48 protein-coding genes and 1 pseudogene (1 of these 49 running past the window's edge) are annotated in these 57,259 nt (G+C 69.9%); 26 read left to right on the top strand and 23 right to left on the bottom strand.

Features of this window, described 5'->3' with window-relative positions; translation table 11 throughout:
• The 3 genes in view from ACTH43_RS06990 to ACTH43_RS06980 are tightly spaced (at most 7 nt apart) and all read right to left on the bottom strand, a layout consistent with a single transcriptional unit that may run on beyond the window.
• A protein-coding gene (locus ACTH43_RS06990; protein ID WP_441444202.1) for a carbohydrate ABC transporter permease crosses the window boundary here: on the bottom strand, positions 1–546 show its 5' portion. Its footprint begins 318 nt before the window's first position; 546 of the gene's 864 nt are visible here — the first part of the coding sequence; the start codon lies at positions 544–546; the stop codon falls past the left edge of the window.
• A gap of 7 nt (positions 547–553) precedes the next feature.
• The gene (locus ACTH43_RS06985) at positions 554–1,474 is read right to left on the bottom strand and encodes a carbohydrate ABC transporter permease (protein WP_441444201.1); all 921 of its coding nucleotides are present in this window, start codon (positions 1,472–1,474) and stop codon (positions 554–556) included.
• Positions 1,474–2,814, bottom strand: a complete 1,341-nt coding sequence (locus ACTH43_RS06980) for an ABC transporter substrate-binding protein (RefSeq protein ID WP_441444200.1) — start codon at positions 2,812–2,814, stop codon at positions 1,474–1,476. The genes ACTH43_RS06985 and ACTH43_RS06980 overlap by 1 nt, the downstream gene beginning before the upstream one ends.
• A 317-nt stretch (positions 2,815–3,131) precedes the next feature.
• Here ACTH43_RS06980 and ACTH43_RS06975 point away from each other — a divergent pair, with 317 nt between their 5' ends.
• Positions 3,132–4,550, top strand: a complete 1,419-nt coding sequence (locus ACTH43_RS06975) for an MFS transporter (RefSeq protein ID WP_441444199.1) — start codon at positions 3,132–3,134, stop codon at positions 4,548–4,550.
• On the opposite strand, the gene ACTH43_RS06970 is transcribed toward ACTH43_RS06975, so the two are convergent.
• Positions 4,538–5,338, bottom strand: coding sequence for a GH25 family lysozyme (locus ACTH43_RS06970; protein WP_441444198.1), 801 nt, complete (start codon positions 5,336–5,338; stop codon positions 4,538–4,540). The two genes, ACTH43_RS06975 and ACTH43_RS06970, sit on opposite strands and share 13 nt — an antisense overlap.
• A gap of 10 nt (positions 5,339–5,348) precedes the next feature.
• Positions 5,349–7,046, bottom strand: coding sequence for a glucose-6-phosphate isomerase (gene pgi / locus ACTH43_RS06965; protein WP_441444197.1), 1,698 nt, complete (start codon positions 7,044–7,046; stop codon positions 5,349–5,351).
• Between the two features lie 167 nt (positions 7,047–7,213).
• Between pgi and ACTH43_RS06960 the strand changes: the two genes are divergently transcribed.
• From ACTH43_RS06960 to ACTH43_RS06935, 6 genes and pseudogenes are all read left to right on the top strand, one after another.
• Positions 7,214–8,185: an ABC transporter permease subunit gene (locus tag ACTH43_RS06960; protein ID WP_441444196.1), complete on the top strand. Its 972-nt coding sequence runs from the start codon at positions 7,214–7,216 to the stop codon at positions 8,183–8,185.
• A pseudogene (locus ACTH43_RS06955) lies at positions 8,182–10,030 on the top strand (dipeptide ABC transporter ATP-binding protein). The gene ACTH43_RS06960 and the pseudogene ACTH43_RS06955 overlap by 4 nt, the downstream one beginning before the upstream one ends.
• The gene (locus ACTH43_RS06950; RefSeq protein WP_441444195.1) at positions 10,027–10,998 is read left to right on the top strand and encodes a hypothetical protein; all 972 of its coding nucleotides are present in this window, start codon (positions 10,027–10,029) and stop codon (positions 10,996–10,998) included. Before ACTH43_RS06955 ends, ACTH43_RS06950 begins: the two are co-directional and overlap by 4 nt.
• A gap of 93 nt (positions 10,999–11,091) precedes the next feature.
• Complete coding sequence (typA, locus tag ACTH43_RS06945) at positions 11,092–13,014, top strand: translational GTPase TypA (protein ID WP_441444194.1); 1,923 nt, start codon at positions 11,092–11,094, stop codon at positions 13,012–13,014.
• Positions 13,015–13,018: 4 nt separating this feature from the next.
• Entirely contained in the window at positions 13,019–13,459 is a 441-nt protein-coding gene (locus ACTH43_RS06940; RefSeq protein ID WP_441444193.1) for a hypothetical protein, read from the top strand.
• Positions 13,460–13,463: 4 nt separating this feature from the next.
• On the top strand, positions 13,464–14,051 hold the full coding sequence (locus tag ACTH43_RS06935) for a CDP-alcohol phosphatidyltransferase family protein (protein ID WP_441444192.1): 588 nt from the start codon (positions 13,464–13,466) through the stop codon (positions 14,049–14,051).
• Here the strand turns inward: ACTH43_RS06935 and ACTH43_RS06930 are convergent.
• The gene (locus tag ACTH43_RS06930; RefSeq protein WP_441444191.1) at positions 13,990–14,262 is read right to left on the bottom strand and encodes a putative acetyltransferase; all 273 of its coding nucleotides are present in this window, start codon (positions 14,260–14,262) and stop codon (positions 13,990–13,992) included. The two genes, ACTH43_RS06935 and ACTH43_RS06930, sit on opposite strands and share 62 nt — an antisense overlap.
• Positions 14,263–14,423: 161 nt before the next feature.
• Between ACTH43_RS06930 and fdxA the strand changes: the two genes are divergently transcribed.
• The 6 genes from fdxA (at position 14,424) to pflA (ending at position 20,874) form a co-directional block, all read left to right on the top strand.
• Positions 14,424–14,753 carry a ferredoxin gene (gene fdxA, locus ACTH43_RS06925; RefSeq protein WP_441444190.1) on the top strand — a complete coding sequence of 110 codons (330 nt, stop codon included), beginning with the start codon at positions 14,424–14,426 and terminating at the stop codon, positions 14,751–14,753.
• 3 nt (positions 14,754–14,756) lie between these two features.
• Positions 14,757–15,956: a succinyldiaminopimelate transaminase gene (gene dapC, locus ACTH43_RS06920; RefSeq protein WP_441444189.1), complete on the top strand. Its 1,200-nt coding sequence runs from the start codon at positions 14,757–14,759 to the stop codon at positions 15,954–15,956.
• A gap of 55 nt (positions 15,957–16,011) precedes the next feature.
• On the top strand, positions 16,012–17,364 hold the full coding sequence (locus ACTH43_RS06915) for a citrate synthase (RefSeq protein ID WP_441444188.1): 1,353 nt from the start codon (positions 16,012–16,014) through the stop codon (positions 17,362–17,364).
• A gap of 207 nt (positions 17,365–17,571) precedes the next feature.
• Positions 17,572–19,698 carry a pyruvate formate lyase family protein gene (locus tag ACTH43_RS06910; RefSeq protein ID WP_441444187.1) on the top strand — a complete coding sequence of 709 codons (2,127 nt, stop codon included), beginning with the start codon at positions 17,572–17,574 and terminating at the stop codon, positions 19,696–19,698.
• 59 nt (positions 19,699–19,757) lie between these two features.
• A complete protein-coding gene (gene grcA2 / locus ACTH43_RS06905) occupies positions 19,758–20,018 on the top strand; it encodes an autonomous glycyl radical cofactor GrcA2 (protein ID WP_441444186.1) in 261 nt (86 codons plus the stop codon).
• A gap of 4 nt (positions 20,019–20,022) precedes the next feature.
• Positions 20,023–20,874: a pyruvate formate-lyase-activating protein gene (gene pflA, locus ACTH43_RS06900; RefSeq protein WP_441444185.1), complete on the top strand. Its 852-nt coding sequence runs from the start codon at positions 20,023–20,025 to the stop codon at positions 20,872–20,874.
• A 66-nt stretch (positions 20,875–20,940) separates the two neighbouring features.
• Here the strand turns inward: pflA and ACTH43_RS06895 are convergent, their stop codons facing one another.
• From ACTH43_RS06895 to ACTH43_RS06885, 3 genes are all read right to left on the bottom strand, one after another.
• Positions 20,941–21,891, bottom strand: a complete 951-nt coding sequence (locus ACTH43_RS06895; protein ID WP_441444184.1) for a hypothetical protein — start codon at positions 21,889–21,891, stop codon at positions 20,941–20,943.
• Between the two features lie 22 nt (positions 21,892–21,913).
• A complete protein-coding gene (gene dapD / locus ACTH43_RS06890; RefSeq protein WP_441444205.1) occupies positions 21,914–22,897 on the bottom strand; it encodes a 2,3,4,5-tetrahydropyridine-2,6-dicarboxylate N-succinyltransferase in 984 nt (327 codons plus the stop codon).
• Positions 22,898–22,985: 88 nt separating this feature from the next.
• Entirely contained in the window at positions 22,986–23,672 is a 687-nt protein-coding gene (locus ACTH43_RS06885) for an ArsR/SmtB family transcription factor (RefSeq protein WP_441444183.1), read from the bottom strand.
• Positions 23,673–23,790: 118 nt separating this feature from the next.
• Between ACTH43_RS06885 and ACTH43_RS06880 the strand changes: the two genes are divergently transcribed.
• Complete coding sequence (locus ACTH43_RS06880) at positions 23,791–25,071, top strand: MFS transporter (protein WP_441444182.1); 1,281 nt, start codon at positions 23,791–23,793, stop codon at positions 25,069–25,071.
• Between the two features lie 21 nt (positions 25,072–25,092).
• Here ACTH43_RS06880 and ACTH43_RS06875 read toward each other — a convergent pair whose 3' ends face one another.
• Positions 25,093–25,989 (bottom strand): hypothetical protein, encoded by an 897-nt coding sequence (locus ACTH43_RS06875; RefSeq protein ID WP_441444181.1) that lies wholly within the window; start codon positions 25,987–25,989, stop codon positions 25,093–25,095.
• A 90-nt stretch (positions 25,990–26,079) separates the two neighbouring features.
• Between ACTH43_RS06875 and ACTH43_RS06870 the strand changes: the two genes are divergently transcribed.
• Positions 26,080–27,840, top strand: coding sequence for an FAD/NAD(P)-binding protein (locus ACTH43_RS06870; protein WP_441444180.1), 1,761 nt, complete (start codon positions 26,080–26,082; stop codon positions 27,838–27,840).
• 12 nt (positions 27,841–27,852) lie between these two features.
• On the opposite strand, the gene ACTH43_RS06865 is transcribed toward ACTH43_RS06870, so the two are convergent.
• Complete coding sequence (locus tag ACTH43_RS06865; RefSeq protein ID WP_441444179.1) at positions 27,853–28,749, bottom strand: hypothetical protein; 897 nt, start codon at positions 28,747–28,749, stop codon at positions 27,853–27,855.
• Between the two features lie 69 nt (positions 28,750–28,818).
• On the opposite strand from ACTH43_RS06865, the gene dapE reads away from it, so the two are divergent.
• The 3 genes from dapE (at position 28,819) to ACTH43_RS06850 (ending at position 31,276) form a co-directional block, all read left to right on the top strand.
• On the top strand, positions 28,819–29,922 hold the full coding sequence (gene dapE, locus ACTH43_RS06860; RefSeq protein ID WP_441444178.1) for a succinyl-diaminopimelate desuccinylase: 1,104 nt from the start codon (positions 28,819–28,821) through the stop codon (positions 29,920–29,922).
• 16 nt (positions 29,923–29,938) lie between these two features.
• Positions 29,939–30,766, top strand: a complete 828-nt coding sequence (locus ACTH43_RS06855) for a TIGR00730 family Rossman fold protein (protein ID WP_441444177.1) — start codon at positions 29,939–29,941, stop codon at positions 30,764–30,766.
• Between the two features lie 342 nt (positions 30,767–31,108).
• Positions 31,109–31,276: a DUF3117 domain-containing protein gene (locus tag ACTH43_RS06850; RefSeq protein ID WP_010551467.1), complete on the top strand. Its 168-nt coding sequence runs from the start codon at positions 31,109–31,111 to the stop codon at positions 31,274–31,276.
• A gap of 150 nt (positions 31,277–31,426) precedes the next feature.
• Here ACTH43_RS06850 and ACTH43_RS06845 read toward each other — a convergent pair whose 3' ends face one another.
• The gene (locus ACTH43_RS06845; RefSeq protein WP_441444176.1) at positions 31,427–32,080 is read right to left on the bottom strand and encodes an O-methyltransferase; all 654 of its coding nucleotides are present in this window, start codon (positions 32,078–32,080) and stop codon (positions 31,427–31,429) included.
• 129 nt (positions 32,081–32,209) lie between these two features.
• On the opposite strand from ACTH43_RS06845, the gene ACTH43_RS06840 reads away from it, so the two are divergent.
• A complete protein-coding gene (locus ACTH43_RS06840; RefSeq protein WP_441444175.1) occupies positions 32,210–32,623 on the top strand; it encodes a twin-arginine translocase TatA/TatE family subunit in 414 nt (137 codons plus the stop codon).
• Positions 32,624–32,807: 184 nt separating this feature from the next.
• Here the strand turns inward: ACTH43_RS06840 and ACTH43_RS06835 are convergent, their stop codons facing one another.
• From ACTH43_RS06835 to ACTH43_RS06820, 4 genes are read right to left on the bottom strand one after another with little or no spacing between them, the layout of a single operon-like run.
• A complete protein-coding gene (locus ACTH43_RS06835) occupies positions 32,808–34,049 on the bottom strand; it encodes an Mrp/NBP35 family ATP-binding protein (protein WP_441444174.1) in 1,242 nt (413 codons plus the stop codon).
• A 14-nt stretch (positions 34,050–34,063) separates the two neighbouring features.
• Entirely contained in the window at positions 34,064–34,666 is a 603-nt protein-coding gene (locus ACTH43_RS06830; RefSeq protein WP_441444173.1) for a DUF1003 domain-containing protein, read from the bottom strand.
• A gap of 2 nt (positions 34,667–34,668) precedes the next feature.
• A complete protein-coding gene (locus ACTH43_RS06825) occupies positions 34,669–36,018 on the bottom strand; it encodes a magnesium transporter MgtE N-terminal domain-containing protein (protein ID WP_441444172.1) in 1,350 nt (449 codons plus the stop codon).
• Positions 36,015–37,505 carry an aminopeptidase P family protein gene (locus tag ACTH43_RS06820; RefSeq protein WP_441444204.1) on the bottom strand — a complete coding sequence of 497 codons (1,491 nt, stop codon included), beginning with the start codon at positions 37,503–37,505 and terminating at the stop codon, positions 36,015–36,017. Before ACTH43_RS06820 ends, ACTH43_RS06825 begins: the two co-directional genes overlap by 4 nt.
• A 97-nt stretch (positions 37,506–37,602) precedes the next feature.
• Here ACTH43_RS06820 and ACTH43_RS06815 point away from each other — a divergent pair, with 97 nt between their 5' ends.
• A complete protein-coding gene (locus tag ACTH43_RS06815; RefSeq protein ID WP_441444171.1) occupies positions 37,603–38,487 on the top strand; it encodes a PHP domain-containing protein in 885 nt (294 codons plus the stop codon).
• Between the two features lie 131 nt (positions 38,488–38,618).
• Here the strand turns inward: ACTH43_RS06815 and ACTH43_RS06810 are convergent, their stop codons facing one another.
• The 4 genes from ACTH43_RS06810 to ACTH43_RS06795 all read right to left on the bottom strand — a co-directional run bounded on the left by ACTH43_RS06810 (position 38,619) and on the right by ACTH43_RS06795 (position 43,371).
• Positions 38,619–40,583, bottom strand: a complete 1,965-nt coding sequence (locus ACTH43_RS06810; protein WP_441444170.1) for a DEAD/DEAH box helicase — start codon at positions 40,581–40,583, stop codon at positions 38,619–38,621.
• A 103-nt stretch (positions 40,584–40,686) separates the two neighbouring features.
• A complete protein-coding gene (locus ACTH43_RS06805) occupies positions 40,687–42,405 on the bottom strand; it encodes a metallophosphoesterase family protein (RefSeq protein ID WP_441444169.1) in 1,719 nt (572 codons plus the stop codon).
• 23 nt (positions 42,406–42,428) lie between these two features.
• Positions 42,429–42,650, bottom strand: coding sequence for a DUF3107 domain-containing protein (locus tag ACTH43_RS06800; RefSeq protein ID WP_441444168.1), 222 nt, complete (start codon positions 42,648–42,650; stop codon positions 42,429–42,431).
• Positions 42,651–42,708: 58 nt separating this feature from the next.
• Complete coding sequence (locus ACTH43_RS06795) at positions 42,709–43,371, bottom strand: TetR/AcrR family transcriptional regulator (RefSeq protein WP_441444167.1); 663 nt, start codon at positions 43,369–43,371, stop codon at positions 42,709–42,711.
• 154 nt (positions 43,372–43,525) lie between these two features.
• Here ACTH43_RS06795 and ACTH43_RS06790 point away from each other — a divergent pair, with 154 nt between their 5' ends.
• Positions 43,526–46,693, top strand: coding sequence for a PD-(D/E)XK nuclease family protein (locus ACTH43_RS06790; protein ID WP_441444166.1), 3,168 nt, complete (start codon positions 43,526–43,528; stop codon positions 46,691–46,693).
• Positions 46,690–50,034 carry an ATP-dependent helicase gene (locus tag ACTH43_RS06785; RefSeq protein ID WP_441444165.1) on the top strand — a complete coding sequence of 1,115 codons (3,345 nt, stop codon included), beginning with the start codon at positions 46,690–46,692 and terminating at the stop codon, positions 50,032–50,034. The genes ACTH43_RS06790 and ACTH43_RS06785 overlap by 4 nt, the downstream gene beginning before the upstream one ends.
• 59 nt (positions 50,035–50,093) lie before the next feature.
• On the opposite strand, the gene ACTH43_RS06780 is transcribed toward ACTH43_RS06785, so the two are convergent.
• Positions 50,094–51,059 carry a phosphotransferase gene (locus ACTH43_RS06780; protein ID WP_441444164.1) on the bottom strand — a complete coding sequence of 322 codons (966 nt, stop codon included), beginning with the start codon at positions 51,057–51,059 and terminating at the stop codon, positions 50,094–50,096.
• A gap of 48 nt (positions 51,060–51,107) precedes the next feature.
• On the opposite strand from ACTH43_RS06780, the gene nudC reads away from it, so the two are divergent.
• The 3 genes from nudC to ACTH43_RS06765 all read left to right on the top strand — a co-directional run bounded on the left by nudC (position 51,108) and on the right by ACTH43_RS06765 (position 54,842).
• Positions 51,108–52,025, top strand: a complete 918-nt coding sequence (nudC, locus tag ACTH43_RS06775; RefSeq protein ID WP_441444163.1) for an NAD(+) diphosphatase — start codon at positions 51,108–51,110, stop codon at positions 52,023–52,025.
• Positions 52,026–52,104: 79 nt separating this feature from the next.
• Positions 52,105–54,228, top strand: a complete 2,124-nt coding sequence (locus tag ACTH43_RS06770; RefSeq protein ID WP_441444162.1) for an ATP-dependent DNA helicase UvrD2 — start codon at positions 52,105–52,107, stop codon at positions 54,226–54,228.
• A 320-nt stretch (positions 54,229–54,548) separates the two neighbouring features.
• The gene (locus tag ACTH43_RS06765; protein ID WP_441444161.1) at positions 54,549–54,842 is read left to right on the top strand and encodes a WhiB family transcriptional regulator; all 294 of its coding nucleotides are present in this window, start codon (positions 54,549–54,551) and stop codon (positions 54,840–54,842) included.
• Positions 54,843–55,067: 225 nt separating this feature from the next.
• Here ACTH43_RS06765 and ACTH43_RS06760 read toward each other — a convergent pair whose 3' ends face one another.
• Positions 55,068–55,226 (bottom strand): DUF5679 domain-containing protein, encoded by a 159-nt coding sequence (locus ACTH43_RS06760; RefSeq protein ID WP_137771171.1) that lies wholly within the window; start codon positions 55,224–55,226, stop codon positions 55,068–55,070.
• Positions 55,227–55,765: 539 nt separating this feature from the next.
• Between ACTH43_RS06760 and ACTH43_RS06755 the strand changes: the two genes are divergently transcribed.
• Positions 55,766–56,506: a M48 metallopeptidase family protein gene (locus ACTH43_RS06755; RefSeq protein ID WP_441444160.1), complete on the top strand. Its 741-nt coding sequence runs from the start codon at positions 55,766–55,768 to the stop codon at positions 56,504–56,506.
• Here ACTH43_RS06755 and ACTH43_RS06750 read toward each other — a convergent pair.
• Complete coding sequence (locus tag ACTH43_RS06750) at positions 56,482–57,096, bottom strand: NUDIX hydrolase (RefSeq protein ID WP_441444159.1); 615 nt, start codon at positions 57,094–57,096, stop codon at positions 56,482–56,484. The two genes, ACTH43_RS06755 and ACTH43_RS06750, sit on opposite strands and share 25 nt — an antisense overlap.
• Between the last annotated feature and the right edge of the window lie 163 nt (positions 57,097–57,259).

Raw genomic sequence — 57,259 nt, 5'->3', positions numbered from 1 at the left:
GATCAGCTCGTCAGGGATCGTGAGCATGTACTGGCGCAGCAGGAACACCCCGGTGGGGGTGGCGATGGCCGGCAGGATCACGCCCCACAGCGAGTTCGTCAGCCCCAGCGACGCGGTCACCTGGTAGACGGGGATGAGGATGACCTGGAGCGGCACCATGATCGTCGCGAGCGTCACCAGGAACAGCAGGTCCCGGCCTCGGAAGTTGTAGCGCGAGAGGGCATAGGCGGCCATCGAGTTCACTGCGAGCGTCAGGACCGTCGCGACCACCACCACGATCACGCTGTTGGTGAGGTAGCGCAGCATGTCGAACCCGGTGAGCGCCTCGACGTAGTTCTCCGGGTGCCACTGCTGGGGCAGCATGGTGGGCGGGCGCTGGGCCAGCTCGGAGGGGCTCTTGAAGGAGCCGAGCACGGTCCACAGCAGCGGGATCAGCACCAGCAGCGCGAGCGCGGTGAGGTTGACGGTGCGCACCACGTCCCGGGGCCGCACGCGGGTGCGGGAGGTCGAGGTCCAGGTGGTGGGCTTGGCAGAGGTTGTCGTCATGATCGGATCACACCGCTTCCGCGCGTCGGCCCAGCAACCAGTTGAGCACCGTGAAGCCCATGACCACCACGAACAGCACCACGGAGCCGGCTGCCGCCATCCCGTACTGCATCTGGGGGCCGAAGGCGTTGTCGTAGACGTACTGCACCAGGAGGGTGGTGGCTCCCACGGGCCCGCCGCCGGTGAGGTTGTAGATGACGTCGAAGGCCTGGAAGCCGTGGATCGTGGACAGGATCAGCACCACCATCGTGGTCGGGGCCAGCATCGGCCAGGTGATGTGCTGGAACTGGCGCATCGGATTCGCCCCGTCCAGGCTCGCTGCCTCGTAGAGGTTGGGATCGATCGACTGCAGCCCCGCCAGCAGGATCATCGTGTAGAAGCCGACGTTCACCCACAGGCTCACGGCCACCACGCTCAGCATCGCGAGGTTCGTGTCCACCAGCCACGGGACCTGCCCGATGCCGACGGCCTCGAGCGCGGCGTTGACCAGGCCCCCGTTCCGCTCCAGCAGCCACCGCCAGACGATGCCCACCACCACCGGGCTCAGCAGCACAGGCAGGAAGAAGACCGAACGGAAGAAGGACTTGCCGATGTTCTGCGCGTTCAGCTGCACCGAGAGCAGCACGGAGATGATCACCGAGAGCCCCACGAAGGCGATCACGAAGATGATCGTGTTGAACATCGCCTGGAAGAAGTCGTCGTCCGCGAAGATCCGCTCGTAGTTGCCCAGGCCCGCCCACTCGAAGGTGCGGCCGTTGCGGGAGCTGTACAGCGAGATGTTCAGTCCGCTGAAGGCGGGGTAGATCGTGAACAGGCCGAAGATGACCATGTTCGGCAGCAGGAACAGATAGGGAGCCGCCCGCAGCGACCACGGCACCCGCCGGCGCCGTGGGCTCCGGACGGGGACGGGTGCCGTGGTCGCGGACATCAGTCCTGCTCCACGATCGCGTCGATCGAGGTGCGCAGATCCTCCATCGCGGTCGCGAGGTCCTTGTTCCCGGCGACGACCTCGGCGAACTCCGAGATGAACTCCTGCGCCGCGGCATCGAAGTTCGGGTCGTAGCAGGCGGCGTAGGCCTCGGCCGGGGTCTCGCCCAGGTCGGTGACGAACACGCCCATCTCCTCGTTGCGCACCGGGTACTCGACGCCGGACTCGGTGAGGTCGGCGCGGGTGGGCATGAACGCTGACGCGGTGATGAACGCTTCCTGGGACTCGGTGGAGTTCATGAACTGCAGGAACGTCGCAGCCAGCTGATTCTCCGGGCCGGCGGCGAAGCCGACCATGAACTTCCCGCCGGGGAAGCCGCCACCGGCGACCTGGGTGGGGTTGGGCATGGTCGCCCAGCCGAACTCCGCATTGGCGTCGAACTGGGCGACCTGCCAGTTGCCCGAGAGGTAGACGGGGGTCTGCTGGGCCAGGAACACCTCGTTGGCGCCCTGGTACTTGGTCCCGGAGTCGAGCCAGAAGTCGCTGGGGGAGGTGCCGGCCTCGATCATGTCCACCAGCGGCTGCAGTGCGGTCGCGGCGGCGGCGGGGTCCAGCGAGCTGGTGCCGTCCTGGACCAGATAGGTGCCGCCCTGGGACAGGATCGTGGAGAGGCGATGGCCGGACTTGTCCATGGCGAAGGCGAACTCGGTGCCGGTGGCCTCCTGCACCTGGGTGGCGAGGTCGACCATCTCCTGCCAGGTCCAGGCCTCCGGCAGTGCGACCCCGGCCTGCTCGAACAGGTCCGTGTTCACGAAGGGACCGTTCTGGGTGAGGTCGGAGGCGATCGCCTGGATCTTGCCGTCGGCGTCGGTCATCCCCACCTGGACGCCCTCGGTGAACTCCGAGAGATAGTCGGCGCCCAGGTAGTCGTCCAGCAGCAGCAGATCGCCGGCGAAGGGTGCGGTCGCCGCGACCCGGGCGACATCCGGTGCCTGGTCGCCCGAGAGACGAGCCTGCAAGGTGGTGGTGATGTCCGAGAAGGGCACGATCTCGAGCTCGACGGTGACGTCGTATTCCTTCTCGAACTGTGCGATCAGGTCCCGGGTGGCCTGTTCGTCGGGCCCGTCTGTGAAGTAGAGGTAGCTGAGGGTCTTGCCGGCGAACTCGGCAGTGTCCTGCTCGGCGACCGGGGCGGGGTCCTCGCCTCCGCCGCCACCGCCATCTGAGCCGCCTGGGTTGCAGGCGGCCAGGGCGGTCGCCGCGAGCGCGGCGGTGCCGCCGAGCGTGACGGCCCGACGGGTCGGGGTGACGCTCGAACGGGAGACAGAGTGGCGTGACATGCGCGGTCCTCCTTGACAGCGACGACATTCCCTCCCACATCGGAGGGGCGGCCGCAGCAGCAGCCGACGCCCACATGGTCGATGTGTTTCCGGAGGATGTACGAAGGTTGCCGTCGGTTGCCGGGTGCGTTGCCGGACCGTGATGAGACCGCGTTCAGGAAAGCGCTGCACGTCGTTCCGGGATGACCTCCTGGTGGCCGGTCGGTGAATTCCGGACCTCGCACGGTTCACCACGCGCCGCGCCCCGCGCCATCGTCCGTCTCAAAGTGTGGCAACAAGGTCCGAATAGCGGAATGCGAGGTCTAGGGTCGCTCGTCGTGAATACTGCTCTGCCCTCGTCTCCCCCCGCTGCTCCGGCACCCGGCTCGGCACCGGCCGGCGCCCCGGCGAACACCCGCGGGCGCGTCATCACCGCCTCCATGGTCGGCACGACGATCGAGTTCTTCGACTTCTACGCCTACGCGACCGCGGCCTCCCTGGTGTTCCCGGCCCTGTTCTTCCCCACGCAGAGCCCCGCGAACCAGCTGCTGAGCTCCTTCGCCGTCTTCGGCGTCGCCTTCGTGGCCCGTCCGCTCGGCTCCCTGATCTTCGGGCACTTCGGAGACCGGGTCGGCCGGAAGACCACCCTCGTGGCCAGCCTTCTCGTGATGGGGATCGCGACTTTCCTCATCGGAGTCCTGCCCACCGCCTCGACCCCGGGCTTCACCGTGCTCGCCCCGGCGCTCCTGGTGCTGCTGCGCTTCTGCCAGGGCATCGGCCTGGGCGGGGAGTGGTCCGGCGCGGCGCTGCTCGCGACCGAGAACGCCCCGCCCGGCAAGCGCGCCCTCTACGGCACCTTCCCGCAGCTCGGTGCCCCCATCGGATTCATCCTCTCGAACCTGCTGTTCGTGGCCCTCAGCCTGCAGCTGACCGAGGCGCAGTTCATGAGTTGGGGATGGCGGCTGCCGTTCCTGCTCTCCGCAGCCCTCGTCATCGTGGGCCTCTGGGTGCGGCTGAAGCTCATGGAGAGCCCCGCCTTCCAGAAGGTCATCGACGAGCAGCGGGTCGCCGCCGTGCCGATCGCCCGCGTGTTCCGCACCGCCTGGAAGCCGCTCGTCCTCGCCACCATCGCCATGGTCGCCACCTATGTGCTCTTCTACCTGATGACCGCGTTCCTCATGGTCGTCGGCACCACGGCGGCCGATGAGGAGACCGCTCGCGCCGCTGCGGAGGTCGCCGGCAAGCCCTTCGACGCGGCGAGCTTCGCGCCCGGTCTCGGCTATGACCGCCCGGAGTTCCTCACCATGCTGATCATCGGGGTCGTGTTCTTCGGCATCTTCACCCTGGTCTCCGGCCCGCTCGCGGACCGCCTCGGACGCCGGAAGCTGCTGCTGGCGGTCACCGCCGGGATCGGCATCTTCGGATTCCTCATCGAGCCGATGGTGCAGGCCGGGACGGTGGGCGTGATGGCCACCCTGATCCTCGGCTTCACCCTGATGGGCCTGACCTTCGGCCCGATGGCGGCGTTCCTGCCGGAGATGTTCGCGGCGGACGTCCGCTACACCGGCAGCGCCGTCAGCTACAACATGGCGTCGGTGATCGGAGCTGCGCCCGCGCCCTACGCGATGATCGCGCTGTGGCAGCTGCTGGACGGGCCGCTGTGGCTGGTGGGCGGCTACCTGACCCTCGCTGCGATCATCACGGCCGTCGCGCTGCTGATCGGCAAGGAGACCCGCGAGGTCGACTACCTGGCCTGAGTCTGATCCGTCGGCTCCACCGAGGCGAGTGCGGCGAGCTCGGCACGAGAGCCGGTGAAGACATTCATGTCGACGTAGCGCTCCTCGCCGTCGTAGCCATCACGATGGTCCCGGTGGGAGTACTGCCAGAAGGTCCAGCCGCGGCCGTCGTTCAGATCGGGCGGCAGCACCACGGAGCGGATCCAGATCGGGGAGTCCGGGTAGGCGCCTGCGATGTAGAGGTCGTAGGCGTCGGCCGTGGTGTAGATGACCGGCGGGACGCCGTAGTGCTCGGTGAGCTCCTCGAGCAGCGGAGCAAGAATGGTGTCCACCGCCTCCCGTGAGGGCGGATCCTCGAAATAGTCACCATAGAACTCGATGTCCACCGCGATCGGCAGAGCGCCGTCGCCGCCCACGGTGTCGATCACGTGCTGGGCCTGCGAGCGCCCGGAGCTCTCGAAGCTCACGAAGTGGTAGGCGCCCACGAAGAGGCCGGTATCGCGGGCGTGCTCCCAGTTCTGTGTGAACTGCTCGTCCACGTACGAGGAGCCCTCCGTCGCCTTGATGTAGGCGAAGTCCAGGTCGTCGCCCGCGAAGGTCGGCCAGTCGATCTCCCCCTGGTAGGAGGAGACATCGGCGCCCCGGACCTCATAGCCGTGCGCGAAGATCCGGCCCGGCCAGACCACGCCGGTCGCCACCAGCACCGCGAGCGCCGACGCCACGGCGGCAAGAGGGAGGAGGACGCTGCGCAGCAGCGCGGAGCGGGAGAGGCGTCGTGCTCTCCCGCTCCGCGCAGATCCGGTCGTCATGTGTCCTCGATCAGCCCTGCTGGCGCTGCTCGCGGTAGTAGCGGATCAGCCCGGCGGTCGAGGCGTCCTCCGCGGAGATCGCCTGCTCATCCCCGGCGACTGCCGGAGCGAGGCCCTTGGCGAGCTGCTTGCCCAGCTCCACGCCCCACTGGTCGAAGGAGTTGATGCCCCAGACCACGCCCTGCACGAAGGTGATGTGCTCATACAGCGCGATCAGCTGGCCCAGCGCGGACGGCGTCAGCTTCGGCGCCATGATCGAGGTGGTCGGGCGGTCGCCGGAGAACTCGCGGGCCGCGACCAGCGCGCCCTCGGTGCCCTCGGCGCGCACCTCCTCGGCGGTCTTGCCGAAGGCGAGCGCCTTGGTCTGGGCGAAGAAGTTCGCCAGGAACAGCTCATGGACGTCCTGGTCGCCGTCCTGGAGCGGATGGTTCGGGGTCGCGAAGGCGATGAAGTCCGCCGGGATCAGCCGCGTGCCCTGATGGATCAGCTGGTAGAAGGCGTGCTGGCCGTTGGTGCCGGGCTCGCCCCAGAAGACCTCACCGGTCTCGGTGGTGGCGAGGGAGCCGTCCCAGCGCACGGACTTGCCGTTGGACTCCATGGTCAGCTGCTGGAGGTAGGCGGGGAAGCGGTGCAGGTACTGGGAGTAGGGGAGCACCGCGTGGGTCTCCGCCTCCAGGAAGTTCACGTTCCACACGTTCACCAGGCCCATCAGCAGCGGCACGTTCTGCGCCGCCGGCGAGGTGCGGAAATGCTCGTCCATCGCGTGGAACCCGGCCAGCAGCTCCTCGAAGACATCCGGGCCCAGCACCGTCGCGAGCACGGTGCCGATCGCGGAGTCCACCGAGTAGCGCCCGCCCACCCAGTCCCAGAACCCGAAGGCATTCTCGGGATCGATGCCGAAGGCCTCGACCTTGTCCAGCGCAGTGGAGACCGCGACGAAGTGCTTGGCCACGGCCTCCTGCTCCTGCTCGGCGGTGAGCCCCGCGTTCTCCCGCAGGCCGCTGAGCAGCCACTGCCGCACCAGGCGCGCATTGGTGAGCGTCTCCTGAGTGGTGAAGGTCTTCGAGGCGACGATCACCAGGGTGGTCTCGGGGTCGAGATCCTGCGTGCTGGCGTAGGCGTCGGTGGGGTCGATGTTCGAGATGAACCGCGCCTCGAGCCCGTCCTGGGCGAGGGGCTTCAGCGCCTCGTAGACCATCACCGGGCCGAGGTCGCTGCCGCCGATCCCGATGTTGACGACGGTCTCGATGCGCTTGCCGGTCACGCCGGTCCATTCCCCGGAGCGGACCTTGTCCGCGAAGTCGTAGACCCGGTGGAGGGTGCCGCGCACGTCCTCGTCGATGTTCTGCCCGTCCACCTCGAGGGAGGGGGAGGAGCCGGCGGGGCGGCGCAGGGCGGCGTGCAGCACGGCGCGGTCCTCGGTGGTGTTGATGTGGGCGCCGGCGAACATCGCGTCGCGGTGCTCCTCGACGCCGACCTCGCGGGCCAGCTGCAGCAGCAGGTCCATGGTCGTGGAGGTGAGGAGGTTCTTGGAGAGGTCGACGTGGAGGTCGGCGGCGTCGTGGGTGAAGCGCTCGGCGCGCTGCGGATCGGTGTCGAACCATTCGCGCAGGGAACCCTCGAGCTCGAGGTTGTGCGCCTCGAGCTCGGCCCAGGCGTCGGTGGAGGTGGGGTCGATGGGGGCAGCGGGCGAGGTAGGAACAGTCATATGGCCATTGAACACTGCGGGGAGAGATCCTGCGGAGCCCCTGCCGGGTGTTCCCATGGGTGTTCCCTGAGGCTTGGACAGATGCGCAGCACAGTGCCGAGACCGAAGTGTTACCAGCACATGGAATGCAGTTGACATTTGCTGGTGCAGACTGGATAGGACCGCGCATGGATGTGCGGCCCACGCTCTCGAGCAATCACAGGAGTTTCCAGGGCCATCTCGCGCCGATCAATGATGATGGGCACCGCCGCCACCGGTGCCGCCGCCCTGACCCTCGCAGCCTGCGGAAGCGATGGCGGGGGACCGGCGGGGGCAGCGGAGGAAGCGACGGCGGTGCGGGCGGTGGGACCGGCGAGCCGATCTACGCCAACACCACCGAGCCCGAGAACCCGCTGATCCCGACCAACACCGGCGAGGTCGGCGGCGGGCGCATCATCGTGATGCTCTTCGCCGGGCTCGTCTACTACACGGCCGACGGCTCCGCCGAGAACGACCTCGCGGAGTCCATCGAGACCGAGGACAACCAGAACTGGACCATCAAGATCCGTGAGGGCCTGACGTACTCGGATGGCTCCACCCCGGTCACCGCGCAGGACTTCGTCAACGCCTGGAACTACGGCGCGAACGCCGCCAACGCGCAGCTCGGCCAGTATTTCTTCGAGCCGATCGAGGGCTACGCGATCGTGGTCGCGACCAGGCTGGGCGAGATGAACACATGGACGGTGATCGGCGTGCTGAGCGTCTTCGGCTGGACTAACGTCGCCCGCATCATGCGCGGCGCGGTGATCTCGACCAAGAGCCAGGACTACGTGACCTCCTCGGTGGCACTGGGAGCCTCGAGCTCGACGGTGCTGCTCAAGCACGTGATCCCCAATGCGATCGCCCCGGTGATCGTCACCGCGACCGTGAACCTCGGTGTCTTCATCGTGGCCGAGGCGACCCTGTCCTTCCTCGGCGTCGGGCTGCCCACGAGCTCCGTCTCCTGGGGCGGTGACATCTCCGCCGCGCGGGATGCGCTGCGGACCCAGCCGTCGATGCTGTTCTATCCCTCCCTCGCGCTCGCGATCACCGTGCTGAGCTTCATCATGCTCGGCGACGCCGTGCGCGACGCCCTGGACCCGAAAGCGAGGAAGCGATGACCACGACCTCCATGAACCCGACCCCGGCCGGAGCCCCCGCGAACCGCGACCAGCCGCTGCTGGAGATCCGTGATCCCGAGATCACCTTCACCACCTCCAGCGGTCCGGTTAAGGGAGTGCGCAGCGCGAGCCTCGAGGTGTACCCGGGAGAGACCGTCGCGATCGTCGGCGAGTCCGGATCGGGCAAGTCGACGACCGCCATGGCGATCGCCCACCTGTTGGCCGAGAACGGCTCGATCACCGGCGGGCAGATCCTCTTCGAGGGCCGCGACATCACCCATGTCTCCGAGAAGGAGATCCGGGTGCTGCGTGGGGACCAGGTGGGCCTGGTCCCGCAGGACCCGATGAGCAACCTCAACCCCATGTGGAAGGTGGGCTCCCAGATCCGAGAGACCCTCGTCGCCAACGGGATCGCGAAGGGGGCCGAGGCCAGGGCCCGCTCCGTGCAGCTGCTCGAGGAGGCGGGCCTCTCCGATGCCGCCAGCCGCGCCGGGCAGTACCCGCACGAGTTCTCCGGCGGCATGAAGCAGCGCGCCCTGATCGCGATGGGTCTCGCCGCACGGCCGAAGCTGCTGGTGGCCGATGAGCCCACCAGCGCCCTCGACGTCACGGTGCAGCAGCAGATCCTCGACCACCTCGACACCCTCACCGCGGAGCTCGGCACTGCGGTGCTGCTGATCACCCACGATCTGGGGCTGGCCGCTGAGCGAGCCCAGCACCTGGTGGTCATGTACAAGGGTCGCGTCGTCGAGTCCGGGCCTGCGCTCCAGCTGCTGCAGAATCCGCAGCATCCGTACACCCAGCGTCTGATCAGCGCTGCCCCCTCGCTCGCCTCCCGGCGCCTGGTCTCGGCGACCGAGCGGGTCGAGATCCGCGAACAGGCGCAGGAGCAGGCCGTCGCCCACTCCGGGGCCTCCGGGGGGCGCAGATGCGGTTCTCCAGGTCGAGGAGCTCACCAAGGAGTTCCCGATCCGTGGCAACCTGCCGTGGAAGTCCACGCCGTTCACCGCCGTGGACAAGGTCTCCTTCGAGATCGAGCGGGGGACCACCACCGCGATCGTGGGGGAGTCGGGCTCCGGCAAGTCCACCGTCGCCCAGATGGTCCTCAAGCTGCTCGAGCCCACGTCGGGCCGGGTGCTCTTCGAAGGGCAGGACGTACGGACGTACCGCGGTGCCGAGCTGAAGACCCTGCGCCGTAAGGTCCAGCCCATCTTCCAGAACCCCTACGGCACTCTCGACCCGATGTATTCGATCTTCCGCACCATCGAGGAGCCGCTGCGGCTGCACGGGATCGGGGATGCGAAGAGCCGTGAGGCGAAGGTGCGCGACCTGCTGGACAAGGTCGCGCTGCCGGCGGAGATGATGCGTCGTTACCCCAACGAGCTCTCGGGCGGCCAGCGCCAGCGCGTGGCGATCGCCCGCGCCCTCGCCCTGGATCCTGAGGTCGTGATCTGCGACGAGGCGGTCTCCGCGCTCGATGTGCTGGTCCAGGCCCAGGTGCTCGAGCTGCTCAACGACCTGAAGGCCGAGCTGGGCTTGACGTACCTCTTCATCACCCATGATCTGGCGGTGGTCCGCCAGATCGCGGACAACACCCTGGTCATGGACAAGGGGAAGGTCGTCGAGCAGGGCACCACCGATGAGGTCTTCCACTCCCCGCAGCAGGAGTACACCAAGCGACTGCTCGCGGCGATTCCCGGCGGCTCCATCCCGCTCGCGGGTTCGGAGACGATCGATGTGGAAGGCCCCCGAGGTCGACGCCGACGACGGGCAGGCCGACGGCCCGCAGATCGACGACGGCCCGATCGACCCCTTCGCGAGCGCCGGACACGTCTGAGAGCATGAGGTCGCTCAACTCTGACCGGTTGCCCGGCGAGCCCGACGACACCGATGACGCGATCGCCCGCGAGGCTGCGCGGGCGCGAGCCCGCCGGGCCGCTGGTGGCGGGCTGGGGGAGATGATCCCGCCGCTGACCCAGCAGGAGGAGCGTGACGCACGGATGCGGCGGCCCAGGCGTACAGCCTGGTCCCACACGCCCAGCCCCAGGACCTCCCACCACACGCCTGGCGGGTTCCTGGGCGGCCTCGTCCTCGAGCTTGTCATCACGCTCGGGATCCATCTGCTCTGGCCCGTGCTGGTGCGATGGATGAGCCTCCGGCGGGCGGCCGGGATCGTGGCCGGGACGGGGCTCGGGATGCTGTGTGGAGCTCTGGTGCTGCCCCGGCTCTCCTTCCCGGACAGCCGGGGGACGAGCGGTGACATGGTCGGCGTGCTCCTCAAGGGGGAGGTCGTCGCGATCACCCTGGCCGTCCTGGTGCTCGGGTTCGGTGGAATGTTCATCGCCCTGTTCGCCGGCCAGGCTCGTGCGGCACAGGTTCCGGAGGAGCGAGGGGCAGGGTTCGAGGCCGAGGCATCGCTGGACGCAGGTGCCTCCCATGGAGCGGTCCGCCCCAGAGAGGCCCGCCGTAGAGAGGCTCGCCCCAGAGAGGCCCGCCGCATAGAAGCCCGCCAGGGCCGGGCGCGGAGCCCCCAGCACCTGCTCGCGGGCGCCCTCCTGATCGCCGATCCTGTCGCCGTGGCGGTCACCTGGATCTTCCTCGCCACCCTGTTCACCGGCCAGTTCTTCTACGAGCCAGGGATCACGGTGAGGGCGTACGTGGCCGGGGAGACACCTCCGTCGTACTTCTCCCAGCCGATGATCGGTTCGCTGGTGTTCGGGGTGGTGCTGGCTGTGCCGCTGACCCTGGCAATCGGTGCGATGGCGTCGAACGTCTCATTCCCACCCCCTGGCGGGCGGGCCGCTGGCAGATAGACTCACTAAGGCCCTGGAGCGGGTCGCACCTGCAGTGCGACCGGGCGCTGCTCGGCCTTTGCCCGCAGCGCAACCCGAAATGAGCTTCCGCGTATGACTCTCCAGCACCGTACCGACCTGCGAAACGTCGCGATCGTCGCCCACGTCGACCATGGCAAGACCACTCTGGTGGACGCCATGCTCACCCAGGGCGGCGCCTTCTCCGATCACGACAACCACGGTGAGCGGGCGATGGACTCCGGGGAGCTGGAGCGCGAGAAGGGCATCACGATCCTCGCGAAGAACACCGCGATCCGCTACGTCGGACCGTCGGCTGCGGAGATCGGTGAGCCTGACGGCATCACCATCAACGTCATCGACACCCCCGGCCACGCCGACTTCGGCGGCGAGGTCGAGCGTGGACTGTCGATGGTCGACGGCGTCGTGCTGCTGGTGGACTCCTCCGAGGGCCCCCTCCCACAGACCCGCTTCGTGCTGCGCAAGGCGCTCGCCGCGAAGCTGCCGGTGATCCTCGTGGTCAACAAGGTGGACCGTCCCGACGCCCGTATCGACGAGGTCGTCGGTGAGGCCACCGACCTGCTGCTGGGCCTGGCCTCCGACCTCTCCGAGGAGATGGACGACATCGACCTCGATGCCGTCCTCGATGTCCCCGTGGTCTACGCCTCCGGCAAGGCCGGTCGCGCCTCGATCACCAAGCCGGCCGACGGCACCCTCCCCGAGGAGGAGACCGTCGAAGCGCTGTTCAAGACCATCCTCGAGCAGATCCCTGCTCCGGTCTACGACGACGAGGTGCCGCTGCAGGCGCACGTCACCAACCTCGACGCGTCCCCGTTCCTGGGCCGCCTCGCCCTGCTGCGCATCAAGAACGGTGAGCTCAGGAAGGGCCAGCAGGTCGCCTGGTGCGTCCAGGACGGCACCACCAAGCAGGTGAAGATCACCGAGCTGCTGGAGACCAAGGGCCTCTCGCGCGAGCCGATGACCCGCGCCGCCCTCCCCGGCGACATCGTCGCCGTCGCCGGCATCCCCGACATCATGATCGGCGAGACCCTCGCGGATCTGAACGATCCGCGGCCCCTGCCGCTGATCACCATCGACGATCCGGCGATCTCGATGACCATCGGCATCAACACCTCCCCGCTGGCCGGCAAGAACGGCAAGGGCCACAAGCTCACCGCCCGCCAGGTCAAGGACCGTCTGGAAGCCGAGCTGGTCGGCAACGTGTCCCTCAAGGTGCTCCCCACCGAGCGCCCCGACGCCTGGGAGGTGCAGGGCCGCGGCGAGCTGGCGCTGTCGATCCTGGTCGAGCAGATGCGCCGCGAGGGCTTCGAGCTCACCGTCGGCAAGCCGAAGGTGCTCACCCGTGAGATCGACGGCAAGACCCACGAGCCCGTGGAGCGCATGACCATCGACGTCCCCGAGGAGTACCTCGGCACCGTCACCCAGCTGATGGCGTCCCGCAAGGGCCGCATGGAGACCATGAGCAACCACGGCTCCGGCTGGGTGCGCATGGAGTTCGTGGTGCCCTCGCGCGGCCTGATCGGGTTCCGCACCCGGTTCATGACCGAGACCCGCGGCAATGGCATCGCCGCCTCCTACAACGACGGCTACGAGCCGTGGATGGGGAACATCGAGTTCCGCGCCACGGGCTCCCTGGTCGCCGACCGCGCCGGCAGCGTCACCCCCTTCGCGATGATCAACCTCCAGGAGCGCGGCTCCTTCTTCGTCGAGCCCACCTCCGAGGTGTACGCCGGCCAGATCGTGGGGGAGAACTCCCGCAACGAGGACATGGACGTCAACATCACGAAGGAGAAGAAGCTGACGAACATGCGTGCCGCGTCGTCGGACTCCTTCGAGAACCTGGTGCCACCGCGCCGCCTGACCCTCGAGGAGTCCCTCGAGTTCTCCCGCGAGGACGAGTGCGTCGAGGTCACCCCCGAGGTCGTGCGCATCCGCAAGGTGGTCCTCGATGCCAACGAGCGTCGTCGTGCGACGTCGAAGGCCAAGTCGGGGAAGTGACCTGGTGACCGTCGAGCAGCAGCCGGTGCGGCGAGTGGACACCACCTCGCTCGCCGCCCGGCTCACCCAGGCCGCGATGGCTGTGGTGCTCGCGATCGTCTCGGTGCTGCTGATGATCACCCTCCACCGGGTGGAGCTCCCGGTGGCAGGTCTCCGCCTGCCCGTCGGTCTGCTGTTCGGGGCGCTGTTCCAAGTGGTCACCAGCGTGTTCCTGTGGGCAGCGACCGGGTCGCGGCTCCCGCTGCTGGTGCTCGGCAGCCTGTGGGGCCTGCTGGCGATGCCGTTCCTGGGCGAAGGCCTGGGCGGCGGCGTGCTGATGCCGGCGATGCTGGGCACCGAGCCCCAGTACTCCGGCTGGGTGGTCCAGGGCCTCGGCCTCGTGATCCCCTTCCTGATCGCAGGCCTGATCACCCTTGTGCGCAGGGCCCGTACTCGGGCAAATTGAGCAGATGACCGCTCCGAAGCGCCCCCGACCTGACTGGGCGACGATCCCCAACCTGGTCACGCTGCTGCGCTTCGCACTGCTGGGCCCCGTGAGCCTGCTGCTGCTGGACGGTCCCGACACCCTCGCGGTGGTGCTGCTGCTGGTGTGGGCCTCGACCGACTGGATCGATGGGCTGCTGGCCCGCGCACTGGACCAGACCAGCCGCACCGGAGCGATCATCGACCCGATCGCCGACCGGGTGGGGTTGGTCGCGATCGTGCTCAGCCTTGCTGTCGCCGACCTGCTGCCCTGGGCTGCGCTCGCGATCATCCTGATCGTCGACGTGGCGATGGTCGTGCTCGCCACCCAGGCGGCCCTGGGCGGCCGGATCTCCGTCTCCTGGCTCGGCAAGATCCGCACCTTCGTGCTGATGGGCTCTGTGTTCCTGCTGGTGGCGGCCGCTGCCTGGGCCCCGTCCCTGGTGCCCGCCGCGCAGGTGCTCTTCTGGATCGGGGTCGTGCTGCACACGGCTTCAGGCATCGACTACATCCTCAGGGCGCGGCGGGCCCCCGCCGTCGCACCGGAGGTGGTGGAACCTCCTTCGCCGCGATGACCAACGCCCGCAGCACTGTCATCGCGCCACGCTTGGTCATCACCTCCACCGACAGCTCGTCGGTGGCGAGGATCGTCCCCAGCGCATCGCTCATCGACTCCCCATGCGGGGACGACTCCCGGTCGATCGCATAGCGCAGCACCACGCGCCGCCCGTCCTGGAGGAAGGGCGCCCAACCGGCGCGGACCCGGTCATCATCATGCTCAGCCATCACTCGAGGCTATCCGCTGCCGCTGCCGCTGCCGTCAGCTCGGCCGGTGTCGATCGCCGGATGTGCGTCCCATCACCTCCGTGGTCCGCCGCCTCGTCGCAGGGCACGCGGCGCAGGCGGGATGACAGAATGGGGGAGTCTCCGACGGAAGGAAGCCGCTCATGACGTACGTCATCGCTCTGCCCTGTGTCGACGTCAAGGATCGTGCCTGCGTCGACGAGTGCCCCGTGGACTGCATCTATGAGGGCAACCGGATGCTCTACATCCAGCCCGATGAGTGTGTGGACTGCGGAGCCTGCGAGCCCGTCTGCCCCGTCGAGGCGATCTACTACGAGGACGACACCCCGGATCAGTGGGCCGAGTACTACAAGGCCAACGTCGAGTTCTTCGACGATCTCGGCGCCCCGGGCGGTGCGGCGAAGATGGGTGTGATCGACAAGGACCACCCCATCATCGAAGCCCTCCCGCTGCAGCCGAACCCCCTGGCCTGAGCCGTGGCCGCTCCGTCTTCCGGATCTCCTGCCGTCTCCGCATCTCCTGCCGTTCCGGCAGCCCGTCGCAGTCTGGCCGCGCGGCTGCCGGAATTCCCCTGGGACGCCCTGACCCCGGCGAAGCAGCGCGCCGCCTCCCACCCGGACGGCATCGTCGACCTCTCCGTCGGCACCCCCGTCGATCCGACGCCCGCCTCCGTGCAGCAGGCCCTCGCCGCCGCCGCGGACAGCCCCGGTTACCCCACCACGATCGGCACCCCCGCGCTGCGGGAGGCGATCGTGGATTTCGTGCATCGTCACCGCGGTGCCCCCGCCCCTCTCGGCATCGAGGGCGTGCTGCCCACCGTCGGCTCCAAGGAGCTGGTGGCGCACCTGCCCTTCCAGCTCGGCATCGGCCCTGGGGAGGCAGTGGCGTTCCCGCACATCGCCTATCCCACCTATGACATGGGCGCTCGGTTCGTGGGTGCGGAGTCTATGCCGCTGGACCTCGCTGCCCTGGCGGCATACGGGGATGCCGCGCTGCCGGAGCCGGGTGCCGCCGCGCGGATCCGCCTGCTGTGGCTGAACTCGCCGTCGAACCCCACCGGTGAGGTGCTGGACGTGGCCCAGCTGGCGGCGATCGTCACCTGGGCGCGGGAGCACGGGATCGTGGTCGCCTCCGACGAGTGCTACGCGCTGCTGCCCTGGACCGTGGACGAGGTGCCGTCGGTCCTGGACCCGCGAGTGAACGGCGGCTCGCTGGACGGGCTGCTGTGCGTGTACTCGTTGTCCAAGCAGTCGAACCTCGCCGGCTACCGGGCGGCCTTCGTGGCCGGCGACCCCGCTCTGGTGGGCGAGCTGGTGGCGGTGCGCAAGCAGGCCGGGATGATGCTCCCCGGCCCGCTCCAGACGGCGATGGTCACGGCTCTCGGTGATGATCGTGCCCCGGCTGCGCAGCGTGAGATCTATCGCGCTCGTCGCGCGGTGCTCGAGCCCGCGCTGGTGGCTGCAGGCGGCACGATCCACGGTTCCCAGGCTGGCCTGTACCTCTGGACCACCTTCGGTGAGGACGCGATGACCAGTGTCCAGCGCCTCGCAGACAGCGGTGTTCTGGTGGCCCCTGGGATGTTCTATGGTGTTGCTGGCGGGACTTTCGTCCGGGTCGCCCTCACCGCGACCGATGAGCGGATCGCTGCCGCCGCCCGGCGCCTCGAGCGCCTCTGACACCTCCGGCGCCCTTGCGCGCCGTACCGATCCGACCACGCACAACGGAGAGCCCATGGATCACACGACGACGTCCGCTCAGCTCAACCTGGGGGAGAAGACCCTCGATCTCCCGATCGTCCCCGCAGTGGAGGGGAACTCCGGCATCGCGATCGGCCCCCTGCGCAAGGAGACCGGTGAGGTCACCTACGACCCCGGCTTCATGAACACCGCGAATGCCAAGTCCTCGATCACCTACATCGACGGCGACGAGGGGATCCTGCGCTATCGCGGCTACCCGATCGAGCAGCTCGCGGAGAAGTCCAGCTACCTCGAGGTCTCCTACCTGCTGATCAACGGCGAGCTGCCCACCAAGGGCCAGCTCGACAACTTCGAAGCGAAGGTCGAGCACCGCACCCTGCTCGATGAGCGCTTCAAGCGCATGTTCGACAACTTCCCGCGCGATGCGCACCCGATGGCTGTGCTCCAGGCCGGCACCTCGGCGCTGTCGACCTTCTACCAGGATTCGCTGGATCCCTTCGACGAGGAGCAGGTGCGGATCTCCGCCGTGCGGCTGCTCGCGAAGATGCCCACGATGGCTGCCTACGCGCATCGGATCGCCCAGGGTCACGCGCTGCTCTATCCCGACAACCGGCTCTCGCTGATCGAGAACTTCCTGCGCCTGACGTTCGGGTTCCCGGTGGAGGACTACATCGCCGACCCGGTCGTGGTGCGCGCGATGGAGCAGCTGCTGATTCTGCACGCCGACCATGAGCAGAACTGCTCGACCTCCGCGGTCCGACTCGTCGGCTCCGCCCAGGCGAACCTGTTCACCTCGATCTCCGCCGGGATCGGCGCGCTCTCGGGTCCCGCCCACGGCGGCGCCAACGCCGCGGTGATGGACATGCTCGACCAGATCCAGGCCGAGAACATGGACCCGCGCGACTTCATGGAGAAGGTGAAGCGCAAGGAGGACGGCATCCGGCTGATGGGCTTCGGCCACCGGGTGTACAAGAACTACGATCCCCGCGCCCGCATCGTCAAGAAGATCGCCGACGACGTCCTCGAGCGCCTCGGCGTCAACGACTCCCGCCTCGAGCTGGCGATGCAGCTCGAGGAGATCGCGCTGAAGGACGACTACTTCGTCGAGCGCAAGCTCTACCCCAACGTCGACTTCTACACGGGCCTGATCTACAAGGCGATCGGCTTCCCCACGGAGATGTTCACGGTGCTGTTCGCCATCGGCCGCCTGCCGGGCTGGATCGCCCAGTGGGAAGAGATGGTCCACGACCCGGAGACCAAGATCGGTCGCCCCCGCCAGATCTACACCGGCCATGCCGAGCGGGACTACACGGCGATGGAGGACCGCACCGGCACCAGCGAGCTGCGCCTGGCCGCCCTCCAGTCCGACATCGAGAAGCGCGGCTGATCCCTCGCCTCTGAGGTCACCGGTCTCCCGAGACCGCCCGCACCTGAGCGCCCTGACCGTGCGACCCCTCCCCGTGAGGAGCGTCGCTGTTCAGGGCGTTCTCGTCGGGACCTTCCGCCCGCTCCCGCAGCGTTCCTCGCCCTAGCCTGAAGGCATCCGTGAAGGGCCCGCAGCGCCGAGGCCCTTCCGCCCAGCGAGGAGGACCCGATGACGACTGCCACCACCGATCGCCCCGGCACCGAGGCCGCAGGCCAGGACGCCTGGGACGGCTTCGCCCCCGGTCCCTGGCAGGAGCGGATCGAGGTGCGCGACTTCATCCAGCGCAACTACACCCCCTACGGCGGGGACGCCTCGTTCCTGGCCGGCCCCACCGAGAAGACGCTGCGGGTCTGGGACCACCTCGAGACTCACTATCTCTCCGAGGAGCGCCGTCGCCGCGTCTACGACGTCGACACCCATACCCCCGCGGACGTCGACGCCTTCCCTGCCGGCTACATCAGCGAGGACGACGACGTGATCGTCGGCCTGCAGACCGATGTGCCGCTCAAACGCGCCATGATGCCCGCCGGCGGCTGGCGGATGGTGGAGACCGCCATCAAGGAAGCGGGCAAGGAGGTCGACGAGGACGTCAAGAAGATCTTCACCCAGTACCGCAAGACCCACAACGACGCCGTCTTCGACATCTACACCCCGCGGATCCGCGCCGCCCGCTCGAGCCACATCATCACCGGGCTGCCGGACTCCTACGGGCGCGGCCGCATCATCGGCGACTACCGCCGCCTGGCCCTGTACGGCGCCGAGTTCCTCATCGCCGACAAGCAGCGCGCCAAGGATGCGGTGGCCGACCAGCCCTTCTCTGAGCACTGGGCCCGCTACCGCGAGGAGCACTCCGAGCAGATCAGGGCACTGAAGAAGCTGATGCGACTGGGGGAGTCCTACGGTCTGGACCTGCGCCGCCCTGCCGCGAACGCGCAGGAGGCCGTGCAGTGGACCTATATGGCCTATCTCGCCGCAGTGAAGAGCCAGGACGGCGCCGCCATGTCCATCGGCCGCCTCTCCGCCTTCCTCGACGTATACGTCGAGCGGGACCTCGCCGCGGGCACGATCACCGAGTCGCAGGCCCAGGAGTACATCGATGCGCTCGTGATCAAGCTCCGCATCGTCCGCTTCCTGCGCACGATCGACTACGACCAGATCTTCTCCGGCGATCCCTACTGGGCGACCTGGTCCGATGGCGGCTTCTCCGCCGACGGCCGCGCGCAGGTCACCAAGACCTCGTTCCGGCTGCTGCAGACCCTGCGGAACCTCGGAGCCGCCCCGGAACCGAACATCACCATCTTCTGGGACCCCGAGCTGCCGGCGGGGTACAAGGAGTTCTGCTCGGCGATCTCGATCGAGACCTCCTCGATCCAGTACGAGTCCGATCAGCAGATCCGTGACCGCTGGGGCGATGATGCGGCGATCGCCTGCTGCGTCTCGCCGATGGAGGTCGGCAAGCAGATGCAGTTCTTCGGCGCCCGGGTCAACGCCGGCAAGGCGCTGCTCTACGCCATCAACGGCGGCCGCGACGAGGTCTCCGGGAAGCAGATCACCACCGAGGGCGAGTTCGCACCCATCTCCGGGGACGGCCCGCTGGACTTCGACGAGGTCTGGAACCGGTACGAACAGATGCTGGACTGGGTGGTGGGCACCTACGTCGAGGCGCTGAACATCATCCACTACAGCCACGACCGCTACGCCTACGAGGCGATGGAGATGGCGCTGCACGACAGCGAGATCGTGCGCACCATGGGCTGCGGCATCGCCGGCCTCTCGATCGTCGCGGACTCCCTCTCGGCGATCAAGCACGCGAAGGTCACCCCGGTGCGCGATGAGACCGGGCTGGTGGTCGACTACCTCACCGAGGGCGACTTCCCCCGCTACGGCAACGACGACGACCGCGCCGACGACATCGCCGCGACGATCGTGCACACGGTGATGCAGAAGATCACCGCGATCCCCATGTACCGCGAGGCGATCCCGACCCAGTCGGTGCTGACCATCACCTCGAACGTCGTCTACGGCAAGGCCACGGGGTCCTTCCCCTCCGGCCACCGCGCGGGCACCCCCTTCTCTCCTGGAGCGAACCCCGAGAACGGGGCCGACACCCACGGAATGGTCGCCTCGATGCTGAGCGTCGGCAAGCTCGACTACCACGATGCCCTCGACGGCATCTCGCTGACCAACACCATCACCCCGCAGGGCCTGGGTCGTACCAAGGGCGAGCAGGTCACCAACCTGGTCGGCATCCTCGACGCCGGCTTCGTGATGGATGAAGAGATGGGGGAGCAGTGACCACCCGAGCCGACCGGACCGCCACTGCCAACTCCTCCACCACCACTCAGGAGACAGCCATGACCACCCGCCCCGTCACGACCTACGCCGAACGCCTGGCCTCGATGAAGGCCAACCGTGCGAAGAACAAGATGGAATCAGGTCTGTTCCACGCGAACATCAACGTGCTCAACAAGGACACCCTGGTCGATGCGATGGAGAGGCCGGAGGACTATCCGAACCTCACCGTGCGGGTCTCCGGCTATGCGGTCAATTTCGTCAAGCTCACCCGTGAGCAGCAGCTGGACGTGCTGGACCGCACCTTCCACCAGGGCGCCTGAGGGCATGGAGCAGAGCGCTGACCTGCTGGCCACACCCGCCCGGAACCGGCGCACCGGTGCGGGGATCGAGGGCATGGCTGAGGTCGAGCTCGAGAGATCCGATCGGCTGACCGCGGTCAGGGAGGGCCAGGTCGCCTCCCTCCACTCCTGGGAGCTGGTCACCGCGGTGGACGGACCCGGCACGCGGCTGACCCTCTTCTTCGCCGGCTGTCCGTTGCGGTGCGTGTACTGCCACAATCCCGACACGATGGAGATGCGACGCGGGCAGGATGTGGGGCTGGAGGAGATCGTGCGCCGCATCCGCCGCTACCGGCGCGTGTTCTCCGCGTCCGGCGGCGGGCTCACCCTCTCCGGGGGAGAGGTGCTGATGCAGCCTGCCTTCGCCGGGAAGGTGCTGCGCGCGGCGAAGGAGATGGGCGTCCACACCGCAATCGACACCTCCGGCTACCTGGGCGCGGTCGCGTCCGACGCCTTCCTCGATGATGTCGACCTGGTGCTGCTGGACGTGAAGTCCGGCAGCGAGGAGTCCTACCAGGCGCTCACCGGCCGCACGCTGCAGCCGACCATCGACTTCGGGGACCGGCTCGCACGCCGCGGCATCCCGATCTGGCTCCGCTTCGTAGTGGTGCCCGGCTGGACCGACGGCGAGCACAACGTCGAGAAGGTCGTGGACATCGTGGAGCGCTGGAAGAACGTGATCGAGCGGGTCGAGGTGCTGCCCTTCCACAACATGGGCCAGGACAAGTGGGACACGCTCGGGATGGAGTACAAGCTGCGCGATGCTCAGCCGCCCAGTCGGGAGGTCATGGAGCGGGTGCGGGGCCAGTTCCGCGCCCGCGGGCTCACGGTGCACTGAGGCTGGCGCGGCGCGTACAGTCCGCACCGCAGGCCATGCACGCGCATCACGCTCTGCGCAGCCGGTTCAGCGCCCGCTGACCAGTACCACCACGCGGTCTGTCGCGCCGCCGCCGGTCGCGGTCCAGCTCGCCGCCTCGTCCCCGCGCAGCGAGCGATCCCAGACCCGTCCCTGGTAGGACACCTGGACCACGCCGTCGTCGGCCGCGCGGGCGACGGCCCAGTTCGCGAGGGCCCAGCCGATCGCGTCGTCGCCGCCCGGATCGATCACCAGCGCGGTCGCTCCGGCGTCGGCCGGCAGCTGCGGTGCCGCGCCGGAGGCCGCGGCCAGGGTCGAGGTGACCCGGCCGGACCCGAGAGCGCGGGGGAACTGGCGTGCGAGCTCCTCGCGGACCTGCTCGGGGGAGACGACGGAGCCGACGGAGTCGAGGGTGCACACCAGGTTCGCGCCGCTCTGCCCTGTCAGCGCCGAGGCGTACAGCCGTCCCTCGGTCTCGTGATCTCGGTAGGCCTCGGGATGGCCCGAGCGCTGGACCTCCTGGGCGACGTCGTTGATGTCGGCGCTCTGGTAGTCGGGGATCGTCTCCAGCACGTCATAGAAGGCGTTGGAGGAGTAGATCGGGTCCATGATCTCCGCCTCGGTGCCCCAGCCCTGCGAGGGCCGCTGCTGGAACAGTCCCAGTGAATCGCGGTCCCCGTAGTCGATGTTCCGCAGCTGCGACTCCTGATAGGCGGTCGCCAGAGCGATCGACGCCGCTCGCGGCGGCAGCTGCCGGTCCACGGCCGTCGCGCTGATGAGGGCGGCGTTGGCGACCCGTTCCGTGCTGTAGCGATGGGTGGTGCCGAGCCCGGCGGCCACGCAGGTACCCTCATGGGCGGGCGAGCCGTAGCGCTGCAGCGCGACATAGCTGCCGCCCGCGATACCCGCGAAGAGCAGCACCATCACCAGCGGGACCACGAGATGGCGGGCAAGAGACCGGCTCCGACCCCGTGCTCGCCGTCCGGCGCGCGCCGTCATCCCGGGTGCTCCTGGTCCGCCGTCAGTTCGCGTGCAGGGCGGCGTTGAGCTCGACGGTCTGGCCCTTCCGGGCCACCGCCTGCACCGCACCGCTCAGCGAATTCCGACGGAACAGCAGGTTGGGCACACCGGAGAGGTCACGGGCCTTGACCACGTGGGCCCCTTCCATCCCTTCCCCCACGGTGCCCGCCTCTCCGATGACCTCGACCTTGGTGCCCGCGGTGAGGTAGAGCCCCGCCTCGACCACGCAGTCATCGCCGATCGCGATGCCCACACCGGCCTCGGCGCCCAGCAGGGAGCGGCGACCGATGCTGACGCGCTCGGTGCCCCCGCCGGAGAGGGTGCCCATGGTGGAGGCGCCGCCGCCCACGTCGGAGCCGTCGCCCACGACGACGCCCTGGGAGATACGGCCCTCGATCATCGAGGCGCCCAGGGTTCCGGCGTTGAAGTTCACGAAGCCCTCATGCATCACGGTGGTGCCCTCGGCGAGGTGGGCGCCGAGGCGCACCCGGTCCGCGTCGCCGATGCGCACGCCGGTGGGCATGACGTAGTCGACCATCCGGGGGAACTTGTCGACGCTGAGCACGGTGGGGGTGCGGCCTGCGGAGATCAGGCGCAGGCGGGTCTCCTCGAAGCCGGTCACGGCGCAGGGCCCCTCAGTCGTCCACACCACATTGGTGAGCGCGCCGAAGAGTCCGTCGAGGTTCTGGCCGTTGGGCTGGACGAGCCGGTGGGAGAGCAGGTGCAGGCGGAGGTAGGCGTCGGCGGCGTCGATCGGGGCGGCAGCGAGCTCGATCACGCGCACCACCGCTTCCTGGGCGGTGCCGCGGACCTCGTCAGCGCGCGCTGCGGAGCTCAGCTGGGCATGCAGAGGGTGGCTCTCAGGAGCCTCGGGAACCGCTCCCAGCTGCGGGGCGGGGTACCAGGTGTCGAGGGTGGAACCGTCCGCGGCGAGGGTGCTGAGGCCGATGCCCCAGGCGTGGGTGGCGGGGGAGGACGTCGGCAGCGTAGTCACGGGGAGAGTCTACGAAGCATGCACCGTGGAATGCCCGTCGCAACCACGCGGCGGGGTGAAAAGCACACTCAGGTGCAGGCTACTTATCCCGCTTTGGAGACTGCTCTCCGACGGCCGCCCAGAGGACCCGGAACGTCAATGCGACACCGTCGGAATCGGGATCGCCCAGGATGTCTGCGTCGTGTTCATCGCGGTTCAGCTGGCTGTACTCCCGAACCTTCGTGGAGACCAGGCGATTCAGCTCACGCATCTGCTCCCTGGACAGGCGCAGTGAGGTGCCGTGCATGGTTCCCAGCCCGTCCTCCGGGGACACATCCTCGGCCCGGGAGCGGGCGATCTCGGCACTGAAGGCCGAACGCATCCACTCGAAGGCGGCCAGGGCCGTGGCTCCGGACGCGGCGAGGTACTCCGTGTCAGTGCTGTCGGGGTCATTCACGGAGCGAGCGCTGCTGCCACCGTGATTGAAGGATGTCTGAGCGAGGCGCCATACTCGGTCACGCCGATCACGGGCAGCCTCCGGCGCGTCCTCAATGACGCCTCCGCGCGCCAGGATCCGCAGGTGGTAGCTCACCGAGTTGGCGGGAAGACCGAGATCGGCGGCGATATCCGCGGCGCGGGCGGTGCCCCTGCGACCCACCCGCTCCATGATCTCCAGACGCAGAGGATGGGCCATCGCCCGCAGTTGGTCGCGGGTCGCGTATTCCGGCTTTGCCGAGCTCACCAGCGGTGTCCTCTCGTCCTCGCCCGTCGGCGCGTCGCTGCTCATCTCCGCAGTCTACGGAGAATCGCGTGATGCGCACTGGCCCGTGCGCTAGAGATCTTGCACAACATCACTTGCGCAAGATCTATTGCGCACCATGTCTTGTGTAAGTAACGTTCCGGTCATGACGACCACTGCCGCCACGCCCGCGCCGACGCCGACACTGCGTGCGAACCTCGAGTACCACCGCTGGCTGGTGGGGGACCTCTGCCTCGACCTCGGCGCCGGGATCGGGACGTTCGCTTTCCCCTTGATCACCCTGATGGTCACGGACTCACTCGGTGCGACCGGGCTGGTGGGGCTCGTACAGGGTCTGGGGGTCCTGGTCGGGATGATTCCGGGCGGGCTGCTAGCGGACCGCTACGAGCGGCGGCGCCTACGGCTGCTCGCCGGGGTGACGGGGGTGGTGGTGCAGGCCGTGCTCATCACGGTGCTCGCGGCAGGGTGGGGGAGTTTCATCACGCTCGCCGCCCTCGCGTTCGCGGATCGGCTCCGAGGGACCCTGTTCGGGAGTGCCTCGAACGCGATGCTCAAGCAGATCGTGCCGCCGGCCCTGTTGCCCCGCGCCTTCGCGGTGAACGAAGGTCGCGAAGCCGCAGTGGAGATGGGGGCCGGCCCGCTCGGCGGCGCGCTGCTGGGCCTGTCGATTCTCTGCCCGCCGCTCATGCAGCTGCTGGGCAATCTCGGCTCCGTCCTCGCCACCCTCTCGATGCGCGGAAAGTACTACCCCCGCACTGAGCCTTCGCCACCGACCCGAGTACGGGATGAGCTGCGCGAGGCCGTCTCTTGGGTGCTCTCCCAGCGCATCCGCCTGCAGCTGATGGGGGTCGCCGTCGCTGTGAACCTCGGGTTGAACGGTCTGATCCTCGCAGTGCTGCTGAACCTCGCCTCCGGGGGTGTGTCAGCGGCGCGGATCGGCCTGTTGAATACGGTGCTTGCCGCGTCGATTCTGCTCGGAGCCATCGCCGCACCGCGCCTGGTGGACCGAGTTCCCACCGGGGCGGTGGTCATCACGCCGCTGCTGCTGATGGCCATGGTCGGGGCATTCATCCCCTTCGCCCCGGGGATGCTCTGGATCGCAGCTGCGTATGCGCTGATGGGACTCGGCCTGGCCCCGCTGAACGCTGCGACGCAAGGCTTCTTCATGCACCTCACCCCGGTGGCGATGCAGGGGCGGATCGGTGCGCTGATGGGCCTGGTCTCGATGGGGCTGATGCCGCTGGGGCCAGTGCTCGCCGGCTGGGGCCTCGAGGTCGTCGGGCCCCTGCCCACGATGCTGATGTTCGCGAGCATCACCCTGCTGGGGGCGCTGATCTCGCTGCTGGGACGCGATCTGCGCCGGATCCCGGTCGCCGGGCAGTGGGAGAGCTATGCCCGCGAACAGGGACTGGCCGCTGAGGAGTGACGGCGTCGGCTCCCTGACCGGTCAGGCGTCGAGCTCGGAGGTCTGCCCGATCCACTCCGCGGCCCGCGCGCGACGGGCCACCTTCAGCAGCCGACGATGGCGCAGATAGATCGTGAGCACCGCGGCGACCAGCGCGACCACCCCGCCCCCGAGCATCCAGGGTGCGTACTCGCCCAGTCCCTGTTCGTCTCCGAGCATGAGGGTGATCAGCAGGATCGCCGCTCCGCTGACGATCGCCAGCACTCCGGCGCCGACCAGGAGAGCCGGGCCCAGGGCCTGCACGAGCGCGGGTCCGGCAGATTCGCCCTGCAGCGGGCGGCGCAGCGGCAGCCCCCGGCCGAGCTGTCCGGGGCGCGAGGCCGCCCAGTCCAGCAGGATCCGGTCCCGTCGCAGGGTCGCGATCTTCCCGATGATCGCAGCGAGCAGCGCGGCCACGACGAGCGTCCCGAGCAGCGGCAGCGCCTGATCCGGGAGACGATCCGAGATCCCGGACCCCTCGGAGCGGATGCTCAGCACGACCGTGGCCACGAAGCACCCCAGCACCACCAGCAGCAGCACCGCCTCGACCAGCCGCAGCGGCAGCTGCCGGGCGTCCTGCTCGGCCTGGGCCGCAGAGTCGAGTTCATCGGCGACCGGATCGGCGCCCTCCTCGAGCACCACCCGGCGCTCATCGGCGAGGCGCTGGACGAACTCCTCGGTGTGCTGGCCGGCGCGCAGTGACGGCGCGTACTGCGCCCGCTGTGCGGTGGTGAGCCAGGCGGTCATCACCAGTGCGTCGGCCGAAGCGCGCTCCTCGGGCAGCAGATCGGCATTGACGATCGCCCGGAGCCTCGCAGCCTGACGCCCGCCGAACGGACCGCTGGGATTCGCCGGCTCGGATCGAGGCAGGTGCCTCGGCGGTGGCGCGGGAGTGGACATGCCGACATGGTCCCAGATCGGCGGACCCGCAGGGGCCATGAGGACGGAATCTCGTCCAGAGCCGTGTGCTGGCCGCGCCATACTTGAGGGATGACCGCAGCCACCGATCCCGTCCGTACCGTCGCCGTCGTCGGGGCAGGACCGCGGGGCACCGCCATCATCGAGCGCCTGGTCGCGGCCTCGACCAGCTCCGAGTGGCGCGGCGCGCTCACGGTGCATCTGATCGACCCGCTGGTGGGGCGCGGCGGTGCGGTCTGGCGGCACGACCAGTCCGAGGTGCTGCTGATGAACACCACCACCCGCCAGACCACGATGTACCCCGACGAATCGTGCCACGCGGTGCTCCCTGCCTCACGCACAGAGACTCTCGCAGACCACCTCGCCGGTGAGGGGCTCGCGCCCACTGACTTCGCTTCCCGCGCAGCCCACGGCCGCTACCTCGCCCATGTGCTCGAGACGGCGAAGGCCGACGCCGATCCCGCCCGGCTGCGGATCGTCGAGCACGCCGCCGAAGCGGTCGACGTGACCGGGGAGGCTGACGGGCCACAGCGCGTGCGGCTGTCCGACGGGCGCGTGCTGCGCGCCGACGCGGTCGCGCTCGCGCTCGGGCACCTTCCCACCGCGCTCAGCCCCCGCTCGCAGCAGCTGGCCGACGCCGCGGAGCGTCACGGCCTGGTCCATCTCGGTCCCGCGAACCCGCTCGAGGTGGACTACGCCTCGCTGCTGGGACGGGAGGCCGTCGCCGTCCAGGGCATGGGCCTGAACTTCTACGACGCGATCGGGATGCTCACCGCCGCTGCCGGCGGCCGCTTCGAGTCGGATCACACCGCCCCGTCGGGCCTGCGCTATGTGCCCGGGGGCGGCGAGCCGCTCCTGGTGGTCGGCTCCCGCTCCGGCATGGTCTACCGGCCCAAGCCCGATCTCGGCGCGCAGATGCCCGAGCCCTACCTTCCCGAGGTGCTCACGGGGGAGCGGGTGCTCGAGCTCGCAGTGCGCGCCGCCGGCGTGGACCACGAGCACGACGTGATGCCGCTGATGTTCGCGGAGCTGCGCAGAGCACTGCACAGAGGCGGATTCCCCGAGCTCGCCCGCGACGAAGCACTGCTCCCGCTGCTGTTCCCCTTCGGCCGACGCGGGGGAGAGAACCCGCATCCCGCGCGCAGCACCCGGGAGGTGCTCGAGGAGGCGCTGCGAGCCGCGGCCGAGCCCGATCCCGCCTGGGTGCTGATCTATCGGGTGCTGATCGCCCTGCGGATCCAGGTCAACCGGCTCACCGATCTCGGCGCCTACACCACCGAGTCCGTACGGCAGGACATCGACGGCCATCTGCGCAACGCCTTCGCCTCCTGGGCCTCGGGCCCGCCCGTGCTGCGGGCACGGCAGGTGCTCGCCCTGGCCGAGGCGGGACTGCTGGAGTTCACCGGCCCCCGCATGCACCTGGACATCGACGACGAGGCGGGCCGCTTCGCGGTGCACGGCGCCGAGGGTGAGACCACCTTGTGCGACGGGGTGCTCGAGGCGCACCTGCCGCCGGTGGATCTGCCCGCCTACCGCAGCGCCCTGCTGGGCGCCTGGCGCGAGCGGGGGGAGGCGCAGAAGGATTTCTGGGCCTCCCGCGGCACCCGGCGCCGGATGCTCACCGGCTCGATCGCCGTGGATGGTCTGTATGCGCCGGTCGGGGTGGATGGCACGGTCTACGAACGCAGGCTCCTGGTCGGAGTCCCCGTCAGCACCGCCCAGCCGGGTTCCTCGATCACCGCCGAGCCCGGCACCGGCGCCCAGCTGCTGCGCCATGCCGAGGCGATCGCGCTGAGGCTGGCCCGGGCCGGCGGAGCGCTCGCCGAGGACTGAGCGCTGCGTGACCTACTCGTCGTCGAGGCTCTCTGTGTCGTCCCATTCCTCTGAGTCGTCCGAGTCATCCCACTCAGCAGCCTCATCAGCATCGTCTTCGTCGTCATCCGGCCGGGCATGATCCGAGGTCGGCAGCCACTCCAGAGCGTGTCGACGGCGGCCCACGATCATGCGCATCGGACGCCGCCCCAGGAGATACGCGGCGCCGAGCACCGTGATGAGCAGCGCAGGCCAGAGGAGGAAACTCTCGACCTCGAGCTCCTCCCAGCCCGGCGCCCTCCCATCGGCGATCGCCCGTGAGAACCCGGGCCAGGCGTCCCACGCCAGGATCACGAGCAGGAGCCCGCCGAACGCCGTCGTCCAGGCCATGACGGACCGGGCGGCTCGGCTCTCCCAGAGGGAGGGCGCATCGACGGTCCCGACCGGCGGCAGCCCGCGTGCGAGCTGCCCGTCCCGCCCCGCGGCCCAGTCGATCAGCACCGTCACCCGTCGCCGTGCGATCAGCCGGCGCCAGCACCACTGGACCAGCAGCATCACGCCGCCGAGGACCAGCCCGATCGCACCGAGGGCGAAGAGCACTTCCGAGCTGAACAGGATTCCGAGCCCACCGGCGACCAGGAACACCGCGCCGACCAGGATGAGCGCACACTCGGCGCGGGAGGCATGTCCCGTGAGGCGCTGCGTGCGGGAATCAGCGGTGATCACGGCCTCCGCGCTCTCGAGCTCCTCCGGCTGGGGGACGGGTCGGGACTCGAGCACTGCCCGCCGCGCGGCGGCGAGGTTCCCCGCAGCGATCTGCTCGTCGCTCGAGCCGGCGCAGCGGGTGCGCTGCGAGACGTCGAGCAGCCCGGCGATCACCCTGCCGTCCGACTCCGCGCGAGTGCGCAGTTCCTCGCCGTCGAGCTGCACAGCACTCCTTCGCGGTGGGTGGATGACCGCAGCGATCCTGCCATACCCGGACGTGGCACGATGACCGCCATGAGCAACCAGGCCGCCCCTGCCCTCGACCCCCGCGCCGACATCGTCGACCTCACCGCTGCGATCGTCGACCTCGAATCCGTCTCCGGGAACGAGCAGGCGCTCGCGGATGCCGTCGAGCAGGCGCTGCGCGTGCACGCGCCCCATCTCGAGGTGCTGCGTGATGGAGACACCGTCATCGCCCGCACCCACCGGGGCCTTGCCCAGCGCGTGCTGCTGGCCGGCCATCTCGACACCGTCCCGCTCGCGGACAACCTGCCCTCGACCCGCCGGGTCCGTGAGGGTCGCGAGGAGCTGGTGGGCAGGGGCACCTGCGACATGAAGGGCGGGGTCGCGGTGTTCCTCAAGCTCGCCGTCGAAGCAGCCACCGCCCCTGTGGATCTCACCTGGATCTTCTACGACCACGAGGAGGTCGCGGCGGCGGACAACGCCCTGACCCGGATCGCCGTAGAGCATCCCGACTACCTCGAGGCGGACTTCGCGATCCTCGGCGAACCGACCTCGGCCGGGGTCGAGGGAGGCTGCAAGGGCACGATGAAGCTCGAGGTCACCACCCGCGGCGTCGCCGCCCACTCCGCCCGGGACTGGGTCGGCGACAACGCGATCCACCATCTCGCCCCCGTGCTCGAACGCCTCGCCGCCTACGAGGCACGGCGCGCCGTGATCGATGGGCTCGAGTACCGCGAGTGCCTCAACGCCGTCTCGATCACCGGCGGCATCGCCGGCAACGTGATCCCAGATCGGGCCAGCGCCGTGCTGAACTACCGCTTCGCCCCGGACACCTCCGTCGAGCAGGCCGAGGCGCACGTGCAGGAGGTCCTCGAAGGCCTGGACCTGGAGATCGTCGTGATCGATGCGGCCGGGGGCGCGCTGCCCGGTCTGGACAACGATGCGGCTCGCGGATTCCTCGCGGCTCTCGGCGAGGGCGTGTCGCTGGCCGCGAAGCAGGGCTGGACCGACGTCGCCCGCTTCTCCGCGCTGGGCACCCCTGCGGTGAACTTCGGCCCCGGCGATCCGCTGCTCGCCCACACCGATGACGAACACGTGCCGCTGGAGGATCTCGAGGCGGCCCTGGTGGGGCTGCGCCGATTCCTGGCCGTCTGAGAGCTACGCTCGCTCCATGACGCCTGAGGAACGAGAGCAATACCGCAAGGGCCCGATCACGATGCGCGGCTCCCAACGACCCGACCGGACCGCCGATCAGCGGCTCCTGGAAGAGGGTGGCAACGGCCAGTGGGTCCACTCCGATCCCTGGAGGGTGCTGCGGATCCAGTCCGAGTTCGTCGAGGGCTTCGGGGCACTGGCCGAGCTCGGCCCCGCCATCTCCATCTTCGGCTCCGCCCGGCTGGGCGAGGACGACCCCTATTACCAGTGCGCGGTGGAGATCGCCAAGGGCGTGGTCGACCTGGGCTACGCGGTGATCACCGGTGGCGGCCCGGGCATCATGGAAGCGGGGAACCGGGGCGCGAAGGAGGCCGGAGGCGTCTCCGTGGGGCTCGGGATCGAGCTGCCCTACGAGACCGGCCTGAACCAGTACGTCGATCTCGGTGTCGACTTCCGCTACTTCTTCGCCCGCAAGACGATGTTCGTGAAGTACTCCAGCGGCTTCGTGGTGATGCCGGGAGGCTTCGGCACCTTCGATGAGCTGTTCGAGGCCCTGTGCCTCATGCAGACCCACAAGGTCGACCTGTTCCCCGTGGTCCTGGTGGGCCGCTCCTACTGGCAGGGGCTGCTGGACTGGCTGCGCACGGCGGTGGCGGAGGGCGGGATGATCAATCCTGCCGACATCGACCTGATGCGCGTGGTGGACACTCCCGAGGAAGCGCTCGAGGTGCTGCGCGAGGCGGCGGAGGTCGAGTCCGCCGACAAGCAGGAGGCCCTCCGGCGATCGGCCGCCACGCACGTCGCCCGCGCAGAGGCTGCGCGTCAGGTCGTAGCGGAGGGATGAACACCTTCGGTCGACGAACTGCGAGGGACGAGTGGGAGGAGACCGACTCATGAACTCCGTCGGTCGACGAACTGCGAGGGACGAGCGGGAGGGGGCTGGCGCATGAGTGCAGCGAGTCCGATGGTGCTGCTCCTGCTGCTCGTCGCAGTGCTGGTGGGAGCGCTCATGGTGGGGGTCGCCATGGGCCGGTTCGGGGACGGTATCGACCTCCCGGCGAGGCCTCGCCGGACCCGACGTGCGAAAAGGTCCCGAGACCTGAGATAATGGCCACCGTACGCGCATTGCCCGAGGCCCCGTCCGGGGGAGCCATGCAAGGGCAGTGACACACCAAGGAGGCACGCGATGGCTGCTATGAAGCCGCGCACCGGGGACGGTCCGCTCGAAGTCGTGGAAGAGGGACGCAGCATCATCATGCGAGTCCCGCTCGAGGGGGGCGGCCGGTTGGTCGTCGAGATCGCCGCGTCGGAAGCCGTGGAGCTGCGGGATGCCCTCGAGGGCGTCATCAAGTAGAACTCGCCATCCCAGACCACAGCCCCGCACCATTCGGTGCGGGGCTGTTGTTGTTGTCTCAGGCGGTGTTCATCAGGCCGTGCGGTGCCGTGCCGTGCGGTGCAGTGCGTTCCGGGGACGGGCGTTCACACGGGAGCCTGCGGTCGGGTCTCAGCCGCGCAGCACTGCGGCGAGCACCCCGTCCCCGCTGCCGGTCAGCGTGGCCACCAGGTCCTCGGAATCGGTGATCCCCTTCAGCAGTGCGCGCACCGCCTGGGTGGTCGCATCCCGCGCCGCCGGGTCGGCAACTCGATCGTGGTAGAGCGCATGGGGGATCACAAGCACGCCGCCCGGCCGCAGCAGCCGGCGGGCGTGCTCGAGCAGGTCCAGCGCATGTGGGGCATGGGCCGGGAAGCTCACCAGGTCGTAGGCATGATCGGTGAGGCGGCCGACGACGTCACGGGGACGCCCGGCGATGGTCCGCACCCGGGGGGAGCGGATCCCGGCCTCGGCGAAGGCCTCGCGGGCCGCGCGCTGGTTCTCGACCTCGGGGTCGATCGTGGTGAGCACTCCCTCCGGGTGCATGCCGGAGAGCAGATAGAGGGAGCCGACGCCGCTGCCGGTGCCGATCTCGACTGCAGAGCGTGCATGCACCGCCGCGGCGAGCACCCGCATGAGCGCCCCGGCGCCCGGGAGCACCGGGGTGGCGCCGAGCTCGGCGCCACGATCCCTGGCTCGGGCGAGGATGCCATCGTCGGAGAAGAGGGTCGCCTCATCGACGAACTCCTCCCCATGGGCCCAGCTGGCCACCTTTCCCGACGACATCTGTGCATCCTCTCCGTTCACTCTTCTGATCTGGCCGATCCTACGACAGCCGCCGCTCCTGTGAGCCCCGCGCGGTGCGCGATGCAATAATGTCAGGCATCAGCGGACCTCGAGACGTACAGGTGGACAATGGGCGGCACCGGATTCATCGGCCTCGGTGGGTGGGAGCTCGTCGTCCTGCTCATCGTGTTCTTGGTGTTCGTCGGGCCGCAGCGTCTTCCTGACGTCACCCGGCAGCTGATCTCGTGGGTGCGCCAGGCGCGCCGCTGGGTGGACGACTCACGTTCGACCGTCGAGGACGAGATGGGCATCGCCATCGAGGACCTCCGGAAGTACGACCCCCGCCAGTACGATCCTCGCCGCATCATCCGCGAGGCCTGGGGTGACACCGACCTCGAGGAGCTGCTGCCCGGCAAGGAGGCGATGAGCATCGCCGCCGGGGGCGCCGCAGCAGGTGCCGCCAAGAAGGGTGCGAAGTCCGGCTCGAAGTCGGCGAAGGACAAGGCCCCGAAGCGGGCGCCCTTCGACGACGAAGCCACCTGAGCTGACGGCAGAATCCGTCTGAGCCGACGGCGGCATCCACCTGAGCCTACGGCGGCAGCCGCCTGAGCTGACGGCAGCATCCACCTGAGCGGACTCCGCAGCCGGATCTGGCGCCCCTGAACTGACGCCCCTGAACTGACACCCCGGAGCCGACGGCCCCGGGCCTGAAGACCGAGTGCCCCTGTCAGGACCGGGCGACCGTCAGCGGCAGCTTCATCCCACCCAGCCCGCGAGGCTTGCGCACGAGCGCTCGGGCCACACCCTTGAGTGCCATCGCGGTCGGCGAATCGGGGTCGGAGACCACCAGCGGCACGCCCCGGTCCGAGCCTTCGCGCAGCGCGGGATCCAGCGCGATCCGGCCCAGCACGGGCACGTCGTGCCCCACGGCACGGGCGAGCGTCGCGGCGACGCGATCCCCGCCACCGGTGCCGAAGACATCCATCACGGTGCCGTCGGGCAGGGTCAGCCCGGCCATGTTCTCGACCACCCCGGCGACCTCCTGCTCGGTCGAGGTCGACAGCGAGCCCACCCGCTCGGCCACCGTCGAGGCGGACTGCTGGGGCGTGGTCACCACGACCATCTGGGCACTGGGCAGCAGCTGGGCCACGGAGATCGCCACATCTCCGGTGCCGGGCGGCAGGTCCAGCAGCAGCACGTCGAGGTCACCCCAGAAGACGTCCGAGGCGAACTGCTCGATCGCCCGGTGCATCTTCGGTCCGCGCCAGACGACCGCCTGCCCCTCGGGCACGAACATGCCGATGCTCATCACCGCCACCCCGTGGCCCTCCGGAGGCATCAGCAGATCGGAGACCTTGGTGGGCTGGTCGGTGATGCCGAACATGCCGGGCATCGAGAAGCCATGGATATCTGCATCGATCACCCCCACGCGCAGTCCGTCGGCCGCCATCGCCGCGGCGAGGTTCGCGGTCACCGTGGACTTGCCGACCCCACCCTTGCCGGAGGAGATCGCGAAGATCCGGGTCAGCGAGCCGGGCTGGTTGAAGGGGATCTGGCGGCGGCCCTGGCGCAGCCGCTTGGTGAGCTCGCTGCGCTGCTCCTCGGTCATCGCGCTGGTCGAGACCTCGACCCGCGAGAGTCCGGGCACGGTCGCGGTCGCCTCCGCAGTCTCGCGCTCGATGCGATCACGCATCGGACAGCCTTCGATCGTGACCAGCACATGAACCTTCGCGACGCCCTCGGCATCGACGTCGACGGAGCCGACCATGCCGAGCTCGGTGATGGGACGGCGGATCTCGGGGTCGATCACCCCGTTCAGGGCCTCGCGGATCTGCGCGACGCGCGAATCCTCAGCGCTCTGTCCGTCACCGGGATGCTCGGTGGGCTGCTCGCCGGTGGTGTGCGCGGGAGCGGGCTGTTCGAAGGCGTTCCGGGGGTCGGACGCGTTCACTGGGTCTGATGCATTCATGGGGTCGGAAGCGTTCATTGAGGATGCTGCTCCTTCGATGACGTGGCGCCGTCGCCTGCGTCACGGCGGACCAGCGCCGCCTCGACCTCCTCACGGAGGATCGCGCGCAGAGCGTCGGCGTCGGGGGCGGGCGCGGGAGGCGCCTCGAGATCGTCGAGCAGATCGCGCAGCTCGCCGCGCACGAAGTCGCGGGTGGCGACATCGTTCAGCGCCAGGCGCAGCGAGGCGATCTCTCGGGTGATGAAGTCGGTGGTGGCGTGGTTGCGCTCGTTGGACTGGCGATCCTGCTCGACCTGCACGCGATCACGGTCGTCCTGACGGTTCTGCGCGAGCAGCAGCAGGGGCGCGGCGTAGGAGGCCTGGAGGGAGAGGATCAGCGTCAGCAGGGTGAAATTCAGGGCCCGGGGATCGAACTGCGCCGATTCCGGCATCAGCGAGTTCCAGGTCAGCCACACCGCGCAGAAGATGGTCATGCCGACCAGGAACGCCGGGGTGCCCATCATCCGGGCGAAGCCCTCCGCACCGCGCCCGAAGGTGTCTCCGCGGAAGGGGTTGCGCAGCAGCGGCCGGCGCCGGGGTGCCGGATCATCGAGCGGGGCGGGGTTGCGCTCTGCCATGTTCACTCTCCCTTCGTGCGGTCCGCGGCGGCGGCCTCGGCGTCCCGGGCGGTGGCCCGGGCGATCTCCGACAGATCGATCTGTCCGGTGGCGGGCGGCGGCTCGTCCTGCTCGCGCCAGTCATCGGGCAGCACATGGTCGAGCACGTCATCGACCGTGACCGCGCCCAGCAGGCGGCCGTCCTCATCGATCACCGGGATGGAGACCAGGTTGTAGGTCGCCATCTCGCGGGTGACGGTGGACAGCGGGGCGGAGGGCTCGACCGCGACCCGGTCGGGATCGATGATCTCGCCGACAGGGCGGTCCGGACGCTCCCGCAGCAGCTGCTGGAAGTGGACGATGCCGAGCAGCTTCCCGGTGGGTGTCTCGAGCGGGGAGCGGCACACGTGCACGGTCGAGGCGAGAGCGGCGTGGACCGCTTCGCGGCTGATCATCGCCAGGCAGTGCGCCACCGGGGTCTCCGGCGCGACGATCAGCGGCTCGGTGGTCATCATGCCGCCGGCGGTGTACTCGTCATAGGCGAGCAGGCGGCGGACGTCCTCCGCCTCCTCGGGCTCCATCAGGTTCAGCAGGTGCGCGGCGACATGCTCGGGGAGCTCCTGGACGAGGTCCGCGGCGTCGTCGGGATCCATCGCATCGAGGATGTCCGCCGCGCGGGTGGCGTCCATCCCGGTGACCACCTCGACCCGGGTGTCCTCGGGGAGCTCCTCGAGAACGTCGGCGAGGCGCTCGTCGGCCAGCTCACCGGCGAGCTCGATCCGGCGCTTGGGCTCGAGCTCCTGGATGATCTCGGCGAGGTCGGCAGGGTTCAGATCCTGATAGGACGCGGCCAGCAGATGCGCGGACTGCTCAGCCTGGGTGCCGTAGAGCCCCGAGACCTCGGACAGCTCGACGGTGAGGGTCTGGCCGCGGGTGACCAGCCGGCTCAGCGAGCTGCCCACGCGGCGGCGGCGCAGGTGCAGTCGGGAGACGTCCCAGTCGCGGTGACGGTTCTGGTCCAGCGCGATGTCCAGCACCGTCGCCTCGCCGGTGCCGTCGAGGAGCGTCACCGCCCGATCCAGCAGCTCACCGATCACCAGCAGCTCGCCGGTGCGCTTCTCGAAACGTCGCACGTTGAGCACCCCGGTGGAGATCACCTGGCCGGGGGAGATGGAGGTGACCCGGGTGATCGGGAGGAACACCCGGCGCTTGACGGACACCTCGACCACCAGGCCGACGGCCCGCGCGCTGGTGCGGGACTGCGGCACCACCACCACGTCACGGACCGTCGCCACCACGTCTCCGATGGGATCGAAGACCGAGGTGCCGGCGAGCCGGGCCGCGTAGAAGCGCGGCTGAGCCGTGGTGCTCACTGCCGCAGCTCGGCGATCCAGCGCTCCACCTCGTCGGCGCCGCGAGGTGCGGCGGCGGAGAGGTTCCGGACGCCGTCGGCGGTGACCAGCACGTCATCCTCGATGCGCACCCCGATGCCGCGCAGCTCCTCGGGGACCAGCAGGTCGTTCTCCTTGAAGTACAGCCCGGGCTCGATGGTGAAGACCATGCCCGGCTCGAGCTCCGCGTCGAGGTACATCTCGCGGCGAGCCTGGGCGCAGTCGTGCACGTCCATCCCCAGGTGGTGGCTGGTGCCGTGGGGCATCCAGCGTCGATGCCATTGGCCCTCGGGGGAGAGTGACTCCTCCGCGGTGCCGGGCAGCAGGTCCCACTCCTCGAGCGTATGGGCGAGGACCTCCATCGCCGCGGCGTGCAGCTCACGGAATCGCAGCCCGGGACGGGCCACTGCGAAGGCGGCGTCCGAGGCTGCCAGCACCGCCTCATAGATCTTCCGCTGCACCGGTGAGAAGGTGCCGGCGACGGGCAGGGTGCGGGTGATGTCGGCGGTGTACAGCGAATCGACCTCGACCCCGGCGTCGATCAGCACCAGCTCGTCCCCGCGCACGACGCCGTGGTTGCGTGTCCAGTGCAGGGTGCAGGCATGGTCGCCGGCGGCGGCGATGGTGTCATAGCCGACGCCGTTGCCGTCGGCCCGTGCGGTGGCGGCGAAGACTCCCTCGATCACGCGCTCGCCGCGCGGATGGCCGACGGCCTCCGGCAGGTGGCGGATGACGTCCTCGAAGCCGCGGATGGTGGCGTCGACCGCCTTCTGCAGCTGCCCGATCTCGTACTCGTCCTTGACCAGGCGCAGCTCGCTCGCGGCCTCCTTGAGAGCGGCATGCTCGCCCAGGGCCTCGTCCCCGCCGGGCAGGCCGTTCTGGCCGCGGATCTCCTCGACCATCGACTCCACGGCGGCGTCCACGCCCGGCATCACGCTCAGCGACAGCTGGGCGCCGACATCCTTCGCAAGGTGATCGCGCAGATCCTCGATGTGACGGACCTCGATGCCCAGGCGCTGCGAGGCCTCGACGAGAGTGGGCCGACGTCCCACCCACATCTCGCCATAGCGGGAATCGGCATAGAACTCATCGGTGTCGAACCCGGCGCGGGGACGGAAGAAGTAGGTCGCCTCCGCAGTCTCGGGGTCCTCGGCAGAAGGCTCGACCACGAGCACGCTGTCCGGCTCCTCATCGGTGCCGAGGCCCGAGAAGTACGCGAAGGCGGTATCGGGCCGGAAGGGGTAGTCAGTGTCGTTGGAGCGCACCTTGAGCACACCGGCAGGCAGCACCAGGCGGGTACCGGGCAGGCGGCGCACCAGCGCATCCCGGCGCGCCGGGGTGGCGTCCGCAGACTCGAGGCGGGCGGCATCGGGGACGGTCTCGTCCCAGCCGGAGGAGATGAACTCTCGGAAGGCTTCATTGTTGGGGCGCTGGGAGCGGGAATCTCCTCGGCAGGCGAGGTCCCTCATCCGCTCGGCGCTCTCGGCGCTCTCGGTGTTCTGGGTGCTCTTGACGCTCTCGGTGTTCACACCACGATGTTCTCATGTCGCGGTCTACCCTGGTCGTATGAGTGAGAGGTCAGACTCCCCAGACAGCCAGCGCATCGATCTGCATTCCCACAGTTCGTGGTCCGACGGCACCACGGGAGTGGGGGAGCTGTTCGCGCAGGCCCGCACAGCAGGCCTGGACGTGCTGGCTCTGACGGACCACGACACCGTGGATGGCTGGTCCGAGCTGCCGGCGGCGGTGGCCGCCAGCGGGTTGGCGGCTGTGCCGGGGATCGAGGTCTCGAGCGAGCACGAGAGCTCGAGCGTGCACATCCTCGCGCTGCTGGTGGACCCCTCGCCGGACTCCGACCTGGCTGAGGAGATGGCCAGCGCCCGCGCCTCACGGGTCGAGCGCGCGCGGCGGATGGTCGAGCTGATCTCCGTGGACCACCCGCTCAGCTGGGAGGACGTCACCGCCCAGGTCGCCGGCGAGACCACCGTGATCGGTCGCCCGCACATCGCGGACGCGCTCGTGGCCGCCGGGGTGGTCCCGGACCGCTCTGCGGCCTTCACCGAGGTGCTGCGTCCCTCCGGCCCCTATTACGTGCCCTACTATGCCCCCTCGCCGCTGGCCGCCGTGCGTGCGATCCGGGAGGCGGGCGGCGTCTCGATCGTCGCGCATCCCGGCTCGGTGACCCGCGACGACGACCTGCCGCTCGCGCTGCTCGAGGCGATGGTCGACGCGGGGCTGGACGGCATCGAGGTCGACCACCGCGAGCACGACGAGGCGGAGACCGCACGGCTGCGCGAGTTCGCCCGGCGGCACGACCTGCTGATCACCGGCGGCAGCGACTTCCACGGCAGCGGCAAGCCCAATGAGCTGGGCGAGAATCTCACCGCCCCCGAGGTGCTCGAGTCGATCGCAGCACGGGCCACCAGCGGCACCCGCATCATCCGGCCCTGAGCATGACGATGGCCCATGATCTGCCTGATCATGGGCCATCGTTCATGGGCCGCCGTTCATGGCCCACCGTGAAGGCTCGGTTGCGACCGTGCGGGGTTCAGCATCCTCGAGGAGCTGACCTTCCGCGGGCCTCAGCCCTCCTGCGGAGCAGCTCCGGAGCTGTTGCCGCCGGAGCGACCGCGGCCGCCCCGGGACCGGCGACGGCGCGGACGGTCATCGCCCGAGGACTCGCCCCGGCTCTCGCCGCCCTTGCTTCCGCTGCCCTTGTTCTCGCCGCTCTTGCTTTCGCCGCTCTTGTCGCTGGCCGACGTCCCGGTCGGCGTCTCGTCGACCACCTCGCCGTTGACCCGACGGGTGCGCGACCGCGAACGGCTGCGGCGGGGACGCTCGGAGGCGGACGCGCCGCTGACGGCAGCGTTCGAGCCGGCAGTGTGGGAGCCAGCAGTGTTCGAACCGGCGTCGCTCGAGGTGCCGGCGACGTCCTGGCTCGCGGTGCTCTCCGTGCTCTCGCCATCCTGGACGCGGCTCTCGCTGCGCCCACCACGGGAGCGGTCACGTCCGCGACTGCCGTCACGACTGCCATCACGGTCACGGCTGCCCTCGCGACCGCCGTCCCGTCCCCGGCTTCCCTCACGAGCGCGGCCACCGTCCTGGCCACCATCGCGACCACGGCCGCCCTCGCGGCTGCGGCCGCCGTCACGTCCGCGGCTCTCCCGCGAGCTGCGGCCGGAGTGGTCGGTCCCGCCCAGATCCTCGAGCGTCTCCGCCTCGAGACCCTCGCGGGTGCGCGCGCCCTTGGGCAGCGTGCCCTTCACCCCTGCAGGGATGTCGAGCTCGGCGAACAGATGATCGGAGGTGGAGTAGGTCTCCACGGCCTCGGTGGACTCCAGGCCCAGCTGGCGGGCGATGAGAGCCCAGCGCGCCAGGTCCTCCCAGTCCACGAACGTGACCGCAGTGCCCTTCTTGCCCGCACGCCCGGTCCGGCCAGTGCGGTGCAGGTAGGTCTTGTCGTCGTCCGGGCAGTTCCAGTTCACGACATGGGTGACGTCGGTGACGTCGATGCCGCGGGCGGCGACGTCGGTCGCGACCAGCACGTCGATCTTGCCGTTGCGGAAGGCGCGCAGCGCCTGCTCGCGAGCGCCCTGGCCGAGGTCGCCGTGCAGGGGAGCGGCGGCGAAGCCGCGATCGGCGAGATCGCCGGCCACCCGGTCCGCCTGGCGCTTGGTGCGCATGAAGATGATCGACAGGCCGCGGCCGCGAGCCTGCAGGATGCGGGCCATCACCTCGATCTTGTCGAGCTGGTGGGCACGGTAGACGACCTGCTTGATGTCGGCCTTCGTGCGGGCTTCATCGCCCGGATCCTGCGCCCGGATGTGCGTGGGCTGCTTCATGAACCGGCGAGCCAGCGCCATGATCGGACCGGGCATGGTGGCGGAGAACAGCATCGTCTGCCGATCGCCGGGCACCGCCTGCAGCAGCTTCTCGATGTCCTCGAGGAAGCCCAGGTCGAGCATCTCGTCGGCCTCGTCGAGCACCGCGGTGCGCACCTGGGAGAGGTCCAGATACTTCTGACGCATCAGGTCGATCAGGCGCCCCGGGGTGCCCACGACGACCTCGACACCCTTCTCGAGCGCTTCGATCTGCGGCTCGTAGGCACGGCCGCCGTAGACCGTGAGGATCCGGATCGGCCGCTTCGCCGACGCGGTCTGAAGATCCTGAGCGACCTGCACTGCGAGCTCACGGGTGGGCAGCACCACGAGGGCCTGCGGCTTTCCGATCACCCGGTTCTGAGGGTTCGGCTCGCCCGGGGCCACGGAGTTCTGCAGCAGCGGGATGCCGAAACCGAGCGTCTTGCCGGTACCGGTCTTGGCCTGGCCGATGATGTCGCGGCCGCGCAAGGCGACCGGAAGGGTCAGCGACTGGATCGGGAAGGGAGTGGTGATGCCCTTCGCGGCCAGTGCCTCGACGATGTCCGTGCGAACATCGAAATGGGCGAAGGTCTGCTCCGGCTCGGCCGGGGCAGGGGTGCCGGAGCTCAGCTCGACGGCAGGGGAGGCCGACACGGCCTCATCGGTGTGCGGGATGGTTTCAGGCACCGTTCAACTCTCTGATCATGGATATGCATAGCCATCGTAGCCCCCATGCCCGAATCGGCACCCGGATCAGGTTCTTTCCCACTCACAGTGATCCTGCTCAGCCCTACCCTTCCTGACCCCCGTCGCTGGGATCGGGCAGAGGGCTCACCGGATCGGTCGGCGTGACGCGGTCCTCGTCGGGCAGGCCCTCGCCGGGCTCGACCTCCTGCTCGGGCGGAATGGTGCCCTCGGGGGTCTCGGCGCCCTCGGGGATCTCGAGCTCCGGGACCTCATCAGGCATCTGGGAGCGCTGGATGGAGACCGACACCAGGCCGAGCCCACCCATCACGATGTCGTCATAGGCGACCAGGCGCCGGGTGTTCTTGTCGAAATAGAGCATCCGCGCGGTGAGGTCCAGCGGATCGTCTCCCTGGAGCACCGGCGAGACCCCGCCGGACGCGAGCGCGCCGCCGGTCGAGCCGACGGTCAGCCAGTCGGTCCCGGAATCATCGCGATCCAACTCGACCTTCGAGGTGTGCATGTGCCCGGACAGCACCAGCGGTGCGCGCCCCAGCAGCCCCTCAGGCTTGGTCGGATCGTGGAACAGCGCGATGTCCACAGGCTCCGCAGGATGCTCGCCGTCGTACGCCGTGATGGTGTCCCCGAGCTGGAAGGCGCTTGCGATCACCGCCTCGTCGCCCTCGCGCCAGCCCCCGGCATCGGAGTCGTCGTCGGCCGCGAAGCGGGGATCGCCGATGCCCGCGATGCGCAGCCCCGCCACCTCGACCACCTCGTTGTCGACCACGGTGGCATTGGGCTGGGACTCGATCGTGGCCGCGGCCGCGGCGCCGTCGTGATTGCCGCTGACGTAGACGTACGGGACGTCGAGGGAGCCGATCGAGTGCAGGAGCTCGTTCTCCAGCGGAGTGCCCCAGGAGACGATGTCCCCGGTATCGATCACCACGTCGATCGCGAACTGCGTGTGCAGCTGTTCGATCACGTCATAGGCCTGGGGATTGTCGTGGATGTCCGAGACGTGCAGGACGGTGATCAGGTTCTCCTGATCCAGCCCCACCGGCAGCGAATCCGCGGCGATGTACAGCGCGGAGACCTGTCCCACGAACTCGGCGAGCGTGTCGCGATAGCTCTGGTAGTCGATGACCTTGCCCTGGCCGAGGTCCGCGATGTACGCGGCCTGGGACAGGAGCCCTTCGAACTTCGGTTGGCTGAGGGACTCGGGAGAGAAGGTCACCGAGGTTGCGGCCACCGACGCTCCCACCACCGCGACCGCGCTGCCGCCGGCGACCAGTGCACGGCGCACCCGGCGGAAGGTCAGCCCCACAGCGAGCCCTGCACCGGCGGCGGCGAACAATGCGTTCAGCGCGGCATTCTTCGCCGCGGCGGCCGTGATGGCCTCGGGGGCGGACTGCTGGAGCTCGGTGAACCCGGAATCTGCGTAGAACAGCGCCTCCGCCTTCTCGACGTCCACGGCCTTGACCCTGGCCTCGATGCGCACCGGGGCGGTGTGGGAGTCGAAGGTGACCTCGCCCACCGGCGGCAGCAGGATCACCGTCTGCGAGGAGAGGGAGGGGCGCAGGTGCACGCTGGCGGTCAGCGGGCCCACTTCGACCGTGGTGGCAGGGACCAGGAGCAGGCCCACGATCCCGCCCAGCACCGCCACCACCGCCGTGGTGGTGACATGCAGCAGGCGTGCGCGGCGGCGCCGCAGTCGGCGCCGACGGATCGGGGACTCCTCAGGATCCGGCTGCTCCTCGGCGGGGACGGCGTGGCCGTCCTCGTCGAGTTCCGACGCGCTGCGGGGCCGGTCCTCGTCGGCGTTCACAGGGACCGCGGGATCATCAGGTCTCAGCCGAGGAAGCCGACGCGGCGGGGCTCCTCGGTGGAGACCTCGGCGTAGGAGACCTTCGCCCCGGGGATCAGCACGGTGCGTCCCTTGTCGTCGACCAGGGTGACGGGGGTGCCGTCGGTGATGGCCGTGCCGAGCCGCTCGAGCAGGGCGTCAGCCTTCTCTTCGGACTCGATCACGATCTCGCGAGGGGAGTGCTGGATGCCGATTCGGATCTCCATGACCTGACCTTCCCTCCGCCACCAGGGCGGGGACGTTCGTTGCTGTGCCGTTCGAAGTCTACGCGTCGGAGGAGGGCACGGGTTCTCTGTCCGCCCCCAGCACAACCTCGCCGGTCCGTGGATTCTCGAGAGCTGCGAAGCCCATCAGCCCGTGCACCACAGTGGTGGTCATCGTGTGGAGGATCGTCTCGCGTGCCTCCTCGTCCTCCGCGCTGTGGAGCAGCTGCGCGGTGGTCTGGGTGACGGCGATGAGCCCTCGGCCGAGGATCCGCGACTCCTCGACGCTGACCTGGCGGAAAGCTGTCAGCACGCCGGCCAGCGCGATCGCGAGCCGATCCAGGACCACGACCACGCGCTCCTGCACCGCCTCGGAGATCACCTCGTGGCCGGTGAACAGCCGCAGGGAGTTGTCCAATGCCACGAACCGGTAGAAGCGATGCAGCCCGCGGCGAACCCGGGAGCTGGTGTCGCCCTGGAACTCGCTCAATGCCCGCACCTCCTCGAGCATCGTCTCGGCGATGATGTCGAGGACCTCGATGTAGAGGGATTCCTTGGAGCTGAAGTGCTGATAGAGCACGGGCTTGGTGACCCCTGCCGAGGCGGCGATGTCGTCCATCGACGTGGCCTGGTAGCCCTTCTCGGTGAACACTCGGGTCGCAAGCTCGAGCAGCTGGATGCGGCGCTGAGCACGGGGCATCCTGGCCGTGGCGGACGTGGACATGGGCATCGGCCTCCGTCTCGGACCGCAGCGGTGGGCGCGTGCCGCGGGACAAATGTCGGGTTCGTCGTGATCCCGAACACTCTACCGCCGTCAGCTCTCCCCGGTGGTATGAACGCTTGTGGGCCCCGTGGGGTGGAATGGAGTCATGCGAACGATGGGCACGATCACCGGTGCAGGGATCCGACTGCTCGGACCCGATCTCGAGGCGCTGCCTGCCGTCCACCCCGCCAGTGCCCTGGACCCTGCCCAGCAACGGGCGCTGGAGAGCTTCCTCGGCGGAGAAGATGTGCTCGTCCACGGCGGTCCGGGCAGCGGGCGCACGTCGCTCGCGCTGGCCGCCGCCGAGCTCTCCGGCGAAGGGACGCTGCTGCTGGCCCCCCGGCGTGTCGCCGCCGGCCGGCTGCGGGACGCCCTGGCCGTGCACGGGAGCGGACAGATCCGAGCGATGACTCCGCCGGCACTCGGCCACGCGATCACCCGCGCCGACGCCCTTCGACGTGGCCTGGGCGCGCCGACCCTGGTCACCGGCGCCGAGCAGGACGCGCTGCTGGCCGAGCTGATCGCACAGCGCGAGAGCTGGCATCTCGACGTCGACGCCACGGCCCGCACCCTGCCCGGATTCCGCACCGAGCTGCGGGATCTGATCACCCGCGCCACCGAGCTCGGGCTCTCCCCGTCCGAGCTCGAGTCCCTGGGCCGCGACCGGGGGAGACCCGCCTGGCAGGATGCCGCCGCACTTCTGCGCGACTACCTCGGGGTGCTCGACCTCGAGGCCTCTGCCGCCCTGGACGCCGGACCCCGCCTGGACTCCGGCGCCCTCGTGCGCCGTGCCGTGCGCCTGCTCGCAGACCCGCAGACCCCCCTGCCCTTCCGTGCCGTGGTGGTGGACGATGCCCAGGACCTCACCGCTGCCGGGATCGACCTGATCGCAGCGCTGCGCGCGGCCGGAGCGAGGGTGATGGTGTGCAGCAGCCCCGATGCTGCGGTCGACACCTTCCGGGGCGCTCTGCCCGATGCCGGGGACCGGCTGCGCGAGCTGCTGCCGCGGCCGCTCACCGAGGTGCTCCTGGACGGCATGCATGCCCAGATGGAGGGTCTGACCGCCGTGGTCGACACGCTGCGGGGCAGGCTTCCGCTGGCGGGCGCACCGGCGGACTCCCGACGCCCGCGCAGCACCCGCCGCGGGGGACTGGTGGCGCTGCGGGCACAGGACCCGCTCGACGAAGCACGGCTGATCGGCTCCGCGCTGAGAGACCTCCACCACCGTGAGGATGTCCCCTACGACGAGATGGCGGTGGTGTGCCGCTCCGGAGCCGCCGTGGCCGACGTCGCAGATCTGCTCTCCCGCACTGGTCTGCCCGTGCGGGCACCGCGCCGTCCCCAGCCGCTGCGCGAGGTCCCCGCGGTCGCGGATCTGATGACCATCCTCGAGATCGGCCTCGCCCCCGCGGACGCAGCGCTCGACCCGAGGATCGCCGATGAGCTGCTGCGCGGTCCCTTCGGCGATGCGGACACCCTCCGCCTGCGACGCATCCGTCGGCTGCTGCTGGGAGCCCACCGTGCCACGGAGCCGGACAGCACGGCGACCAGCGAGCAGCTGCTCGCCCGCGCTCTGGTCGACCCCGAGCTGCCGGGGCTCCCCGCACCGGACGCAAAGGGCCGCGCCGCCGCTCCCGTGCACCGGGTGCGGGACATGATCCGTGCGGTGCGCGAGCATCGCCGGGCCGACGCCCAGCAGGTGCTCTGGCACGCCTGGGACGCCTCCGGCCTCGCCTCCGGCTGGCGCCGCGCCGCCCTGGGAGATGCGGGCGACGTCGACGGTGCGCGCTCGCGGATGGCGTCCTCCCGGCTCGACGCCCTGCTGGAGCTGTTCGCCGCGGCAGAACGACTCACCGACCGCCGCCCCGGGGCCGGGGCGCTGGACCTGGTCGAGCAGATCCGCGCCCAGGCCGTCGTCGAGGACACCCTCGCACCGGCCGCCACCGCCCGCGGCCGTATCGCCGTGCTCACCCCCGCCCAGCTCGCCGGCGAGCACCGGGACACCGTGGTGCTCGCCCGCCTGCAGGAAGGCGCCTGGCCCGACCTGCGCCTGCGCTCGACCCTGTTCGGCGCCGCCGAGCTGTCGCTGTGGGCAGGAGCTCGCCGCGGCGGCGAGCTCCCGCTCGAGCTCGAAGCCCTCCGGGCGCTCCAGCGCGAACAGGTGCTCGCCGACGAGCTGCGCCTGGCCGTCAGCGCTCTCGCGCGGGCCCGACGGCGTGTGCTGGTCACCGCGGTGGAGGATGAGCAGAGCGAGCCCTCCGCACTCTTCGACGCCCTCGAGGCGCTGGTCCAGGCGCCGTGGGTCGATGTCGAGACCCTGCGTCGGGACCCCGGCCCCGCGCCCGACGCCCGTCGACTGGTCGCGGCCCTGCGACGCCGTCTGCAGGACGAGGACCCCCAGCAGATCCGTGATGCGGCGCTCGCCCTGACAGCCCTGGGCCGCGCCGGGGCCCCGGGCGCCGATCCCGCCCGCTGGTATCACCAGGAGCCCAGCTCCACCGAGCCGCTGCACGAGGACGGCACCCCGATCCGGCTCTCACCCTCCGCCCTCGAACGCGCGGTGGACTGCCCGCAGTCCTGGCTGATGGAACGGGCGGGCGGCACCCGCTCAGGCGGGCCCGCGCAGCTCATCGGCACCGCCCTCCACCATCTCGCGCAGGTCCATCCCCGTGGCCCGGAGGGGCCCGAGGAGGACCTGCTCGGTGAGCTGCACACCCTGCTGCGCACCGTGCCCGGCACCGAGACCTGGTCCGGCCGGCGCCGGGTGCGTCGCGCCGAGGACGCCGCCCGCCTGCTCGCCGAGCATCTGCGCAGTGCGGGCGAGCCGCTCGCCGTCGAAGCCGCCTTCGAGGTGGAGCTCGGCAGGGTGCAGCTGCGCGGCAGCATCGACCGGATCGAGGGCGATGCGACCGGGCTGCGGGTCGTGGACCTCAAATCCGGGCGCGCCGCGAAGAGCGCTGCCAAGGCCGAGGAGGATCTCCAGCTGGCCGCCTACCAGGCGGCGGTGCGCGAGGGCGCGCTGAACGAGGAGCTCGGCGAGGATGCCCCCGAGCGGCTCAACGGAGCCCAGCTGGTCTACGTCGGCACCGGCGGGAAGAAGGCCGCGGTGCGCACCCAGACTGCCCTGCCTCGCGCCGAGGACCCCGCCTGGTTCGACGACCTGGTCCAGCAAGTCTCCCGCGACGTGTCCGGAGACCAGGTCACCGCCCGCGTGAACGCCCACTGCACCCACTGCGCCGTGCGCAGCAGCTGCCCGCTGCAGCCCGAAGGAGATCAGCTGTGACCTCGCCGCACACCCCCGACACCCCCGGCACCGCCGACATCGCCGACATCGCCGGCATCGCTAGCACCGCCGAGAGGGCCCGCCACTCCGCCGCGTCCCTCGCAGCACTGCTCGAACAGCCCCCGCCCACCGCCGAGCAGACCTCGGTGATCGAGGCGCCGCTGGCCCCGATGCTGGTGGTCGCCGGAGCCGGCTCGGGGAAGACCGAGACCATGGCCTCCCGGGTGGTGTGGCTGATCGCCAATGGGATCGTCGAGCCCCGCCAGGTGCTGGGCCTGACCTTCACCCGCAAGGCCGCCCACGAGCTCGCCGAGCGGATCGGTGCCCGCCTCGGCACCCTCGCCACCGCGCTGCGCGCAGAAGGCCTGCCCCTCCCGCGCGGCCTCGAGTGCGGGGGCGATGACCTGGTGGGGCAGCGCCCGGTGGTCCACACCTACAACGGCTTCGCCCTGGACCTGGTGCGCGAGCATGCGCTCGCCGTCGGCATCGACCCCGAGCTGACCATGATGTCCACCTCCGCCTCCTGGCAGCTCGCCCACGAGATCATCGAGGGCTGGGACGACTCGCTGGACCTCGAGGCCTCCCCGGCGACCCTCACCGCCGCACTGCTCTCGCTGACCTCGTCGCTGGCCGATCACCTGGTGACCCCGGCACAGCTCGCCGCCCACCTGCACGAGATCCACGAGCATCTGTCCCAGATCCCGCTGCAGGTCGAGGGGCGCCGCCGCACCACCCCGAAGGAGGTCGCCAAGGTGCTCGGGGCACTCGAGTCCCGGCTCGCGCTGATCCCGCTGCTCGAACGCTTCGCCGAGATCCGCGCCGAGGCCTCCGCCCTCGACTTCGCCGACCAGGTCTCCCTCGCAGCCCGGGTGGCGAGGGAGGTACCGGCCGCGAGCTCTCTCGCGCGGCGCATGCACAAGGTGGTGCTGCTGGACGAATTCCAGGACACCTCCGTGGCGCAGCTGCAGATGCTCACCGACCTCTTCGGTCCCGGCCATGCCGCCTGCGCCGTCGGCGACCCGCAGCAGGCGATCTACGGCTGGCGCGGAGCCTCCGCCGCCTCGCTCGCGGGATTCGCCGACGCCTTCGCGACCCCCGAGCAGAGTGTCCTGCAGCGCACGCTGTCCACCTCGTGGCGCAACGACCAGGCAGTGCTCGCAACGGCGAACCGGCTCGCAGCCCCGCTGCGCCACGCCGATGCGGGGCTCACCATCCCCGAGCTGCAGCCCCGGCCCGGGGCGGGGGAGGGCGCCTGCGAGATCATCGAGGCGGCCGACGAGCGCGCCGAGGCACGCGCGATCGGCCGCTGGGTCCTCGAGCGCCGGGCGGAAGGCGCAGATGACGAGGCGCCGGCGTCGGCCGCGGTGCTGGTGCGCGCCCGCCGCCAGATCCCCGCCCTGGTCGAAGGACTTCAGGAGCAGGGGCTGGCCGTCGAGGTGGTGGGTCTGGGCGGGCTGCTGCACCGCCCCGAGGTCGCTGATGTCCGAGCGGTGCTGGAATGCGCCTACGACCCCGGCCGCGGGGACGCGCTGATGCGCCTGCTGACCGGGCCCCGGTTCCGGCTCGGAGCCCGGGACCTCGCGGTGCTGGGCCGCTGGCGGGACCGGATGGGTTCTCGCCTGCGCCGCGATGGAGAGGCTCCGGGCGGTCAGGACGAGGCGGAGACCGTCTCGCTCATCGACGCGGTCGACGACCTCCCGCCCGCTGACTGGACCGACCCCTCCGGCCGATCCCTCACCACCACCGGACGGGCCCGGCTGCTCCAGGTCCAGCAGCTCCTGCGCGAGCTGCGACGACTGCTCCCGCTGCCGCTGCCGGACCTGATCACCGCCGCGACCCGGCTGCTGGACGTCGACCTCACGCTGCTGGAATCCGAGCCCGACTCCCGGGCGCTCGCCGATCTCGAAGCGTTTCGTGACCATGCTGCAGCGTTCGACCGCACCGCCAGGCGCGGTGGGCTCGGCGCCTATCTCGACCTGCTCGAGATCAGCGAGGACGAGGAGGCAGGGCTCGCCGTCACCGCCGCCCCCGAAACCGCGCATGACCCGGCCGCGGTCACGATCGTCACCATGCACTCCGCCAAGGGCCTGGAATGGGACCTGGTCGCCGTCGCCGGGCTCACCGAGGGCACCGTCCCCTCCTACGACCTGCGTCGGGCGAAGACCGATGAGGCGGGCCGCACCCGGGTACCCGGGGACGGCTGGCTGGGCAAGCTCGCCTCCGCATCGGTGCCCACCGCCCTGCGCGGCGACGCAGAGACCCTCCCGGAGCTGGCCTGGGCCGAAGCAGATACCCAGGTCGACGCCGAAGGACTCATCGAGGACTACCGCTTCGCCCAGGGCGAGGAGTCGCTGCGGGAGGATCGCCGGCTGATGTACGTCGCGGTGACCCGGGCGCGCCGCCGCCTGCTGCTGACCTCTGCCGCCTGGCGCAGCGGGCTCGCCTCCGCCCGGCCCCGCTCGCGCTATCTCACCGAAGTGGGGGACCTGGTGCCCGAGCGCTTCCGCACCGTCCAGGAGATCCCCGAGCAGAACCCCCTGGAGAGCGAACGCCCGCAGGCGCAGTGGCCGCCGGCCCCCGGGGAGCAGGAGCGCGCCCGGGCCCGCGCCGCAGCGCTGCTCACCGACGCCGCAGCGACGGACGATGCGCCGGCGGACCCGCAGCTCGCCGAGCTGGTGCGGCGCGCCGTCGCGGACATCGAGCAGCAGGCCGCCCCGCCGCTGGTCCACTCCCCGCCGCGGCTCTCAGCTTCTCAGGTGGTCCACCAGGCCCGGGATCCCCACGCCGCGGCGATCGACCTGCTGCGCCCCCTGCCGCGCCGCCCCTCTCCGGCGGCCGCCCGCGGCACCGCCTTCCATGCCTGGCTCGAGTCCCGTTACGACAGCGCGACCCTGCTGGACCTCGAGGACCTGCTGGACCTGGAGGACGCGGAGGACCACGAGGAGGGGCCCGGCGCCGACGATCGGAGCCTGCGGGACGCCTTCGCGGCATCCGAGTGGGCTGACCGTTCACCGCTCGCGGTCGAGCAGCCCGTCCACACCCGGATCGGGGAGATCGCGGTGCGGGGCATCATCGACGCGGTCTTCGCCGACCCCGAGGGGACCGACGGCACCCAGGGCGTGATGATCGTGGACTGGAAGACCGGCCGAGTCCCGCGCCCCGCCCAGCTGCGCGAACGCGCCCTCCAGCTCTCGCTCTACCGCCTGGCCTGGCACGAGCAGACAGGGCTGCCGCTCGCCCGGATCCGCACCGCCTTCCACTTCGTGGCCGATGGGGTCACCCACGAGGTGCGCCGTCACCCCTCCCGCGAGAAGATCGCGCAGATGCTCGCGGGGGAGTGACGTTCATGGGGGAGTGACGTGAGGGCGCCCCACGGGAGGGCTCGTCCTGCGCTGCGGGCTCAGTGCGAGCCGTCCTCCCGGGAGCTCATCTCCTCGTAGGCGCGCTCGGCCTCGTCCCGGGCGATCTGGGCGAGGTCGGCATCGAGGTCGGCGATCATCCCTCGGGCGTCGGCGACGATCTCCTGGTCCTCGATCTCCAGACCGTGTGCGAGCCATTCGGCGACGGCGAACTCGCCGAGCGCCTGAGCACGCTCTATCAGCCGCGGGTGGGTCGAGGTGGGCAGCTCCTCGCGGTACGAGCCGTAGAGCTCATCGAACCGCTCCGGATCCAGGGAGGAGATCAGCCAGGCCAGGTCCGAGGCGGGATCCGCGACCTTCGAGGAGGACCAGTCACGCAGCGCGCTGACGCGGTGACCGGACATGAACAGGCTCTCTTCCGAGAGGTCCCCGTGCACGAACTGCGGGGTGAAGTCCCACAGCTCCTCGTCCTCGAGCAGCGCGTCCCAGCGCTGGGCGACGGCGGCGGGGAGATGCCCGCCGGCCTTGGCGGTGGCGATCCGTGCGCGATGCTCGGCGAGCAGCACCTCGGGGGTGAAGGATTCGACTCCAGCGGCTTCGGCGGCGTAGCGGGGGACGGTATGGATCCGGGCCAGCACCTGTCCCAGCGAGCGGGCGAGATCCGCGCTCCCGTGCAGGGCATCGAGCATCAGCGGACGGCCGGCGGGAGCTTCGGTGACCACGCAGCGACCTCCCTCGGAGAGCTTCACGAATCCGAGCACCGGCGGGATCACGCTGCGCAGCGGGGTGCCCGCGAGAGCATCGGCCACTTTGAGATCGCGCTCGAGCCGGATCCCCGACGCGGTCGAGGCGGGGGAGAGGATCATCACCCGTCGGCCGTCCTCGCCGACGATGCCGGCGACGTCGAGATCCTCGGCCGGGGTGGCGATCGGCATGGTCCTCACCGGGATCAGCCCGGGGACCGCCGCCGCGGAGAGGGCAGCCAGGGAATAGGAGTTGCGATGCACCCGACCACCGTACCCGGCCGAGGCGTCCGCTCCACGTAGGCTCGGAGCATGGCGAAAATCCGTGGCCCCCACCTCAGCACCCCGCTCACCCTCTTAGGCTCCGACCGCGATGCGCTGCTGCGCAGCGACCCGGAGATCCTCTCCCCGGGGGACGACGCCCGATACCTGGTCACCAGGGCCGGTGCGGTCGCCCTGCGCGAGGACGAGGACGGCACTCTCCACGCGCTGCTGGAGACCGAGGATCCCCGCGAAGGGACCCTGCAGCCGCTGGTGCTGCTGGGACGGCGTGACGGATACCGCGTGCTCGGTGTCGAGGTGCCCGAGCCCAGCGCCGAGCTCGACGCTCCCGGCCGTGACCTGCGTGACCTGCGACGCGTCGCCGACAGGCTCCACGATCACGACGCCGATCTGGCCGCAGCGGCCGTCGCGATGGGGTTCTGGCACCGGTCCATGCGTCATTGCCCGCTGTGCGGAGCGATGCTGGAGGCGGAGATGGGCGGCTGGGTGCTGCGCTGCCAGGAGGACGGCGTCGAGCAGTTCCCCCGCACCGACGCCGCCGTGATCATGGCCGTGCGCGACGGGCAGGACCGTCTGCTGCTGGCCCGCAACGCGCATTTCCCCAGCCGCTTCCACTCCGTGCTGGCCGGCTTCGTCGAGCCCGGTGAGAGCCTCGAGAACGCGGTGGCCCGCGAGGTGGCCGAGGAGGTCGGGGTCATCGTGGAGGAGGTCCAGTACATGGGCAGCCAGCCCTGGCCCTTCCCCCGCTCGCTGATGCTCGGCTACCGCGCCTGGGCTCCGAACGCCGCCGAGCTCACGCTGCAGGAGGACGAGATCGCCGAGGCCCGCTGGTTCACCCGCGAGGAGCTCGCCGCAGCTCTCGAGGCGGAGGAGATCGCGCTGCCCGGCTCTGCCTCCATGGGCCGTGCCCTCATCGACGACTGGTACGGGCGCTCCGCCGAGCGGTGAGCCCCCAGAGGTGGTGTGGGGCACCTGCCGTCCACAGCGGCCCCCGGACCGTCACCCGGTCCTGGCAGGATGAACGGTGATGACCGACCATTCCGCCCCCGCCGTTGACCCCTCCGCACCCACCGATGCCGAGTCGCTGCTCGCCGCGCTCGATCCCGAGCAGCGCGAGGTGGCGAGCAGCTTCGGCAGCCCGATCTGTGTGCTCGCCGGCGCCGGCACCGGGAAGACCCGTGCGATCACCCACCGCATCGCCTATGGGGTCGCCACCGGTCAGCTGAACCCGCGCCATGTGCTCGCGGTGACCTTCACCGCCAAGGCCGCCGCCGAGATGCGCTCGCGATTGCGGGACCTCGGCGTCCCCGCGGTGCAGGCCCGCACCTTCCACGCCGCGGCGCTGCGGCAGCTGCGCCATTTCTGGCCGCGTGTGGTGGGAGGGGCGATGCCGGATCTGCTGCCGAACAAGTTCGCCGGCATCGGCGAGGCCTGCCAGCGACTGCACCTGAGCGTTGATCGGGCCGCGCTGCGGGACATCGTCGCCGAGGTCGAGTGGTCGCGCGTCTCGATGCTCACCCCCGAGTCCTATCCGGAGGCGGCCCTGCAGACCCGTCGGCCGGGCGTCGCAGGCTTCGACTCGCGCTCCATCTCGCGCATCCTCACCCAGTACGAGGAGGTGAAGAAGGAGCGCGGGGTGATCGACTTCGAGGACGTCCTGCTGCACATGGTCGGCTTCCTCACCGAGCGCGCGGACGTCGCCCGCGAGGTGCGCAGCCAGTACAAGCACTTCGTGGTCGACGAGTACCAGGACGTCTCCGCCCTCCAGCATGCCCTGCTGCGACTCTGGCTGGGCACCTCGGATGACCTCTGCGTGGTCGGTGACGCCGCCCAGACCATCTACACCTTCGCGGGCGCCCGTGCCTCCTACCTGCTGGATTTCCGCAAGGAGTTCAAACGTGCCCGCACCATCCGGCTCGAGCGGAACTATCGCTCGACCCCCGAGATCGTGAGGATGGCCAACACGGTCCTGGACGGCGCGCACGGTCGAACCCGAGATACCCGCCTCACCCTGATCTCCCAGCGCGAGAGCGGTCCGCCGCCGATCGTGGAGTCCTTCGCCGACGACCCTGCCGAGGCCGACGGCATCGCAGATCGGATCTCCGATCTGGTGGCTGAGGGCAGGCCCGCCTCCGAGATCGCGATCCTGTTCCGCACCAACAGCCAGTCCGAGGCGCTCGAGCAGGCGCTGACCTTCCGCGGCATCGGATATCTGGTGCGCGGAGGGGACCGCTTCTTCGAACGCCAGGAGGTGCGCCGCGCCATGGTGTCGCTGCGCGCCGCCGCCCGCGTCGAGCAGCTCGACCCGGCCCGTGCCGTGCGCGACATCCTCTCCCAGCAGGGCTGGGCGCCGGCCGCCCCGGAGACCACCGGGGCGATCCGCGACCGCTGGGACTCGCTGAACGCCCTGGTGGGTCTCACCGACACCATCACCGCACGGCCCGGCACCACCATGACCGACGTGGTCCGCGAGCTCGAGGAGCGGGCGGAGTCCCAGGCCGCGCCGGTCGTGGACGGGGTGACCCTGGCATCGGTGCATGCTGCGAAGGGCCTGGAATGGCCGGTGGTGTTCGTGGTCGGCGCGAGCGACGGGCTGCTCCCGATCTCGATGGCGAAGACCCCCGCTGAGGTGGAGGAGGAGCGGCGATTGTTCTACGTCGCCCTCACCCGGGCCCGCGACCTGCTCACGGTGAGCTGGTCCGCCGCACGCACCCCCGGAGCGCGCGGCTCACGCAAGGCCTCACGCTTCCTCGACGGGGTCCTTGACCATCCCGATGCGCCGAAGACGGCCCCCGGGACCGCGGCCCGCCGCACCGGTCGCCGCACCGCCACCGTCTATGCGGAATGCCGGGTGTGCGGGCAGGGTCTCGTGACCCCGAAGGAGCAGCGGCGCGGACGGCATGACGGCTGTCCCTCGCCCGCAGGGGAGGGGTTGCTCACCGCGCTGCGCAGCTGGCGCCGTGACCAGGCCCGTCTGCGCGGCACCCCGCCCTACGCGATCCTCACCGACGCCGCCCTCGAAGCGGTCGCCGAGAGGGCGCCGCGCTCCGAACAGGAGCTGCTGGCCGTTCCCGGAATCGGGCCCGGGAAGGTCGCGAGCTTCGGCGACGACCTGCTCGACCTGCTCGGAGCTCCCTCCGAAAAAGACTGAAACTGCAGGTCAAAAAATACTTTTGCGATCCTGGCGTGAGGTGTAGAGTCATCCATGTCAATCGTCCACGTCGTGGTCCGGGACACCGGGACGCGCGCTTACGAAAGGGGGTGGCCTCTGTGAACAGCACTTGGAATCTTGCAGGAGCAGGACTGCGCCCCACGGGCGCGCCCTCCCTTCTGCAGCGCGAACGGGGCAATGCCCCCGCGGTGCCCAGCCTGAGCTGACGAGGCCTTCCCTCGCTGCCGGTGCGGCACCGCCGCCGCACCCCCGCCCCCACCGGGCACGTCCTTCCTGACGGACTTCTAAGCAGCGAGACGATGACTACTCTTCTGACCACTTTCCTGAACCCCGCGGATGACTCCGCGACCATGTTGCCGTGCCATGACACGGACGCCGCCGACCTCTTCTTCGCGGAGCGGCCCGCAGAGCTCGAACAGGCCAAGGCCCTGTGCGCCGGCTGCCCGCTCATCGCGGAGTGCCGGCAGGGTGCCCTCGAGCGGGCAGAGCCCTGGGGAGTCTGGGGCGGTGCCATCTTCGATGGCGGCAGCATCATCGCCGTCAAGCGCGGCCGTGGCCGGCCCCGGAAGAACCGGGAGCAGGACGCCGCATGAGCGGCTCCGGCCTCGCCGTCTCGGGCGTGCCGGCCTCGGTCGTGCCGGCGCAGCTCCTGGGCGCCGGGCGACGAGATCGACGACGGCGAGATCGAAGAAGGCCCCGAACCGTGTGGTTCGGGGCCTTCTTCGGTGCTGCGGGACGCGGTACGTCGCTCAGGTGGGCGTGACCCGGCCCGAGCTTCTGCCGCTCGTCCCTCGCAGCACGTCGATCAAGGGGGTACGTCAGGCCTTGCCGAGGATTCGGTTCAGCTTGGTGCCGCACACCGGGCACACGGCCTTGGCCATGCGACGACCGTTGGAGACGACGACGTTGCCCTCGGCCTCTCGCTTCTCGCGGCACTTGACGCAGTAGAACTCTCCGGCATAGGTCTCGTCGGCCATATCCGCTCCTCGTTGCTTGTCGATGATGAACATTCCCAGATACGCAGCTCTCACCGCGACGCCGGGACCGCTCCACTGTAATGGTGCGGGAAGGCCGGGCACGAATCAGGAGACTGTGGGGTGTGGCCCGATCGGGGCGGCCCGTCGCGCGCTTCGGGTTCAGGGGGCTCTGAGAAGAGCCGAGGAAGTGCGCGCAACGAGCCGACATCGGAGGCCCCGAAGGCGGCAAGAAGCCTGGAAGGGCCGTGGGACCTCGGGGGCGCTCAGTACCACGCGCACCTTCCCCGTGTGCGTCCTACTAGTTATCCCGGGGTCCCACGTGCAGGAGAACTTAGCGCCTGTGGACCACGCAGGTCAAAGAACGATCGGGGACCGATTGTGGACAACCCTCCTCCCACTGTGGACAGAATGTCGATCACGGTGCCGCCGTTGTGGAGGAACCGTCATGTTTCCCGGCCATAACGGTCTGACCGGCGCTTCTGCAGTGCACAGCTGTGGATGAACTTTTCTTGCCCCGCAGACGTGCCAGGCTGTGATCCATGAGTGATCTCGTCCTCCATGAGCATGTCGCCGGTCCCCGCGGGGAGCGGGTGCTGGTGCGGCGCAGCGCGCGCCGCCGTCGCACCGTCTCCATCACCCGTCGTGAAGGCGATCTGGTGATCGCCATCCCGGCGACGTTCAGTGCCCGCCAGGAACGTCAATGGGTGACGAAGATGGTCGACCAGCTGGTCAGCAAGGAGGCTCGCCGGGCGCCGGCGCGTCGCAGCGACGCGTCGCTGCTCGCGATGGCACGGGAGGTCAGTGAGGCCTATCTCGGCGGGCGTGCGCATCCCAGCTCCGTGACCTGGTCCACTCGGCAGAACCACCGCTGGGGGTCGTGCACGCCATCCGACGGCACGATCCGGCTCTCGCATCATCTGCAGGGAATGCCCGACTATGTGGTGCGCTCGGTGATGATGCACGAGCTGACACATCTGCTGGTGCCGGGCCATGGGCCGGAGTTCAAGGCGCTGATGGCGAACTACCCGCAGGCGCAGAAGGCGCAGGGATTCCTCGACGGCGTCTCCTGGGCGAAGAATCTGCCGCAGGACGGCGAGGGCTGGAGGCACAGCGGGGGCAGCGACGACAGCGACGTCCGCGAGGACAGCGTGGAAGGCGAAGCCGGCGAGGACAGCGCGGACGGCGACGACAGCGACAACCGCGAGCGCAGCGTGGACGGCGACGCCCGAGAGGGCAGGAGGGCCTCAGCGCCCGCTCAGCCGCTCCACCGCGCGAGATAGGGCGCCAGGCCCTCGAGGCTCGCCGCCAGATCGGGCACGGTGCCCTCAGGCAACGCGGAGCTGTCGCGGGCCGGACCGGCACCGAGCAGCGGCCAAGGCACCCACCGCACCTCTCCGGATTCCTCGCTCACAGTGAGCGGCAGCTCCGCGGCGGGTGCCGACGCCCGGAACAGGAACTGCACGTCCCAGTGCTCGCGGCAGGCGCCGAACGCCGCATCGAGACCATGACGGTTCAGCACGGCAGGGCCCTGCCCCAGAGTCTCGAGGTCGTCGATCCCGATCTCCTCGGAGACCTCACGACGCGCGGCCATCTCCAGACTGGTCTCACCCTCTTCGAGGTGCCCGCCCGGCTGCACCCAGAAGCGCCCCTTGAGATGCCACACCAGCGCCACCTGTTCGGCGGGACCGTCGACGACGATCGCGCTCGCGGTGAGATGCCGGGGCCCGCCGTCCCGGTACAGCGCCCGCGGATTCTGCTGCAGCAGCTCGAGGTACTGAGCGGCGAGCGCGGGCCCGTTGACCGCGTGACGGGCCCTGTCCAGCTCTGCGAGCGCGGGGGAGGAGCTGGTGGAGCTGGTGGCGTCAGTCACGAGATGATCAGCGCCCCTCGGCATCGGGGGTGTCGTTGCCTCCCTCGGGACTGTCGCCTCCCTCGGGACCGGCGGGTCCTTCGCGACCGTCGGGACCCTTCGTGCCGTCGGAGCCCTCGGGGCCGTCGGAACCCTTGGGGCTGTCGGAGCCCTCGGGTCCGGC

Source organism: Brachybacterium sp., from assembly GCF_052095815.1.
Taxonomy (GTDB): domain Bacteria; phylum Actinomycetota; class Actinomycetes; order Actinomycetales; family Dermabacteraceae; genus Brachybacterium.
Note: the sequence above shows the minus strand (reverse complement) of the source record. Positions and strands in the feature narration are given on the sequence as shown.

Excerpts from the sequence above, each read along its gene's own strand:
- ACTH43_RS06875 (WP_441444181.1), bottom strand. The coding sequence starts at position 25,989 with ATGTCCACTCCCGCGCCACCGCCGAGGCACCTGCCTCGATCCGAGCCG.
- ACTH43_RS06880 (WP_441444182.1), top strand. The coding sequence starts at position 23,791 with ATGACGACCACTGCCGCCACGCCCGCGCCGACGCCGACACTGCGTGCG.
- ACTH43_RS06795 (WP_441444167.1), bottom strand. The coding sequence starts at position 43,371 with ATGTCCACGTCCGCCACGGCCAGGATGCCCCGTGCTCAGCGCCGCATC.
- ACTH43_RS06820 (WP_441444204.1), bottom strand. The coding sequence starts at position 37,505 with ATGAGGGACCTCGCCTGCCGAGGAGATTCCCGCTCCCAGCGCCCCAAC.
- ACTH43_RS06835 (WP_441444174.1), bottom strand. The coding sequence starts at position 34,049 with ATGAATGCATCAGACCCAGTGAACGCGTCCGACCCCCGGAACGCCTTC.
- ACTH43_RS06840 (WP_441444175.1), top strand. The coding sequence starts at position 32,210 with ATGGGCGGCACCGGATTCATCGGCCTCGGTGGGTGGGAGCTCGTCGTC.
- ACTH43_RS06915 (WP_441444188.1), top strand. The coding sequence starts at position 16,012 with ATGGATCACACGACGACGTCCGCTCAGCTCAACCTGGGGGAGAAGACC.
- pflA (WP_441444185.1), top strand. The coding sequence starts at position 20,023 with ATGGAGCAGAGCGCTGACCTGCTGGCCACACCCGCCCGGAACCGGCGC.
- typA (WP_441444194.1), top strand. The coding sequence starts at position 11,092 with ATGACTCTCCAGCACCGTACCGACCTGCGAAACGTCGCGATCGTCGCC.
- ACTH43_RS06760 (WP_137771171.1), bottom strand. The coding sequence starts at position 55,226 with ATGGCCGACGAGACCTATGCCGGAGAGTTCTACTGCGTCAAGTGCCGC.
- ACTH43_RS06790 (WP_441444166.1), top strand. The coding sequence starts at position 43,526 with ATGGGCACGATCACCGGTGCAGGGATCCGACTGCTCGGACCCGATCTC.
- pgi (WP_441444197.1), bottom strand. The coding sequence starts at position 7,046 with ATGACTGTTCCTACCTCGCCCGCTGCCCCCATCGACCCCACCTCCACC.
- ACTH43_RS06980 (WP_441444200.1), bottom strand. The coding sequence starts at position 2,814 with ATGTCACGCCACTCTGTCTCCCGTTCGAGCGTCACCCCGACCCGTCGG.
- grcA2 (WP_441444186.1), top strand. The coding sequence starts at position 19,758 with ATGACCACCCGCCCCGTCACGACCTACGCCGAACGCCTGGCCTCGATG.
- ACTH43_RS06855 (WP_441444177.1), top strand. The coding sequence starts at position 29,939 with ATGACGCCTGAGGAACGAGAGCAATACCGCAAGGGCCCGATCACGATG.
- ACTH43_RS06770 (WP_441444162.1), top strand. The coding sequence starts at position 52,105 with ATGACCGACCATTCCGCCCCCGCCGTTGACCCCTCCGCACCCACCGAT.
- ACTH43_RS06950 (WP_441444195.1), top strand. The coding sequence starts at position 10,027 with ATGAGGTCGCTCAACTCTGACCGGTTGCCCGGCGAGCCCGACGACACC.
- ACTH43_RS06800 (WP_441444168.1), bottom strand. The coding sequence starts at position 42,650 with ATGGAGATCCGAATCGGCATCCAGCACTCCCCTCGCGAGATCGTGATC.
- fdxA (WP_441444190.1), top strand. The coding sequence starts at position 14,424 with ATGACGTACGTCATCGCTCTGCCCTGTGTCGACGTCAAGGATCGTGCC.
- ACTH43_RS06935 (WP_441444192.1), top strand. The coding sequence starts at position 13,464 with ATGACCGCTCCGAAGCGCCCCCGACCTGACTGGGCGACGATCCCCAAC.
- ACTH43_RS06895 (WP_441444184.1), bottom strand. The coding sequence starts at position 21,891 with ATGACGGCGCGCGCCGGACGGCGAGCACGGGGTCGGAGCCGGTCTCTT.
- ACTH43_RS06985 (WP_441444201.1), bottom strand. The coding sequence starts at position 1,474 with ATGTCCGCGACCACGGCACCCGTCCCCGTCCGGAGCCCACGGCGCCGG.
- ACTH43_RS06970 (WP_441444198.1), bottom strand. The coding sequence starts at position 5,338 with ATGACGACCGGATCTGCGCGGAGCGGGAGAGCACGACGCCTCTCCCGC.
- ACTH43_RS06845 (WP_441444176.1), bottom strand. The coding sequence starts at position 32,080 with ATGTCGTCGGGAAAGGTGGCCAGCTGGGCCCATGGGGAGGAGTTCGTC.
- ACTH43_RS06755 (WP_441444160.1), top strand. The coding sequence starts at position 55,766 with ATGAGTGATCTCGTCCTCCATGAGCATGTCGCCGGTCCCCGCGGGGAG.
- ACTH43_RS06910 (WP_441444187.1), top strand. The coding sequence starts at position 17,572 with ATGACGACTGCCACCACCGATCGCCCCGGCACCGAGGCCGCAGGCCAG.
- ACTH43_RS06815 (WP_441444171.1), top strand. The coding sequence starts at position 37,603 with ATGAGTGAGAGGTCAGACTCCCCAGACAGCCAGCGCATCGATCTGCAT.
- ACTH43_RS06830 (WP_441444173.1), bottom strand. The coding sequence starts at position 34,666 with ATGGCAGAGCGCAACCCCGCCCCGCTCGATGATCCGGCACCCCGGCGC.
- ACTH43_RS06850 (WP_010551467.1), top strand. The coding sequence starts at position 31,109 with ATGGCTGCTATGAAGCCGCGCACCGGGGACGGTCCGCTCGAAGTCGTG.
- ACTH43_RS06765 (WP_441444161.1), top strand. The coding sequence starts at position 54,549 with ATGACTACTCTTCTGACCACTTTCCTGAACCCCGCGGATGACTCCGCG.
- ACTH43_RS06885 (WP_441444183.1), bottom strand. The coding sequence starts at position 23,672 with ATGAGCAGCGACGCGCCGACGGGCGAGGACGAGAGGACACCGCTGGTG.
- dapE (WP_441444178.1), top strand. The coding sequence starts at position 28,819 with ATGAGCAACCAGGCCGCCCCTGCCCTCGACCCCCGCGCCGACATCGTC.
- nudC (WP_441444163.1), top strand. The coding sequence starts at position 51,108 with ATGGCGAAAATCCGTGGCCCCCACCTCAGCACCCCGCTCACCCTCTTA.
- ACTH43_RS06960 (WP_441444196.1), top strand. The coding sequence starts at position 7,214 with ATGGATGTGCGGCCCACGCTCTCGAGCAATCACAGGAGTTTCCAGGGC.
- ACTH43_RS06930 (WP_441444191.1), bottom strand. The coding sequence starts at position 14,262 with ATGGCTGAGCATGATGATGACCGGGTCCGCGCCGGTTGGGCGCCCTTC.
- ACTH43_RS06870 (WP_441444180.1), top strand. The coding sequence starts at position 26,080 with ATGACCGCAGCCACCGATCCCGTCCGTACCGTCGCCGTCGTCGGGGCA.